Annotated in this window: 54 protein-coding genes (1 of these 54 running past the window's edge); 13 read left to right on the forward strand and 41 right to left on the reverse strand. The window is 68.2% G+C overall.

What is annotated here, in order from left to right; translation table 11 throughout:
* Nucleotides 1–571, reverse strand: a 571-nt coding sequence (locus ACFWPH_RS02870; protein WP_378747749.1) for an AAA family ATPase, incomplete at its 3' end; no start/stop codon positions are given.
* Nucleotides 572–701: 130 nt separating this feature from the next.
* Nucleotides 702–1868 carry a phosphotransferase family protein gene (locus tag ACFWPH_RS02875; protein WP_378747750.1) on the reverse strand — a complete coding sequence of 389 codons (1167 nt, stop codon included), beginning with the start codon at nucleotides 1866–1868 and terminating at the stop codon, nucleotides 702–704.
* A gap of 191 nt (nucleotides 1869–2059) precedes the next feature.
* Here ACFWPH_RS02875 and ACFWPH_RS02880 point away from each other — a divergent pair, with 191 nt between their 5' ends.
* Nucleotides 2060–3091, forward strand: coding sequence for a hypothetical protein (locus ACFWPH_RS02880; protein ID WP_378747751.1), 1032 nt, complete (start codon nucleotides 2060–2062; stop codon nucleotides 3089–3091).
* 65 nt (nucleotides 3092–3156) lie between these two features.
* Here the strand turns inward: ACFWPH_RS02880 and aspS are convergent, their stop codons facing one another.
* Nucleotides 3157–4980: an aspartate--tRNA ligase gene (gene aspS / locus ACFWPH_RS02885; protein ID WP_378747752.1), complete on the reverse strand. Its 1824-nt coding sequence runs from the start codon at nucleotides 4978–4980 to the stop codon at nucleotides 3157–3159.
* Between the two features lie 145 nt (nucleotides 4981–5125).
* Between aspS and ACFWPH_RS02890 the strand changes: the two genes are divergently transcribed.
* Complete coding sequence (locus ACFWPH_RS02890; RefSeq protein WP_378747753.1) at nucleotides 5126–6049, forward strand: neutral zinc metallopeptidase; 924 nt, start codon at nucleotides 5126–5128, stop codon at nucleotides 6047–6049.
* A 9-nt stretch (nucleotides 6050–6058) separates the two neighbouring features.
* On the opposite strand, the gene ACFWPH_RS02895 is transcribed toward ACFWPH_RS02890, so the two are convergent.
* Nucleotides 6059–7669 carry a hypothetical protein gene (locus ACFWPH_RS02895; RefSeq protein WP_378747754.1) on the reverse strand — a complete coding sequence of 537 codons (1611 nt, stop codon included), beginning with the start codon at nucleotides 7667–7669 and terminating at the stop codon, nucleotides 6059–6061.
* Complete coding sequence (locus ACFWPH_RS02900; RefSeq protein WP_280418675.1) at nucleotides 7666–7983, reverse strand: type VII secretion target; 318 nt, start codon at nucleotides 7981–7983, stop codon at nucleotides 7666–7668. The genes ACFWPH_RS02895 and ACFWPH_RS02900 overlap by 4 nt, the downstream gene beginning before the upstream one ends.
* Before the next feature lie 197 nt (nucleotides 7984–8180).
* Here ACFWPH_RS02900 and ACFWPH_RS02905 point away from each other — a divergent pair, with 197 nt between their 5' ends.
* The 4 genes from ACFWPH_RS02905 (at nucleotide 8181) to ACFWPH_RS02920 (ending at nucleotide 13649) form a co-directional block, all read left to right on the forward strand.
* Entirely contained in the window at nucleotides 8181–9182 is a 1002-nt protein-coding gene (locus ACFWPH_RS02905) for an NAD-dependent epimerase/dehydratase family protein (protein WP_378747755.1), read from the forward strand.
* Between the two features lie 31 nt (nucleotides 9183–9213).
* Nucleotides 9214–10230, forward strand: coding sequence for an Rv2578c family radical SAM protein (locus tag ACFWPH_RS02910; protein ID WP_378747756.1), 1017 nt, complete (start codon nucleotides 9214–9216; stop codon nucleotides 10228–10230).
* 375 nt (nucleotides 10231–10605) lie between these two features.
* Nucleotides 10606–12567: a 2-oxoacid:acceptor oxidoreductase subunit alpha gene (locus tag ACFWPH_RS02915; RefSeq protein ID WP_378747757.1), complete on the forward strand. Its 1962-nt coding sequence runs from the start codon at nucleotides 10606–10608 to the stop codon at nucleotides 12565–12567.
* Entirely contained in the window at nucleotides 12564–13649 is a 1086-nt protein-coding gene (locus ACFWPH_RS02920) for a 2-oxoacid:ferredoxin oxidoreductase subunit beta (protein ID WP_378747758.1), read from the forward strand. The genes ACFWPH_RS02915 and ACFWPH_RS02920 overlap by 4 nt, the downstream gene beginning before the upstream one ends.
* Before the next feature lie 398 nt (nucleotides 13650–14047).
* On the opposite strand, the gene ACFWPH_RS02925 is transcribed toward ACFWPH_RS02920, so the two are convergent.
* Both ACFWPH_RS02925 and hisS read right to left on the reverse strand, forming a co-directional pair.
* Nucleotides 14048–14692, reverse strand: coding sequence for a hypothetical protein (locus ACFWPH_RS02925; RefSeq protein ID WP_378747759.1), 645 nt, complete (start codon nucleotides 14690–14692; stop codon nucleotides 14048–14050).
* 42 nt (nucleotides 14693–14734) lie between these two features.
* The gene (gene hisS, locus ACFWPH_RS02930) at nucleotides 14735–16000 is read right to left on the reverse strand and encodes a histidine--tRNA ligase (protein WP_378747760.1); all 1266 of its coding nucleotides are present in this window, start codon (nucleotides 15998–16000) and stop codon (nucleotides 14735–14737) included.
* A 192-nt stretch (nucleotides 16001–16192) separates the two neighbouring features.
* On the opposite strand from hisS, the gene ACFWPH_RS02935 reads away from it, so the two are divergent.
* Nucleotides 16193–17074: a peptidylprolyl isomerase gene (locus ACFWPH_RS02935; RefSeq protein ID WP_378747761.1), complete on the forward strand. Its 882-nt coding sequence runs from the start codon at nucleotides 16193–16195 to the stop codon at nucleotides 17072–17074.
* A gap of 308 nt (nucleotides 17075–17382) precedes the next feature.
* Entirely contained in the window at nucleotides 17383–17979 is a 597-nt protein-coding gene (locus ACFWPH_RS02940) for a hypothetical protein (protein WP_378747762.1), read from the forward strand.
* A 115-nt stretch (nucleotides 17980–18094) separates the two neighbouring features.
* On the opposite strand, the gene ACFWPH_RS02945 is transcribed toward ACFWPH_RS02940, so the two are convergent.
* The 23 genes from ACFWPH_RS02945 to yajC form a co-directional block, all read right to left on the reverse strand.
* Nucleotides 18095–18538, reverse strand: coding sequence for a DUF4913 domain-containing protein (locus tag ACFWPH_RS02945; RefSeq protein WP_378747763.1), 444 nt, complete (start codon nucleotides 18536–18538; stop codon nucleotides 18095–18097).
* The gene (locus tag ACFWPH_RS02950) at nucleotides 18535–20415 is read right to left on the reverse strand and encodes a type IV secretory system conjugative DNA transfer family protein (protein ID WP_378747764.1); all 1881 of its coding nucleotides are present in this window, start codon (nucleotides 20413–20415) and stop codon (nucleotides 18535–18537) included. The genes ACFWPH_RS02945 and ACFWPH_RS02950 overlap by 4 nt, the downstream gene beginning before the upstream one ends.
* Before the next feature lie 30 nt (nucleotides 20416–20445).
* A complete protein-coding gene (locus ACFWPH_RS02955) occupies nucleotides 20446–21048 on the reverse strand; it encodes a hypothetical protein (protein ID WP_378747765.1) in 603 nt (200 codons plus the stop codon).
* Nucleotides 21045–22694 carry a peptidoglycan DD-metalloendopeptidase family protein gene (locus tag ACFWPH_RS02960; protein ID WP_378747767.1) on the reverse strand — a complete coding sequence of 550 codons (1650 nt, stop codon included), beginning with the start codon at nucleotides 22692–22694 and terminating at the stop codon, nucleotides 21045–21047. Before ACFWPH_RS02960 ends, ACFWPH_RS02955 begins: the two co-directional genes overlap by 4 nt.
* Before the next feature lie 13 nt (nucleotides 22695–22707).
* Nucleotides 22708–23016 (reverse strand): transposase, encoded by a 309-nt coding sequence (locus ACFWPH_RS02965; protein WP_378747768.1) that lies wholly within the window; start codon nucleotides 23014–23016, stop codon nucleotides 22708–22710.
* Nucleotides 23013–25082: a hypothetical protein gene (locus ACFWPH_RS02970; RefSeq protein WP_378747769.1), complete on the reverse strand. Its 2070-nt coding sequence runs from the start codon at nucleotides 25080–25082 to the stop codon at nucleotides 23013–23015. Before ACFWPH_RS02970 ends, ACFWPH_RS02965 begins: the two co-directional genes overlap by 4 nt.
* Nucleotides 25083–25089: 7 nt before the next feature.
* On the reverse strand, nucleotides 25090–26580 hold the full coding sequence (locus ACFWPH_RS02975; RefSeq protein WP_378747770.1) for an SCO6880 family protein: 1491 nt from the start codon (nucleotides 26578–26580) through the stop codon (nucleotides 25090–25092).
* A complete protein-coding gene (locus ACFWPH_RS02980; RefSeq protein WP_378747771.1) occupies nucleotides 26577–28154 on the reverse strand; it encodes a hypothetical protein in 1578 nt (525 codons plus the stop codon). The genes ACFWPH_RS02975 and ACFWPH_RS02980 overlap by 4 nt, the downstream gene beginning before the upstream one ends.
* On the reverse strand, nucleotides 28148–28954 hold the full coding sequence (locus ACFWPH_RS02985; RefSeq protein ID WP_378747772.1) for a hypothetical protein: 807 nt from the start codon (nucleotides 28952–28954) through the stop codon (nucleotides 28148–28150). Before ACFWPH_RS02985 ends, ACFWPH_RS02980 begins: the two co-directional genes overlap by 7 nt.
* Complete coding sequence (locus ACFWPH_RS02990; RefSeq protein WP_378747773.1) at nucleotides 28951–29592, reverse strand: hypothetical protein; 642 nt, start codon at nucleotides 29590–29592, stop codon at nucleotides 28951–28953. The genes ACFWPH_RS02985 and ACFWPH_RS02990 overlap by 4 nt, the downstream gene beginning before the upstream one ends.
* A gap of 31 nt (nucleotides 29593–29623) precedes the next feature.
* On the reverse strand, nucleotides 29624–29893 hold the full coding sequence (locus ACFWPH_RS02995) for a hypothetical protein (protein WP_033241575.1): 270 nt from the start codon (nucleotides 29891–29893) through the stop codon (nucleotides 29624–29626).
* 7 nt (nucleotides 29894–29900) lie between these two features.
* Entirely contained in the window at nucleotides 29901–30200 is a 300-nt protein-coding gene (locus ACFWPH_RS03000; RefSeq protein ID WP_033241574.1) for a hypothetical protein, read from the reverse strand.
* A 93-nt stretch (nucleotides 30201–30293) separates the two neighbouring features.
* Nucleotides 30294–30947 carry a hypothetical protein gene (locus ACFWPH_RS03005; RefSeq protein WP_378747774.1) on the reverse strand — a complete coding sequence of 218 codons (654 nt, stop codon included), beginning with the start codon at nucleotides 30945–30947 and terminating at the stop codon, nucleotides 30294–30296.
* A gap of 8 nt (nucleotides 30948–30955) precedes the next feature.
* Nucleotides 30956–31822, reverse strand: a complete 867-nt coding sequence (locus ACFWPH_RS03010) for a MinD/ParA family protein (RefSeq protein WP_378747775.1) — start codon at nucleotides 31820–31822, stop codon at nucleotides 30956–30958.
* Between the two features lie 13 nt (nucleotides 31823–31835).
* The gene (locus tag ACFWPH_RS03015) at nucleotides 31836–32747 is read right to left on the reverse strand and encodes a hypothetical protein (protein ID WP_378747776.1); all 912 of its coding nucleotides are present in this window, start codon (nucleotides 32745–32747) and stop codon (nucleotides 31836–31838) included.
* A gap of 57 nt (nucleotides 32748–32804) precedes the next feature.
* Nucleotides 32805–34487, reverse strand: a complete 1683-nt coding sequence (locus tag ACFWPH_RS03020; protein WP_378747777.1) for a cutinase family protein — start codon at nucleotides 34485–34487, stop codon at nucleotides 32805–32807.
* A gap of 199 nt (nucleotides 34488–34686) precedes the next feature.
* The gene (locus ACFWPH_RS03025) at nucleotides 34687–37077 is read right to left on the reverse strand and encodes a RelA/SpoT family protein (RefSeq protein WP_378747778.1); all 2391 of its coding nucleotides are present in this window, start codon (nucleotides 37075–37077) and stop codon (nucleotides 34687–34689) included.
* A 178-nt stretch (nucleotides 37078–37255) separates the two neighbouring features.
* The gene (locus ACFWPH_RS03030) at nucleotides 37256–38830 is read right to left on the reverse strand and encodes an ABC-F family ATP-binding cassette domain-containing protein (protein ID WP_378747779.1); all 1575 of its coding nucleotides are present in this window, start codon (nucleotides 38828–38830) and stop codon (nucleotides 37256–37258) included.
* Nucleotides 38831–39012: 182 nt separating this feature from the next.
* The gene (locus ACFWPH_RS03035) at nucleotides 39013–39585 is read right to left on the reverse strand and encodes an adenine phosphoribosyltransferase (RefSeq protein ID WP_378747780.1); all 573 of its coding nucleotides are present in this window, start codon (nucleotides 39583–39585) and stop codon (nucleotides 39013–39015) included.
* A 32-nt stretch (nucleotides 39586–39617) separates the two neighbouring features.
* Entirely contained in the window at nucleotides 39618–41303 is a 1686-nt protein-coding gene (locus ACFWPH_RS03040; RefSeq protein ID WP_378747781.1) for an ABC transporter substrate-binding protein, read from the reverse strand.
* Between the two features lie 19 nt (nucleotides 41304–41322).
* Nucleotides 41323–42489, reverse strand: coding sequence for a protein translocase subunit SecF (gene secF / locus ACFWPH_RS03045; RefSeq protein WP_378748228.1), 1167 nt, complete (start codon nucleotides 42487–42489; stop codon nucleotides 41323–41325).
* Between the two features lie 20 nt (nucleotides 42490–42509).
* The gene (secD, locus tag ACFWPH_RS03050) at nucleotides 42510–44300 is read right to left on the reverse strand and encodes a protein translocase subunit SecD (protein WP_378747782.1); all 1791 of its coding nucleotides are present in this window, start codon (nucleotides 44298–44300) and stop codon (nucleotides 42510–42512) included.
* Between the two features lie 133 nt (nucleotides 44301–44433).
* On the reverse strand, nucleotides 44434–44835 hold the full coding sequence (gene yajC, locus ACFWPH_RS03055; protein WP_378747783.1) for a preprotein translocase subunit YajC: 402 nt from the start codon (nucleotides 44833–44835) through the stop codon (nucleotides 44434–44436).
* Between the two features lie 188 nt (nucleotides 44836–45023).
* Between yajC and ACFWPH_RS03060 the strand changes: the two genes are divergently transcribed.
* On the forward strand, nucleotides 45024–45269 hold the full coding sequence (locus tag ACFWPH_RS03060; RefSeq protein WP_378747784.1) for a DivIVA domain-containing protein: 246 nt from the start codon (nucleotides 45024–45026) through the stop codon (nucleotides 45267–45269).
* Nucleotides 45270–45556: 287 nt separating this feature from the next.
* Here the strand turns inward: ACFWPH_RS03060 and ruvB are convergent, their stop codons facing one another.
* The 4 genes from ruvB to ACFWPH_RS03080 form a co-directional block, all read right to left on the reverse strand.
* A complete protein-coding gene (gene ruvB, locus ACFWPH_RS03065; RefSeq protein WP_378747785.1) occupies nucleotides 45557–46648 on the reverse strand; it encodes a Holliday junction branch migration DNA helicase RuvB in 1092 nt (363 codons plus the stop codon).
* 164 nt (nucleotides 46649–46812) lie between these two features.
* Nucleotides 46813–47409 (reverse strand): Holliday junction branch migration protein RuvA, encoded by a 597-nt coding sequence (gene ruvA / locus ACFWPH_RS03070; protein ID WP_378747786.1) that lies wholly within the window; start codon nucleotides 47407–47409, stop codon nucleotides 46813–46815.
* Nucleotides 47406–47975, reverse strand: a complete 570-nt coding sequence (gene ruvC, locus ACFWPH_RS03075; protein ID WP_378747787.1) for a crossover junction endodeoxyribonuclease RuvC — start codon at nucleotides 47973–47975, stop codon at nucleotides 47406–47408. Before ruvC ends, ruvA begins: the two co-directional genes overlap by 4 nt.
* A gap of 168 nt (nucleotides 47976–48143) precedes the next feature.
* On the reverse strand, nucleotides 48144–48671 hold the full coding sequence (locus tag ACFWPH_RS03080) for an O-acetyl-ADP-ribose deacetylase (RefSeq protein WP_378747788.1): 528 nt from the start codon (nucleotides 48669–48671) through the stop codon (nucleotides 48144–48146).
* A 114-nt stretch (nucleotides 48672–48785) separates the two neighbouring features.
* On the opposite strand from ACFWPH_RS03080, the gene ACFWPH_RS03085 reads away from it, so the two are divergent.
* Both ACFWPH_RS03085 and ACFWPH_RS03090 read left to right on the forward strand, forming a co-directional pair.
* Nucleotides 48786–49169, forward strand: a complete 384-nt coding sequence (locus tag ACFWPH_RS03085) for a metalloregulator ArsR/SmtB family transcription factor (RefSeq protein ID WP_378747790.1) — start codon at nucleotides 48786–48788, stop codon at nucleotides 49167–49169.
* Nucleotides 49166–49663, forward strand: a complete 498-nt coding sequence (locus tag ACFWPH_RS03090) for an SRPBCC family protein (protein WP_378747791.1) — start codon at nucleotides 49166–49168, stop codon at nucleotides 49661–49663. Before ACFWPH_RS03085 ends, ACFWPH_RS03090 begins: the two co-directional genes overlap by 4 nt.
* A gap of 49 nt (nucleotides 49664–49712) precedes the next feature.
* Here the strand turns inward: ACFWPH_RS03090 and ACFWPH_RS03095 are convergent, their stop codons facing one another.
* The 3 genes from ACFWPH_RS03095 to ACFWPH_RS03105 form a co-directional block, all read right to left on the reverse strand.
* Nucleotides 49713–50462 carry a YebC/PmpR family DNA-binding transcriptional regulator gene (locus ACFWPH_RS03095; protein WP_378747792.1) on the reverse strand — a complete coding sequence of 250 codons (750 nt, stop codon included), beginning with the start codon at nucleotides 50460–50462 and terminating at the stop codon, nucleotides 49713–49715.
* Between the two features lie 102 nt (nucleotides 50463–50564).
* Entirely contained in the window at nucleotides 50565–51176 is a 612-nt protein-coding gene (pdxT, locus tag ACFWPH_RS03100) for a pyridoxal 5'-phosphate synthase glutaminase subunit PdxT (protein ID WP_280416799.1), read from the reverse strand.
* Between the two features lie 109 nt (nucleotides 51177–51285).
* Nucleotides 51286–52104, reverse strand: a complete 819-nt coding sequence (locus tag ACFWPH_RS03105; protein ID WP_378747793.1) for an acyl-CoA thioesterase — start codon at nucleotides 52102–52104, stop codon at nucleotides 51286–51288.
* Nucleotides 52105–52220: 116 nt separating this feature from the next.
* Here ACFWPH_RS03105 and ACFWPH_RS03110 point away from each other — a divergent pair, with 116 nt between their 5' ends.
* Nucleotides 52221–52679 (forward strand): prevent-host-death protein, encoded by a 459-nt coding sequence (locus tag ACFWPH_RS03110; protein WP_280459463.1) that lies wholly within the window; start codon nucleotides 52221–52223, stop codon nucleotides 52677–52679.
* A gap of 2 nt (nucleotides 52680–52681) precedes the next feature.
* Nucleotides 52682–53032: a hypothetical protein gene (locus ACFWPH_RS03115; protein WP_280459464.1), complete on the forward strand. Its 351-nt coding sequence runs from the start codon at nucleotides 52682–52684 to the stop codon at nucleotides 53030–53032.
* Nucleotides 53033–53229: 197 nt separating this feature from the next.
* On the opposite strand, the gene pdxS is transcribed toward ACFWPH_RS03115, so the two are convergent.
* The 4 genes from pdxS to ACFWPH_RS03135 form a co-directional block, all read right to left on the reverse strand.
* Nucleotides 53230–54150: a pyridoxal 5'-phosphate synthase lyase subunit PdxS gene (pdxS, locus tag ACFWPH_RS03120; RefSeq protein ID WP_280416798.1), complete on the reverse strand. Its 921-nt coding sequence runs from the start codon at nucleotides 54148–54150 to the stop codon at nucleotides 53230–53232.
* A 586-nt stretch (nucleotides 54151–54736) separates the two neighbouring features.
* Complete coding sequence (locus tag ACFWPH_RS03125; RefSeq protein WP_378748229.1) at nucleotides 54737–55795, reverse strand: NUDIX hydrolase; 1059 nt, start codon at nucleotides 55793–55795, stop codon at nucleotides 54737–54739.
* Nucleotides 55795–56919 carry a glycosyltransferase family 4 protein gene (locus ACFWPH_RS03130; protein ID WP_378747795.1) on the reverse strand — a complete coding sequence of 375 codons (1125 nt, stop codon included), beginning with the start codon at nucleotides 56917–56919 and terminating at the stop codon, nucleotides 55795–55797. Before ACFWPH_RS03130 ends, ACFWPH_RS03125 begins: the two co-directional genes overlap by 1 nt.
* Nucleotides 56916–57671: the 3' portion of a phosphatidylinositol mannoside acyltransferase gene (locus ACFWPH_RS03135; protein ID WP_378747796.1), read on the reverse strand. The gene runs 216 nt beyond the window's last position; only the last 756 of its 972 coding nucleotides appear in the window; the start codon falls outside the window, past its right edge; its stop codon occupies nucleotides 56916–56918. The genes ACFWPH_RS03130 and ACFWPH_RS03135 overlap by 4 nt, the downstream gene beginning before the upstream one ends.

Consider the following 57671-nt stretch of genomic DNA (forward strand, 5'->3'; position numbering starts at 1 on the left):
GGTGGGGGGTGTGGTGGGGGGGAGGGGAAGGGAGCGGGGGGAAAGAGAGGGGGGAGAGAGGGAAGGAGAGGAAAAAGACGGCTTCTCCCCCCCCCCCCCCGCCCACCAGCAGCACGATCCGGTTCTCGACCGCGGCGAGCAGCGCATCCTGCTGGGTTTTGGAGAACCGGTGGACCTCGTCGATGAACAGCACGGTCTGCTCCCCCGCGGTCAGCCGCCGCCGGGCCACATCGATCACCGCGCGTACCTCCTTGACACCCGCCGACAGCGCGGACAGCGCCTCGAACCGGCGGCCGGTGGCATGGGAGATCAGCGAGGCCAGGGTGGTCTTTCCGGTGCCCGGCGGCCCGTAGAGCAGCACCGACGCCGCCCCCGAGCCTTCGACCAGACGGCGCAGCGGCGAGCCGGGGCCGAGGAGATGCTGCTGCCCGACGACCTCGTCCAGGGAGGCGGGCCGCATCCGCACGGCCAGTGGTGCACGCGTACCGCCGAGCCGAGCGGCCTGATCCGGCGCGGCGAAATCCGGCGTGCCCGCTCCCCCACCGGGCATATCGAACAGACCGTCACTCATGCCCTGGCCCCGCGGGCGCGAGTGAGAGTCCTGCATGGTGACGTTTCGCCACCGTCTCCGGGCCTGACGCACTCATGCCTGTGACCGTACCGTTCGCCGCCGACACCCGGTCCGGCGTGGACTCCGGGCGTCAGCTCAGGTGTTCGTCGAGCAGCGCGCAGACGCCCTCGGCGAAATCGCCGACCGCGTCGTTGCCGAGGCACCGCGCATCCTCGGCCAGCCCGGCCCACCGGTTGAGCAGGGCATCCGAGCGCGGCACCGACAGCCCGTGTTCGCGGGCCGCCGCGATCCGGGTGTGGTCCGCGGGCAGGAACCAGTAGGTGCTGAGCCAGACCCAGATCAGCCGCGCCTCGAGAATCTTCTCGGCGAGCAGATCGTCGTCGGCGAGGGCCGGCCATACACCGACGACCTCGGCCCGCCAGGCCTCCACCATCTGGGTGGCCAGTTCGCGGGACAGTTCGATATCGCACAGGCAGCCGGGGAAGGACACCAGCGCATACGCGATATCGAGGGTGGCGTCGCGGAAACCGCCCCATTCGTAGTCGAGGATGCGGGCACCCTCGTCGTTGATGATCACATTGTCCGGGCACAGGTCCGAGGGGCTGAACGCCCGGAACCGGCCGCCACCGAACAGCCGGGCCCCGTGGGCGACCTGGTCGGCCACCTCGTCGGGTACGTCGATACCGAGTTCGCGCCGCAGCATGGCGGGCACCTCCGTGACGGCGGCCTCGGCCTGCTGGGCGATACCGTCCACCCGGTGCAGGACATCGACCCGGCGGAGCAGGGCGACGAAATCGAGTTCACGGCCGACCGTGGCGGCATGCATCCGGCCGAGTGCCTGCGCGAACGCCATCATCGCGTTCTGGGCGGCCGGTTCGGCACCGGACCGCAGCACATCGGTGAGTTTGGTGTTCTCGCCCAGATCGCTGAGCACGAGCAACCGGTCGGGCAGGCTGTGCGCGATCAGGTACGCGCCCGGACGTTCGCCCCGGCTCAGCGCGGTGGTGAACTGGTAGGACACCGCTTCCCGGAGGAAGGCCGAATCGACGCTGGCGACACCCGGCATGATAGTCACGTTCTTGGGGTCGGCGACCGAGCCGCGCACCTGCTTGACGATCAGCGTGCGCGGTAGGGAGAAAGCGTTCTCGGCGACCCGGACCCGCAGGACGGTCGTCCGTCCACTGCCACTGAGTTCGGCGGGATCGCTCAGCTTCACCGGAGCACCCATTCGCTTTGTGAGCAACTGCTGCGCTGCGGATACGACTTCGGTGGCTCGTTCGGCCAGTAGTGCAGTCATCGCATCTCAAGTTACTCGCATTCGGTCACTTCTAGCGAGCGGTTGAACAACCTTTCCGTGTCGCCCGGCGTGTCAGACGTGTTCTCCGGCGTAGCTGCGGCCTGCTTGACAGCGCTGCGCGGGTCGGGTTTTCTCGATCTGAACTGCTGTGCGCCACACCGGAAACCCGCCCCGCCGAAAGGTATCCCAGCGTGACCGACACACCGAGTTCCGCCCCCGACTCCCCCGGCGCCCCGGACACGGCAGGCAGGCAACCCACATCCGGCGAATCCCGGCCCGCGGCGGTGGGCGACCAGGCGGCGGACAGCCCGCGTACCGCCGATTTCCCCGGCGGTGTGGTCCACGACCCGCACCGTAGCGGCCCGCCCGGGATGGAGAAACCCGTCACCACCGCGGGCCCCGGTACCGACCCTGCCGCGCGTACCGTCACCGATGAACCCGCACCACCGGCCGCCACGCAACGGCCAGCACCGGAGCGCTCCGCATCGGCCGGCACCGTTCCCGACCCGCCCGCGGGCCAACCCGTCTACGGCCCACCCGGTACGGGTCCCGGGCCGGAATCACCGGTCTACGGCTACCAGGCGCTCGGCACCGGAATTCCCGGACGGCTCGATGTCGGGCACGCGCTCAGCTACGGATTCGAGAAGTTCCGCCTCAATCCCGGGCCCTGGATCGCGGCGACCTCGCTCGGCTTCATCATCTATCTGCTGTTCTACCTGGTGGCACGGATCACCGAGCCGCGGTCGATGACGTCGTTGCTGGTGCTTTTCGCCGTCGTCATCGCCGGCCTCTGGATACTCCAGGCCGCCCTCGTACGCGGCGCGCTCTACGAAACCGACGGCTACCGGCCGGGTTTCGGCTCGTATTTCTATATCGGCAATCTCGGTAACGCGTTCCTGACCGCGTTACTTGCCTTCCTGGCCACCACTCTCGCCTCCGCGCTGTGCCTGATTCCCGGGATGCTGGTCGGTATCGGCTGCATGTTCTCGCTACATTTCGCCCTCGACCAGGGTCAGACGCCGGTGGCGGCGATCAAGTCCAGTTTCCTGCTGGCCCTGCGGGATCCGTGGCGGGTGTTCCTGCTGGCGCTGACCGTCGTCGTGGTCACCTGCCTCGGCCTGCTCGCCTGTGGGTTCGGGCTGCTGGTAGCCGGTCCGGTGGCGGCGATCGCGGTCACTTACGCGTACCGCACCCTCACCGGTGGCCCGATCTCGCCCGTCTGACCTGCCGGGACGACCGCACCCGGCCGCCGCTCGATCACACCAGCGGCCGGGCATCGGGCCGATATCTAGCCGGTACCCGCCTCGGTGACCGCGGCCCCGGTCGCACCGTTGGTCTCGGCCTTCGCCTTGTTCTGCGGCCGGGCATCCAGCCCTGCTTCTTTGCGCTGTTGCGCGGTGATGGGCGCGGGCGCGTCGGTGAGCGGATCCACGCCGCCGCCTGTCTTCGGGAAGGCGATGACCTCGCGGATCGAGTCGAGACCGGCGAGCAGCGCGACGATCCGGTCCCAGCCGAAGGCGATACCGCCGTGCGGCGGGGCGCCGAAGGCGAAGGCGTCCAGCAGGAAGCCGAATTTCTCCTGCGCCTCGGCCTCGCTGATGCCCATCACCTGGAAGACGCGTTCCTGCACATCCTTGCGGTGGATGCGGATACTGCCGCCGCCGATCTCGTTACCGTTGCAGACGATGTCGTAGGCGTAGGCGAGGGCGGAACCGGGATCGGTGTCGAAGGTGTCGATCGACTCCGGTTTCGGCGAGGTGAACGCATGGTGCACCGCCGTCCACGACGAATGTCCCAGCGCCACATCACCGCTGGCGGTGGCATCGGCGGCGGGTTCGAACAGCGGCGCGTCCACGATCCAGACGAACGACCACGCGTTCTCGTCGATCAACCCGACCCGCTGCGCGATCTCCGACCGCGCCGCGCCGAGCAGGGCGCGCTGCGCCTTGGCCGGGCCGGCAGCGAAGAACACACAATCCCCCGGCTGGGCACCGACATGCGCGGCCAGCCCTTCCCGTTCGGCGTCGGTGAGGTTCTTGGCGACGGGGCCGCCGAGCGTGCCGTCCTCACCGATCAGCACATACGCCAGCCCCTTGGCGCCGCGCTGTTTGGCCCATTCCTGCCAGGCGTCGAGCTGGCGCCGCGGCTGGCCCGCCCCACCGGGCATGACGACGGCACCGACATAGGGTGCCTGGAACACCCGGAACGGTGTTTCGGCGAAGTATTCGGTGCATTCGGTGATCTCCACCCCGAACCGCAGATCCGGCTTATCGCTGCCGAACCGGCGCATCGCCTCGGCATAGGTCATATGCGGGATCGGGGTCGGGATCCGGTAGCCGATGAGTTCCCACAGCGCCACCAGGATGTCCTCGGCCAGCAGGATCACATCCTCCTGGCGCACAAAGCTCATCTCGAGGTCGAGCTGGGTGAATTCGGGCTGGCGGTCGGCCCGGAAGTCCTCGTCGCGATAGCAGCGCGCGATCTGGAAGTAGCGTTCGATACCGCCCACCATCAGCAGCTGTTTGAACAGCTGCGGGCTCTGCGGCAGCGCGTAGAAACTTCCGGGCTGCAGCCGCGCCGGGACCAGGAAATCGCGGGCGCCCTCGGGGGTCGAGCGGGTCAGTGTCGGGGTTTCCACCTCGACGAATTCGTGGCGGGCCAGCACCGAGCGCGCCGCGGCGTTCACCCGCGACCGCAGGCGAATGGCATGGGCCGGAGCCTCGCGGCGCAGGTCCAGGTAGCGATACCGGAGCCGGGCTTCCTCGCCGGGCTGCTCGTCGAGCTGGAACGGTAGCGGGGCACTCTCGTTGAGTACCTCGAGCTCTTTGACGTTCACCTCGACCGCACCGGTCGGCAGTTCGGGGTTCTCGTTGCCCTCGGGACGCTGTTCGACCACACCGACGATCCGAACGCAGTACTCGGCCCGCAGCCGGTGCGCCTGCTCGGCCGCCGGCCCTTCCCGGAACACCGCCTGCGCCACACCGGAGGCATCGCGCAGATCGATGAAGATCACGCCACCGTGGTCACGCCGCCGCGCCACCCAACCGGAGAGGGTCACGGTCTGACCGGTCTGTTCGGCTCGCAACGAACCGGCCAAGTGGGTGCGCAGCACGGGATTCCTTTCGACGTTCGGAGCACACCGGGACGGCCACCGGATGCGGTTGCCATCGTAGTGTGCCCCGGCGGGCGGACTGAAACGGATATATTGCCAGCACCAGCAAAGTCGCAGCAACTACGTTTTCAGACGGGATGCTCGCATGACCTTCAACGAACGCGTGCAGATCGACCCCGGCCGCGCCTCCTCCGGTGGCGGCCCCGGCCGTGGCGGCAAGCTGGCCCTCGGCGGCGGCGCCGGCGGGCTGATCGTGCTGGTCATCGCCCTGCTGATGGGCGGCGATCCCGGGTCGGCGCTCGGCCAGTTCACCGGCACCCAGGACACGGGGCAGCGCGAGGTGACGGCCGGCACTCCCGAGCACTGCCGGACCGGCGCCGACGCGAACACGTATGTGGACTGCCGGGTGGTGCTCACCGCACAGAGCCTCGACGCCGTCTGGGACGAGCAACTGCCGCAACAGACCGGCGTCGCCTACGAACAACCCGGGTTACGCCTGTTCACCGGTTCGGTGTCCACCGGCTGCGGATATGCGACCAGTGCGGTCGGCCCGTTCTACTGCCCGGCCGACCGGACCGCGTATTTCGACGTCGGCTTCTTCCAGGAACTGGTGGACCGCTTCGGTGCCACCGGCGGACCGCTGGCACAGGAGTACGTCGTCGCGCACGAGTTCGGCCACCACATCCAGACTCTGCTCGGCGATATCGGCCGGGCCCAGCAGGATCCGCAGGGCCCGCAATCGGGCGCGGTACGCACGGAATTGCAGGCCGACTGTTACGCCGGTATCTGGGCGCATTACGCCGACCGCACACCCGCACCGGGCACGGACACACCACTGCTGCAACCGCTCGGCGATGCCGATATCGGCGACGCCCTGTCGGCGGCGGCAGCCGTCGGCGACGACCGGATCCAGGAGTCGGCGCAGGGCCGGGTGAACCCGGAGGTGTGGACGCACGGCGCGGGCGAGCAACGACAGAAATGGTTCCTCGCGGGTTACCGCACCGGTGAGGTGCGGGCCTGCGATACGTATTCGGCCACGGATCTGAACAATCCCGAAGACCTGCGCTGAACCGGTGGTTCAGAACTGGCTGTCGTAACCGGCGTCCTCGTCGGGATCGACCGCCCCGATGACCTCCGGTGCCGATTCACCCAGCGGACCGGTGAGGTCGTCGTTACCGGTCGCGCTGCGATACGACTCGACCGTCCGGCCGTGTTCCTCTTCGTTGTTGCGCTGACCGGCCGCACCCGCCGCGCCGCCACCCATGAAACCACTGGACGCGGGACTGGTGGCCGCGGGAGCCATACCGGTGGGCAGCGCGCCGGGCCGGACCATATTGCCGATCGGCGGCGTGGTCGCACCGGGCACACCCGGCATCGATGGCGACCCGGGCAGGCCCGGTGTACCGCCCGGCGCACCACCGGTCGACAAACCCGGGCTGCCGCTGGGCATACCGGGGCTACCCGGCATACCTGGGCTACCGGTACTCAGCCCGGCCGCAGTGGTCGCCGCCGGCTCACCGGTGGCCGAGCCCAGCACGGATTCCAGGCCCGACGGATCCGAGGCGAGACTCTGCGCCTGCTGCAAGATCGGTTCGCCGACGCTCTGCGCCACTTGCTGGGCGGCCTGAGCCGCCTGCTGCCCGTCCACACCGAGCATCTGCTGCACCACACCGCTCAGTTCGGCGGTCCTGCCCGCGAGGTCCCCGCGGGTGATGTTGGTGACCGTCACCGCCTGGCCCAGATGTTGGGTGGCCGAGGCGATGAGCGCGGTCTGCGCGGGCGGAGTCATCACCACCGGCGCGAGGGCCGTGGCCTGGGTGAGGAAGGATGCGGCAATGGTGGTGAGCTGCGCATTACCCTGCTGCACCACGGTGGCCGCGGCCTGCGTCATGGCCGAGATGTCGAATCCGCGCTGGCTGGTCTGCGCACCGGAATTATTGGCTTCCTGCCCGGCCGTCTGAGCGGTCTGGGCCGCCCCGCTCTCCCACGACTCGCCCATGGCGGACAGGCTGCTCTTACCCACGCCCATTGCCACCTCGATGACCTGGGACGCCTGGCTGAGGATGGCGGTGGGGTCCAGCGCGCCGATGACACCGGTCCCGAAGCTGCTCAGCAGATCGCGGATGGGCGCGAAAAGTACGTCGATTCCGGGCAGCGCCGGCAGGGCGGCGCCGTTGAGCAGGGCACCTACCGGGTCGGCGGGTAATGCGGGGGCCGCCGCGGCGGGAACGCCCGCGGCCGCGCCTGCGGGCGCGCCCACACCGGCGGCCGCCGCGGCCTGGCCGAGGAGCCCCTGAGCCGTATCCAGCACGGGCGCTGCCGCCTGGTTCACGACGCCCAGCACATGACCGGCCTGCGCGGATACGTCTTCGACGGCGCCGGACAGGATGTCCTGGGCCTCCGGTGCGCCACCGGTGAGCCCGGAAAGTCCCGGCATCCCGCCCGGCATACCGGCCGTTGCGGGACCGTCGTCGGAAACGCGCTGGGAAAGCACGAATTCCGGCGATTCGGCCGGCGCCTCCCCTTCCGGAAGCTGAGCCAGCGGAACATCCTGGATCGCCGCGCCGGGGTCCGGGGCGGACGCCGGGGCCGCGGTTACGGGGGTCTCGGCGGGCGCGGCGGGAACGGCATGCTGCAACTCGGGAGCGATAAGGCCCGCGGTACCTGCGCCGTTGTCGAGCGGTTTCACAGCGCGCCCCCCGCCGTACCGAGCGCGCCGGCGGTGCCGTCGTCGGTGAGGTCGTAGTTGAGCGCGGAGGAGAACGCAGCCTGCGACAGGTGCTGATACTTCGCCGCGAGATCGTTGATATCGCGGGTTTGCAGCACCTGCGCGGCGGCGAACATGGCCAGATAGTCGGCGCCGATCAGACCGAACACCGGCGTCAGCGCGGCGATATTGCGCAGGGCGTCGATATTGGCGACACCGGCGATCTCGGTGCCGATGCCGGCGTTCGTGGTACCGAATACCCGCAGCGCTTCGGTTTCCACCGAGGTATTACTCATCGGGCTCCCCCCTGATTCATCGTGAACATCATCGCCACCGCGTGAAACTTCTCGTGTGCCACAACGACACGCGCCCCTGCGGCATCAAATGGTTGCCGCCCGAATATAGCCCACCGCGGCGGTCCCGGACGAGACCGCGCCCCGCCACCAAACTAGAACAGGTTGCAAATTAGAACGAGTTCTATATTGTCGTCCGCATGAAGGTCGCAGTGACCGGCGCAGCCGGCTACCTGGGTACGAATCTGCTCCCGCTGCTCGCCGAGCGCGGGGACGAGATCACCGCCATCGACCGGGTGACCCCCCGGCAATCCGCCGCGGCGAACGTCACCTGGGTGAGCGCCGATGTCCTGGATCCGGCCTCGATGCGCGCCGCCCTCGACGGCGCCGAAGTCGTGTACCACCTGGTCGCGGTGATCACCCTGGCGGACAAGAACGACCTCGCCTGGCGGGTGAACACCGAGGGCGTACGCGTGGTCGCCGAGGCCGCCCACGCGGTCGGCGTCCACCGGTTCGTGCACGCGAGTTCGATCCATGCCTTCGACCAGTACAGCTGCGGCGGCTCGATCGACGAGACCACCCTGCGCTCCACCGATACCGATCTCCCCGTCTACGACCGGTCCAAATGGGCCGGCGAGATCGAACTCCGCAAGGTGATCGAGTCCGGCCTGGACGCGGTGCTCTGCAACCCCACCGGCGTATTCGGTCCCGCCGACCACGGAACTCCGCTTTCCCGGATCAACCGCTACCTGCGCGACGCAGCCCGGGGCCGTATCCCCGCCATGATCGACGGCGGTTTCGACCTGGTGGACGTCCGGGATGTGGCACGCGGTCTGATCCTCGCCGGTGAACACGGCCGCACCGGGGAGAACTACCTGCTCGGCGGCGAGATGATCTCCATGCTCGACCTCTGCCGGATGGCCGCCCGGCACGGCGGCAAGAAGGGGCCGCGCTTCTCCATCTCGACCAAACTCGTCTCGGGCCTCATTCCGGTGATGGAACCGATCGGCAAACGCCTGGGTACCGACGTCGTCTCCAAGGCCGCACTCGGCGCACTGGTTTCGGCACCGCTGGTCGACCACGGTAAAGCCACCCGTGAACTGGGATACCAGCCCCGGCCGATCGACGACACCGTGCGCGATCTGGTGGCCTTCTTCGCCGACCCGCACGCCCCGCTCCCGGATTTCACCCCGACTGCTTGACAGTAGTTAGAACGCGTGTTCGACTGGTCGCGTGCGGTGGCAGAACCAGACCCTGGACGCCGACGACGGCGCACTGCCCGGCCTCGGCCGGGCCGGGTTCGCCCGCACCGTACAGACTCCCGATTTCGAGGGCATCACCTTTCACGAGGTGCTCTGCAAGAGCGCGCTGAACAAGGTTCCCGACGAATCGAATCTGCCGTTCCGGTGGACGATCAACCCGATGCGCGGGTGTTCGCATGCCTGCCGGTACTGCTTCGCCCGAGGGTCGCACGAGTACCTGGAACTCGATGCCGGAACGGATTTCGACACCCAGATCGTGGTGAAGACGAATATCGCGGCGGTACTGCGGCGCGAACTGACTCGCCGCTCCTGGCATCGGGAGCGGGTCGCGTTGGGTACCAATACCGACCCCTACCAGCGGGCCGAGGGCCGATACCGGTTGATGCCCGGAATCATCAGGGCCCTCACCGATTCCGGTACACCGTTCTCGATTCTCACCAAAGGAAGCCTGCTGCACCGGGATCTGCCGCTGCTGAGCCTGGCCGCACGTGAGGTCGGCGTGCATATCGGGATCTCGCTGGCCCTGCTGGATCCGGAGTTGCAGCGCGCCCTGGAACCCGGCACCCCCGCACCGCGGGCTCGGCTGGATCTGGTCCGTGCCTGCGGTGATGCCGGTTTCGCGGTCGATGTGATGGTGGCGCCGGTGATTCCGTATCTCACCGACGGCCGGGCCCAGCTCGACGAACTGTTCGGCGAACTCGCCGCGGCCGGCGCGGAGTCGGCAGTGGTCATTCCCCTGCATCTGCGCGGCAGTACGCGTGGCTGGTTCCTGGGCTGGCTCGCCGAACACCATCCCGCACTACTGCGCCGATACCGGCAGCTCTACCGGAGCGGTGCGACGGTAGCGCCCGAATACGCGTCGTGGCTGCGGGAGCGGGTTGATCCACTGCTGCGCGAGCACGGCCTACGCCCGGAAGAACCACGCCCCCCAGAAGCCCGTCCGGCACCGGAACCGGCCGATACGCCGCAGCTGGAGCTGTTCGCCTGAGTACCCGCACGCGAGGTGCGGCGGGCCGGTGCCGGTTTCCGGGATACGGCGCAGAACGTGTTGGCAAAGGCATTGCTCGCCCGTACGTGGCGTTGTCGCACGGCGGATTCGTACGCGGAGGTGTGAGCGCCCCGCCAGATAACAGACCGGACACCAGTCCGGCCCTATGTCTCGGCATAACGGCCGTGCAACAGACTTCTGAATAAGCCCGCTGGCTGCAGTTTCGCCCCGCCGGTCGGCCGGCCGACTTTTCCGGGCCGCCCCGCCGGACCGCGCGCGCGGCGCACCGGACGCGCACTTTCCCGGCGCGGCGCCCCCCGGCAAGGGTAGGTTGGCGGCTGGTAGCTCATTTCGACGAGGAAGTGAAGCACGCGTATGGTTTCGCACCCCGACAACATCGCCCAGTCCGATGCCGCGCCGGCCGAAAATACCTCCGGCGCAGCGATATTGGATCGCGTCGTCATCCGGTTCGCGGGCGATTCCGGTGACGGTATGCAGCTCACCGGTGACCGGTTCACCCATGAGGCGGCGGCGTTCGGCAACGATCTGGCCACCCAGCCCAACTTCCCGGCCGAGATCCGGGCCCCGCAGGGCACCCTTCCGGGTGTGTCGTCGTTCCAGATCCAGATCGCCGACCACGATATTCTCACTGCCGGCGATCAGCCGGATGTGCTGGTCGCGATGAACCCCGCGGCACTCAAGGCCAATCTGGCCGAGTTACCGCGCGGCGGCACCCTCATCGTCAACACCGACGAATTCACCAAACGCAATCTCACCAAGGTCGGCTACACCGCCGATCCGCTGGCCGGCGAGGACCTCGCGGATTTCGTCGTGCACCGGGTCGCCATGACCTCACTGACCTTGGCCGCAACCGAATCCGCCGGCGTCGGCAAGAAGGACGGCCAGCGGGCGAAGAATATGTTCGCCCTGGGCCTGCTGTCCTGGATGTACGGGCGGCCGATCGGTGGCACCGAGAAGTTCCTGCGGGAGAAGTTCGCGAAGAAGCCGGAAATCGCCGAGGCCAATATCCTCGCCTTCCGGGCCGGCTGGAATTACGGCGAAACCACCGAGGCGTTCGCCACCACCTACCGGGTCGCCCCAGCGGCCCTGCCCGCAGGCACCTACCGGCAGATCACCGGGAACACCGCCCTGGCCTACGGCCTGGTCACCGCCGGGTCGCTGGCGGGGACGCCGCTGTTCCTCGGCACCTACCCGATCACTCCGGCCTCCGACATCCTGCACGAGCTGAGCAAGCACAAGAATTTCGGTGTCACCACCTTCCAGGCCGAGGACGAGATCGCCGGGATCGGCGCCGCCTTGGGCGCCGCGATCGGCGGTGCACTCGGGGTCACCAGCACGTCGGGGCCGGGTCTGGCGCTCAAGAGCGAAACCATCGGGCTCGCGGTGATGACCGAACTGCCGCTGGTGATCGTCGACGTCCAGCGCGGTGGCCCGTCCACCGGTTTGCCGACCAAAACCGAACAAGCCGATCTGCTGCAGGCCCTCTACGGCCGCAACGGCGAATCCCCGGTCGCGGTCCTGGCGCCACGTTCGCCGGCCGACTGTTTCGCCACCGCCGTGGAGGCGGCCCGGATCGCACTCACCTATCGGACGCCCGTTCTCCTACTGTCCGACGGGGCGATAGCCAACGGATCCGAGCCGTGGGCCATCCCCGCGGTGAACGAACTCGAGCCGATCGATCCGGCGTTCGAGGCCGCGGGCGACGGTGATTTCCAGCCCTATGCCCGCGACCCGGAAACCCTTGCCCGCCCCTTGGCGGTACCGGGAACCGCGGGCCGGGCCCACCGGATCGGTGGCCTGGAGAAGGCCGACGGCAGCGGTGACATCTCCTACGACCCGGCCAACCACGAGCTGATGGTGCGACTGCGCCAGGCCAAGATCGACGGTATCTCGGTACCGCCCGCCGAGGTCGACGACCCGGACGGCGCGGCGCGGGTGCTGCTCGTCGGCTGGGGCAGTTCCTACGGGCCGATCGGCGAGGCCTGCCGCCGAGTCCGCCGGCGCGGGGCGCGGGTCGCCCAGCTGCATCTGCGCCATCTCAATCCGCTACCGCCGGACCTCGGCGAGGTCCTGCGCCGCTACGACACCGTGGTGGCGCCGGAGATGAACAGCGGGCAACTGGCCTGGCTGCTGCGAGCCAAGTATCTCGTGGACGTGCAACCATGGACAAAGGTGGCGGGAACGGCATTCTCCGCCCAGGAACTGGTCGGCGTGATCGAGGCTGCACTGGACGGCACACTGGCCGAACTGGAGCAGAGCAAGGCATTCACCGCGCGAGCTCGAGCGACCTATCGCAGGAACGGGGGCGCATCATGACCATCATCGATACCTCGCCGACCGGGGCGGACCTCGGCATCACACCGGTCTCGGGAGTGACCGGCGTACCGGCCGCAGACGGCCCGCAGAAGGCCAAGGACTACACCTCCGACCAGGAAGTACGCTGGTGCCCCGGCTGCGGTGACTACGTCATCCTCGCCACGGTGCGCGGTTTCCTGGCCGAACTCGGCCTGCGCCGGGAAAACCTGATGTTCGTGTCCGGGATCGGCTGCTCCAGCCGATTCCCCTATTACCTCGACGCCTACGGAATCCATTCGATCCACGGCCGGGCCCCGGCCATCGCCACCGGGCTGGCGGTGACCCGCCCGGATCTGTCGGTCTGGGTGGTCACCGGGGACGGGGACGCCCTCTCCATCGGCGGTAACCATCTGATCCACGCCCTGCGCCGCAATGTGAACATGACCATCCTGCTGTTCAACAACCGGATCTACGGTCTCACCAAGGGGCAGTACTCCCCCACGTCCGAAGCGGGCAAGGTGACCAAATCGACGCCCATGGGCTCGGTCGACCATCCGTTCAACACGCTGTCGGTCGCTCTCGGTGCGGAGGCGACCTTCGCCGCCCGCGCTCTGGACTCCGATCGCGCGGGGCTCACCGAAGTGCTGCGCGCCGCCGCCGAACACCGCGGTACCTCGTTCGTGGAGATCCTGCAGGACTGCCCGATCTTCAACGACGGCTCCTTCGATGTGCTGCGCCGCGGCGACAGCGAATCCCGGCTCATCCCGCTCCGGCACGGCCAACCCCTGCGTTTCGGCGCCGACGGCGAATATGCCGTGGTGCAGCGTGGTTTCGGGCTCGCCGTAGCACCGACGGCGGACGTCGCGGAGGCCGATATCGTCGTCCACGACGCCCACCGCGACGACCCTGAGTACGCCTATGCCCTGTCGCGCCTATCCGACCAGGATCTGGATCACGTGGTCACCGGTATCTTCCGGGCGGTCCGGCGACCGACCTACGACGACGGCGTCCGCGCACAAACCACCGCGGCCCAGGAAAAGAACCCGGTCGGCCCCGATGCGCTGCAACGTCTACTCACCGGGTCGGAGACCTGGACGGTCTGACCGACGCAGTCGCCCCTCCCGTGCTCCGGGCCGGCCCGAAGCCACCGGATCGGCGCCGCCCGGGAGCTGCTCAGCGAAATGGTGGGCATCCCCGGCATCGTCCGGGAGGTGACGACTCCCGGCGCCGCAGTGACGCCGGCATCCCGCAGCGTCCGTTCCCGGCGACGCCGCGAACCGCGGGTGGACGGGCGCTGTCCCTGTCGCCGCGTCACCGGCGGCCGGATGACACCGGGTTGCGCAGCCGACGGAGGTGGTGCGTTGCATTTCGGGCCGAGCGGCGGTCGAAAAATATCGGCGTCGGCGTCGTAGCCGGGCTGCCCCCTCCCGCCGTGCCGTCGTCACCGTCCCGGCCTCCGCCTGCTCACGGATCCCAGGCGATTCACCGGCAGTCATCCGATTCAGTACAGGGCGGCGATCTCCTGGTCGGTGAGGACGATCGCGGCGACGTAGTCCTTGGTGCGCGCCGCGGCGACCGCCCGGTACAACGGGCGCTCCGCGAGCGCGGCATCGCGGGCTTCGGCGCGTAACTGATGGACCAGTAGGTCGGCGACCGCGAGACCGGCGGCCAGTTCGCTGCCGGACAGGGCGTCGGCGAGCCGTCGCAGACCCAGGATATGCAGTTCACGGCCGCTGCCCGCGTCTGTGTACATGGCAAGCGGTACCAGTTGGCGGTCCGGGCCGGCCGTGAGCCGCAGGATCACGCGACTGAGGCGGCCGGGGTGGACCAGCAATTCGACACCGGTCACGGCGGGAACCCGCAACTGCCGGGTCCGCCACAGTGTGCGCGCGTACAGCGTGTTCCCGGCCAGCCACAGGCGGCGGCGCCGGACCGCCAGGACATACCCGGCGGACGGCACGGCGACCACGAGCGCCGCCACCACTCCGGTGACCGGTTCGAGGAACAACCCGGCCACCAGGCCCACAACCAGGGCAAGACCTACCGCGACCAGCACCAACCGGCGGAGAACCGGCGCATACATCTCGGGGGCTACCAGATCCAGCCCGATTCGCTGGTCGGCATCGGGCGGGGGCGAATCGGTCACGGCTGCGCTTTTCGGTCCAGGGACAGGGTCGCCCGCAGAGTACTACGGGCGGTCGGACAACGCGGTGACGATCTCCGCCAACGGGATCTGCCGCTGGTCGCCCGTGCGCATATCCTTCAACCCGATGGTCTGCTCCGCCAGATCACGGTCGCCGAGGATCAGCGTGTAGCGGGCACCCGACCGGTCGGCGGCCTTCATGGCCCCCTTGACCCCGCGGTCGCCATAAACCAGATCGGCGCTGATACCGGCGGCCCGGAGTTCACCGGCCAGTACCACCATCCGCTGTTTCGCGGCGTCCCCGAGCGGCACCCCGAAGACCTCGCAGCGCGCCGGATCGCCTGCGCCGACCCCTTCGGCGGCCAGCGCCAGAACGGTGCGGTCCACCCCGAGCCCGAAGCCGATACCGGACAGCGCCTGCCCGCCCAGCTCCGCCATCAGACCGTCGTAGCGGCCGCCGCCGCCGATCCCGGATTGCGCGCCCAGGCCGTCGTGCACGAATTCGAAGGTCGTCTTCGTGTAGTAGTCCAAGCCGCGCACCATCCGCGGGTTCAGCACATACGGCACGCCGAGCGCGTCGAGGTGGGCGAGAACCCGGTCGAAATGGTTCTTCGCCGATTCGGACAGGTGATCGAGCATCAGCGGCGCGCCGGCGGTCATCTCGCGCACCTCGGGCCGCTTGTCGTCGAGTACGCGCAGCGGGTTGATCTCGGCGCGGCGCCGGGTCTCGGCGTCGAGGTCGAGACCGAACAGGAATTCCTGTAACCGCTCACGGTACTGCGGGCGGCAGGTCTCGTCGCCGAGCGAGGTGATTTCGAGCCGGAACCCGGTGAGGCCCAGACCGCGGAAACCGGCATCGGCGACCGCGATGACTTCGGCGTCCAGCGCGGGATCGTCGACGCCGATGGCTTCCACCCCGACCTGCTGCAACTGCCGGTAGCGGCCCTTCTGGGGGCGTTCGTAGCGGAAGAACGGGCCCGCGTAGCTCAGTTTCACGGGCAGCTGACCGCGGTCGAGGCCGTGTTCGATCACCGCGCGCATCACCCCGGCGGTACCTTCCGGCCGCAAGGTCACGCTGCGTTCGCTACGGTCGGAGAAGGTGAACATCTCCTTGCTCACCACATCGGTGGACTCACCGACGCCACGCGCGAACAGCTCGGTGTCCTCGAAGATCGGCAGCTCGATATGCCCGTACCCGGCGAGTCGGGCGGCGCGGAGGAGGCCGTCGCGTACCGCGACGAACTCGGCCGAACCGGGCGGGACATAATCCGGCACCCCCTTCGGGGCGGAGAAGCTGCTGGTCTTGGTCACGGTGAACCAGTTTCCCCCACCCGCCCCGGTCGAGTCCAACCGGTTACGGCCGGCCGGGGTGCCGCAGCGGGGAGTCCCGGGGCGATATCCGGGGGCGCACAGCTGGAGATGGCAGACTCTAGTCCCGGAACCAACAGACCAGAAGCGACCGGCCGGGCCCGGGCCCGGCCGCCGCACGGGAGGAACGTGGTAGTGCCGAGCAACGAACAGCGCCGAGCGGCGGCGAAACGCAAGCTGGAACGACAGCTCGCCAACCGGGCCGAACGCGCGCGCAAGCGTAAGCAACTCACCATCGCCGGATCCGCGCTCGGTGTCGTCGTGGTGATCGCCGCGGTGACCGGTGTGTATTTCCTGACCCGCGGCGGGGACAACGCCGATACCGCCGCCTCGCAGACGCCCGACGCCTCGCTGTCCAGTACGCCGGGTGCCGCACCGCCGCCGCCCGCGGCCGCAAAACCGGCCAGTGTGAATTGCGTCTACAACGACACCCCCGAGCCGGCGGCCAAACCAGTGGAGAAGCCGCGCGCCGAGGGTATCCAGACGGGCGGCGACAATGCGACGCTGAGCCTCAGCGTGGACACCAACCACGGCCCGCTCGGGCTGACGCTGAACAACGCCGAATCGCCGTGCACCGTGAACAGTTTTGCCAGCCTGGCGGGCCAGGGCTATTTCGACGGTACGGACTGCCACCGTCTCACCCAGGGCGAGGGCCTGAAGGTATTGCAGTGCGGTGATCCGACCGGTACCGGTACCGGCGGCCCGGGCTATCAGTTCGACAACGAATACCCCACCGACCAGTACCCGCCGGAGGATCCGGCCCTGTCGGAGCCGATCAGCTACAAGCGCGGCGTGCTGGCCATGGCGAATGCCGGACCGGGCACCAACGGTAGCCAGTTCTTCATCGTCTACGGCGATTCGATGCTGCCGCCGAACTACACGATCTTCGGTACCGTCGACGAGGCCGGCCTGGCCACGCTGGACACCATCGCCGGGATCGGCCAGGACGAATCCAACGGTCCGGGCGACGGTAAGCCGAACCAGCCCGTGACGCTGAATTCGGTACGGATCGACTGAGTTCGACGCGCCCGGCTCGCCCCCGCAGCGATCCCGTAGATATATGCTGGTCGGCGACAGGTAGTACAGACTGTGCCCCTGTTTCTCGGGTAATCTCGAAAGTGGGAGTGCGCGTGACCATGTCGCGCTCATCGCCTCGCCGTTCGGGCCGGTGCGCTGCCGGCGGGATCTTCCGGCGAACGTTTCCGGAGGGCGGATCCCGGCGGACCGTTCGCGGGTCGGGTGGCGAATCCCGATCCGCCCGGCGGCCCCGCTGCCACCGGGCACCATGAACACCCATAGTGACCACCGCAGTATCGGGAGCAGCCATGTCCGAGGATATCGACGATATCGGCCGGGAAACCGCGGCCATGATGAAGACGATGTTGCAGATCGCGACCCTCGTCGCGCTGAAAACCCGGGAACGCGGCCAGCGTGAGGCCGAGGCCCGCGTGAAGCTCACCGAAGCCCGGGTGAAAGAGGCCCGGGAGCTGCAGATCCGGGAGGCACGTGATGCCAAGTCCAAGGATCCACGCAACCTCGCATTGGCCCAGACCATTTCACGGGCATCGGCCGAGGTGAAACCGGGCTCCACCGTCCCGCAACGGGAAACGAGCGGTTATCGCGGGGTGCAACTGGAGAAGGACCGCGTCACACTGGAACGGTTCGCGGACAGATCCGAACAGGTGACCGGGGCCGCGACGGCGGTGAGCTACGACTCGGTGGAGCGCCGGGCGGCATTGGCCGCACATCTGTCCAGGATCGGGATCGCCCCGGAACTCGCGGCGGCCCGGATGCTGGTCGAGGTGGGCCAAGCGGGTCCGGCCAGCGACGCGGCCCGCAACCGCCCGGACCGGACGCCCGCAGTCCAGCGGGCCCGGGAGCAGGAGCTAAGCCGCAGCCGCGGGCTGGAACGGAGCCGGTGAACGCGGTTCCGGCCGTACGCGCAGGGGTTTCACCCGCACCGATCGATAAATCGAGGAAAACGCCCGTCGGCGACGGGCGTTTTCTCGTGCTGTAGCGCGGGGTACCACGGATCTGTCAGTGCCGTGGATCCTCGATTTCGATTCCGTCGGCAGGTTCGGATTCGCCGGCCGAGTGGTCACCGTTTCCTGTCGGTACGCTGAACAACCCCTGCGGCGGCGCTGCCAGCGGCAGCGGATCGAGCCTGTCCTTGTGCCCGTTGCGCACGCTGCAGTACTTGAACGGCCCGCGCGGGTCGAGCAGAACCGCCATGTGCTGGTCGGCATGGTCGAGGAGCCATACGCTCATACCGGTGGCCGGGTCCTGCCGCAGATGCTCCCAGGCCCGCCATACCGCGTCGAGCCGGACGATGGCTTCGGTGTGTTGCCACCATTGCGGGCACCAGACGGTATCGCTCAGGTCGCTGACCTGGCGGCGATAGACAACGCTGAGATAGTTCTCGACGAACTCCACCACGTTCTCGTAGACGAGCTGTCCTTGCTGTTGGGGGGTCTCGGTCACAGCGGGCGAACCTCCTGCCTGTCTCCCGGTCCGTTATCGGGCCCCGGGGGTGTTTCTCCCGGTCCACTATCCGGTTCCGGGGGTGTTGCTTTGATGAGCGACGGAGACCCGATGAGATCGGGGATACGAGTTTTCTGCTGCGGATCGTGCTGTTCAATGGATTTCTGCACCAGCGGCGCGTACTCGCCCTCCCACCATGGCACAGTCCGCACCAGGACGGGCGGAGCCCCGGAGGAGAACACGATGGCGCGACCCCGCGGCAGCGTGGCCAGTGCCTGCACCGTGAACGTCTTCGACGACCCCAGCGATCGCGAGTAACTCTTACTGCCCTTGGATTCCGAGACCGACCCGGAGATGGACGAATGCTCGCCGATGGCCTCCGAACGTTCCCGCAGGAAGTTCGCGTCGTCGACACCGCTACCGAACACCTTGATATTGGCGGCAGACCAGAGCGCGTTCATTCCGTCGTCGCCCCAGCATCGAGCGCCTTGAGCCCAGGACTGCAAGACAGTCATCACCACGATGCCGCGCGACCCGAAATGGCTGTACTGCTTGGGCAGATCCTTCCAGCGCACCACATTCGCGGCCTCGTCCAGCACGGCCAGCAGGGGAATCGGCAGTCGTCCGAACGCCGACCGGGAGGCCTTGCGCATGGCGACGTCGATCACCGCCTCGGTGAGCGCGCTGACCAGCGGGGCCGCGGAACCACGGCCTTCGAGGGACAGGCTGTAGAGCGTGCCGTTGTTCTCGATGAACTCCAACTCGTCGAACTGGCCGCGGTCCCTTTCGTTGGGATCCGTGCGCGGGGTCACCCATTTGTGCACATTCCGCAGTTTCAGGCAGCGCACCATTTTCTTCGCCGTACTGAAGATCCCGCTGCGGGTCCGCGGATCAGCGTTGTACTGCGCGCTCAGACCGGACGCCGAATAACGATGCCCCGCATCGCCCAGCAGTGTGACCGGCTCCTCATCGCTCGGGTTCGTCACCCATTCCCAGATCTGCGTGATGGGCCGCCCGGCCACCGCCGCGGCCAGGAACAGGCCTGCCAGCAGATCTTCGGCCTCCGGGTCGAAGAAGTTGTCCTTGCCGGAATCGGCACCGCTGTCGGCGTCGGCGAAGTGCCCGGCCAGCCGCGCCGCCCGCATCTCACAGCCGTCACTGTGCGCGTCCACCCAATCCAGCGGGTTCCAGTACCAGGTGGGTTCCTCGGCCGCGACACCCTGCGGATCGAAGACGAAGGTGCGGCTGCCCTTGGCTTCGCGGACATCCCTTGTGGCATCCACGACGTCGCGCTTGTTGGAAGTGGCCAGGACCGGCCCGATGGCGCTGAGTATCGCCGGGATGACTCGTGAACTGGACTTTCCCTGTCGCGGGCCCCAGATATCGAGGTGCAAATCCTCGTAGGAGCCGTACAGCATGGAGCCGTCGGCGACAGCGACTCCGATCGGCACCCCCGGCGAATCATCGGAACCCAGCCGGACACCGAGTTGTCCGGCCTTTTCGCGGACACCGGCCTCGGTGAGCGCGGCGATGGCACCGCCGTTGCCCATGACATCGGCCTTGTCGTCCACTGCCAGCCGGCCGATACTGCGTTTGGCCGTGGCCCGCCTGCGCCACAGGACGAACCCGACCAGCGCGGCGACAACCAGCACCAGGATCACCGTGGCTCCGGTGGGCCAGCGCAGTTCACCCTTGACCATTCCCGCGACGATGGCGATCGGATTGACCGGCATATCCTGCTTCTGCAGGGAGAGCATATTGCCCAGATGTAGCGCCACCCAGACTGTGGCCAGGACCGTGCCGCCCACGTATATCGCGATGAGGGTCAGGTCCGGGCCGGGGACGGCCGGATCCTTCACCGGTTTCTTCTTCGCCATACCTGCCTCCTCAGTGGTCCCCGCCCGTGGTCACCGGTAGCCGTCGAGCCGCCAGCCCGCGGGCGTCTGCACCACGGTCGCGATCACGGTGGCCGGCGCCAGGGGTTCCTCGCGGCCGTCCGGGTAGACAACGGTCTGCTCGATTCCGATCTTGTACTGCCGCACAGCGGGATCCGGCCCGGCAGGCGGCCGGTCCCCGGACGCGAAGGTGAACGATTCGACCCGCGCGCCCGCCGCCGCCCATTCACCCCAGCGCAGCGAAACACCGGGCACAGCCGCGGTATCCGTGGGCGCGTCCAGCACCCGGACCAAGCTGGGGCCCAGGAATCTCCGCGCCCGCTCCAGCGAATCGCCCGGAACCTCGGTAGCCGGTTCCCACCGGTAGATCTCCCGCAACGCGGCAACGGCCACTCCGTCGGGTGTCGTGGGATCCGGTGCAGGGACGGCCTCCAGCCGCCGCGGGGTGGAAACGGCCGGTCCGCCTGCCGTTCCCGCGTCGTCACCACCGCCACAGCCGCTCAGCATCGTGATGCCCAGCATCAGCGCCACCACCAGTCCCGCACCGGCACTCGTCTTCCGGCTCCAGGTTAACCGCCACGACGCCGAACGAGTCGCCGATCCGCGCGTGTTCACAGCACCCTCCTCGCTCGGGCATCGCCGGGTACCGATGCCTCGGCCACCCCACCCGCGGCCTCCGCCGTCACCGCTGGGGCCGCGTGGATCATCTGCCCGTTACCGGCGTAGATCCCGACCCGGGCGGGACCGCGGTCGGCGAATTCGCTGAAGACCAGGTCGCCCGGCTGTATTTCGCTGATCGATACCTCGGTTCCGGCCTCCCACTGCTGTTCCGCGGTGCGTGGTAGCGAAACCTCGCCACCGGAGGCGGCGAATACCGCGGCCGAGGTGAGCCCTGGGCCGTCGAGTCCACCACTGCTGGGCCCCTGTGGCCCGCCACCACCCCAGACGTACGGGGTACCCAGCCATTCGTGTGCGGCTCGCACGATCTCGTCGCCGGCGGTGGCGTCGGTATCGGGGGTGAAGCGGCCGGACGCGCCCGGGGCCCGGTATTCCGCCTCCATGGCCAGGATATTCGCAACGTACGGCTGGGTTTCCGAATAGTGCGCGGCAACCTGGTTGGGCATCCCGCCGGAGGCCAGTACCGCCCCCTCGCCCGCGTTGTAGGCGGCCAGCGTCAACGCGGCCACATCGCCGTGCACGCGGCCCTCCGCGATCCATCCGTTGATCTTGTGCGCGATCGCGCACATATATCGTCCCTGGCCCATGATGGCGTCACCGTCGTCCCATACGCTGGCCACCCCGTTACCGTCGGCGTCGATGACATAGGGCCGGCCGTCGTCGGGGTTCGTACTGGTGGCGGTACCGGGCAGGAACTGCGCGAGACCCTGTGCTCCCGCCGGCGAGGTGAGGCCGCGCCGGAAACCGGACTCCTGGCGGCCCTGTGCGGCCAGCAGCGACGGGGTGACCTCCGGGCACAGGGAACCCGCCCGGCGGTACCAGATCTCCAGTTCCGGCGGCACCTTCCCGTCGGCCAGCGCCCCACCGGGCGTACCGAAACCGCGGACGCACTCCGGGTCGGTCGAATAGGCCCGCGCACCGCCGAGGTCGGGAGTCGGCGCGCCGTCGAGCCAGGGCACGGGATCGATCTGCCGGCCACCGGTGAACCGGCCACCGGGCACGACCTCGAAATGCAGATGCGGACCGCTGGATTCACCGGCCGAGCCGACCGCCCCGATATGCTGCCCCGCCCGCACCTGCTCCCCCACTCGCACCAGCACCCCGTGGTCCCACATATGTCCGTAGACGGCCGAGAAGGCGCGGCCGTTACGCGGATCGGTGGAATCGACCACGATCCAGTTCCCGAAGCCGGACGCCGGACCGGCGGCCACCACCACCCCGTCGGTGACCGAGAAGATGGGTGTCCCGTCCGGCGCCGCCAGGTCGATGCCCTTGTGGCCGCCGCCGCGCGAGCCGAAGACGTCGGAGACCGAAAAGGTTCCGGCGGCCATCGGCCAGGTGCGGTCCAGCGGCCCCGCATCGGCCGCGAGCGCGGGTGTGGCGGTGGCGGCGGGGTTCGCGGTTGCACTCGGGGTATCGCCCGCCGCCCGCGGGTCGCCGCCGGGCGGAGCCGTGCCGCTCGGGTCCACCACCGAGCTTCCTTCGCAGGGGTCGTCGACCGCGGGCATCACGATGACCAGAATCACCGTCATCAGCCCTAGTACCAGTCCGAGTGCTGTCCACAGCACCGATTTCGCGTTCACGGCCGCGCCTGGTTCACGTGTGGCGCCGGCTTTCGTTCAGGGTATCGGCCAGCGCCCGGTTCACTTCGGCGGCCGCCGCCAGCTGCTGCTGCAGCAGCGTGACCTTGCGCCGCAGGGCGGCCGCGTCCATGCGGTCCAGACCCGGCCCCTCCGCGGCCCGTACCCAGTTGCGCACCGAATTCGTGTGCACCCCGATCTGTTCGGCCACCAGCCGGCACGCTTCCGATTCACTGCGCAGCTTGCCGGTCAGCGCGACGACCTGTTTCACCGCGGCGGCACGCACTTCGGGCGATACCCGCCGATACGACCGGTGCGGCATCATGAACCGCTCCCTCCCCCGGGATACGCACCGTCGCCTGCCGTGGTCTCCCGGGCGCCGGCTCGGCCCGGATGCGCGGTGAATTCCTCGAACCGCTGGTTGGTGTCGTGGATCCCGCTGAGTTTCTCGGCCGCGGTGAATTCCATATGGAACGGAATACCGGGCCGGCGATCCTCACCGATCTTCAGCAGGAACTTGCCGGTACCGGGCGGGGAGGGCCGCACCTGGCCCGGTTTGAGCGCCTCGCCGGTGAGCGCCTGGGGAGCCGACCAACTGGTCACCATCTCCTCCTCGGCAGCGGTGAACGGCACCGTACTGTCCAGCCGTTTGATCTCCTCGGCAGGCAGGGCACCGAAGATCTTGGCGCGCGCGCGTTCCAGGAAGCCCAGCGCCTTGGCGATGGCCGCCTCCGACCCGAGCGACTGCAAATCCTTGATGGTGTGGCTGATCATGATCAGCGCGGTGGCGATACCGCGCTGCAGGCGGGTCAGTTCGTCCACCCGGTCGACCATGAAATCGCCGAGGCCCAGTACCTGCCACAGCTCGTCCATCACCACTTGGAAGTACCGCTGCGGGGCCATCCCCGCATCGGTGAGGGTGTGCGCTGCCTCGACTGCCGCGAAACCGTCGGCCCAGCAGGCCAGCATGACGGCGGCCTTGAGCTTCTTGTCCCCGTTCGGGATATGGGAGACATCGATGCACACCGCCACCGAATCGGTATCGATCGGCACCGTGGTCTGGCCGTTGAACACTGCACCGAACGGCCCCTGCGTGAGGGCACGCAACGAACGCCGCAGCCCCCTGATCGCCTCCTGGTATTCGCTCCCGCTGTCGGCGCCGGCGTCCAGCATCATCTCCTCGCCGCCGGCGACGATGACCTCCAGCAGGTTCTCCATGATCGGCGGCCGGTCCGGGCTGTACCCGCTGCCCGGCCGGTACAGGATCCCGAGCGCGGTGGAGATCAACGTCTCCTCGTAGTCGCGCACGCGGGCCCCGCGCACGAGTTCCACCAGACCCGCGATCAGCGTGACCTGCCGGGCGTGCAGATCCTGCAGTACCTGACGCTGCAATTCGGGGTGCTCTGCCAACCGCGGCACGATATCGCCCAGGACCCCGCCGGCCAGTGGATTGAGTTTGCCGTGGCCGTACCCCAGGTCGATCACCTGCCCGCCGACCAGTTCCACCAGACGCCGATAGTCGGGTTTGACATCGGCGAGGATCAACGGGGTGATGCTCTGCGCGACCCCGCCGAGAACGATCCGGCGGACCAGCGACGACTTACCGAAACCATTGAGCCCCAGCACGAAAAGGCTGGGTGCGGTGATGAAGCTGCCGCGCATGAACCAGTTCATCGGATCGAAGCAGACGGGCGCGCCGGTATGCAGATGGGAACCCAGCGGGGTTCCGATCAGCGGTGCCCCGGCACCGACGGACCACGGCCACAGCCCGGCCACCTGCGCGGTGGTGGCCCGGTATTCGACCGGGCGGCCCACGACGTTCATCCGGCCACCGCCGGCTCCCGCATAACCACGCTCGGTCAACTGTGCGGTCTGCCGGTCGAAACCGTCCTGGAATTCCTGTTCCGCGCGGGCCTCGTAGTTGCGGCGCCGGATATCGTCGGTGCGGACCCGGAAGGTAGCCCAGGCCGCGCGTAGTCCGGCGCCCTCGCGGCTGAGCTCCTCCAGCCGGGACCGGGTTGCCGGATCGAGCAGCGGCGGCCCCGACTGCTTACGTTTCTCGGACCGGACTTTCGCCCGGCGCGCGGCCTTGTCGAATTCCGGCGTACCCATCGCCCGGTCCGCGGTCGTATCGACCCGGGCACGGCGCACCCGTTCCCGGTTCGCCCCACCCCGTTCGCGCGGGACCCGGCCGCCGGGATCGGCGTTGCGCGTTGTCGCGCCCCGTCGTTCGGTACGCGAGCCGCTGCCCTCGCGCCGCTGACCGGCCGCGGAACCGGGCTCGGCGTCCCGGCCGCGCCGGTCCTCGTCCCGGCCCGCTCGTGTCCGTTCGCCGGTGGCGACCCGGACCCGGTTCCGTTCCCGCAAGGGGGGCTCGTGCTCGCGTACCATCAGTCGTTCACCCTGCCAATGCTTTCGGAATGGTCGCGTGCTCGGGCAGGATCACCCCGCAGCCGAGCGATGCCGCGAAGGCCGCGGCCTGGTAGCGGTAGCACCGGCGGATCTTCAACCGGGCCTGGGTCGACAGGTCGCGGGTGATGGCTTCGATCCGCGGCAGATCGCCGCGCATGGGTTCGGTGATGGTGACCAGCGCACCGAACCGGGTGACTCCGTGCCCGCGGGCCTGTTCCTCGCGGGCCTGCTGGGTCGCACCGACCCGCAGGGTCGCCGAGGCCGATACCACGCCACGTTCGCTCTGCTGCGCGACCAGGGCGTTCTTGAAATCATCGTCCACGATCTCGGCGGCGTCGGCGGCCGAATGCGGCCGGTACACGATGGCGACCCGCTTCCGCGGCACCTCCGGGTTCGGGGCGAGCAGGCGCTGCAGAACCCGTTCGTCCACCGCGCCCTCGGGTGCGGTATCCATCTCCCAGGTGACCGACCGGCCGCCGTCGTGGATCAGATGATCCCATTTCTCGTCGTGCGATACCGGGCCCGCATCCGCCCAGTCCAGGCCGTGCCCTTCGGGTTCTCCGGCGGCGACCTCGAGATCGGCCTGTGAGGCCGGATCGTAGCTGCGCCGGATGAAACCGATGACCTCCTCGGCCGACATCGGCTGGGCACGCACCCCGGCCTCGGCGAGCGCGGAGCAGATACCGGGCAGGCGGCGGCCGATCTCGACCGCTTCCTCGGCCGGGTTCTTCCGCCGTTCCGCGGTGGTCGCCTTGAAGGTGATCGCGACCCGCGGCAGCAACTGCACCCGTTCCTGCGGGAGTTCGGTGGCCAGTTCGTACATCACCTGCTGGGCGAGGTCGGGAGATTCCGGCCGGGTGATCGTGGAAACCTCGGTGAGCAACCGGTTCCCGGTCTCCGGCACAGTATCGATCACCGGGACGACGGCGACGATATCGCTGGTCTGCCCGACCGAGGCCAGGAACGTGCCCCAGGCCGAAACCCAGCGGTCGATCACCGGCTGGTCCACCGCCTCGTGACCCTGCGGCCATGCGCGCAGCACCACTGTGTACTGCGCGAACTGTGGTAGGTGGATCATCCCGAAGCTGTAACCGCCGGCGTCGATACCCTCGTAGAGTTTCGATGGTGCGAGCAAACCGGGCAGGCGGGTGAAACCGCCGGGTACCCGGGAGAAGCGGCCGCCGCGGTACACGTGCTCGCCGCGGCTGCGTGAACGCATCCAGTGGAACATCATCAATCCCGTCTCGTAGCCCGAGCGTCCCCCGTGCCGCATGACCAGGGGCGCCATGATCACCACACCGGTCCCGCCCACGATGGCGCCCCATTGGAAACCGCCGACCATGGCGACGACCAGTGCGGTGATGACCACCGCGAAGCCGAGCACGGTCTCTTCCCAGCGCAAGCCGAAAAGGCCGGCGCTGCGCGGTTTCTGCCACAGCCCGTAGGACCGGCGTTCGTAGGTTTCGGTGCTCGTCATCGCGGGATGGTGCTCCTACCGAGGTCGGGGGAACGGTTGGTCCAGCGGTCGCCCGCGACATCGCCCATGGCTTGATCGGCGCGGGACATCCCGGAGGTGGCGGACCGGGCGGCGCCGATTCCGCTGGCGACGCGGGACGAACCGGACGGTACACCGCCGCCGCGTGGCGGTTCACCCGACCGTTGCGGTTGCGGTGCCGGGGCACCGCCACCACCGCCTCCGCGAGGTGGGGGCGCCGGCCGCGGGGCGCCACCGCCGCGTCCACCTCCGGGCGGCGGGGGACCCGCTGCGCCGCCGACGTATCCGGCGCGCCCCGGGGCGGCCGCGCCCTTGGCACCCACCGCCTTGGTACCCATGGCACCCAGACCTGCCGCGGCGAGCAGAGTGCCACCGGTCGCGGTCAGACCCGAGCCGCCGCTGCCCACGATCGCCACCGCCGGCGTGACCAGGCGCATCAGTGCCGGCAGGACGAACGCGACACTGCACAGCAGCACGATGGCGACCAGCATGCGCTGGGCCTCCTCCGCTTCGGGCAGACCACCGGCGGGGGTCATCTCGTCGACGTGGCCCGCGGTGGTGAACGCGATCATGTACACGATCGCGGCCACGGGTTTCCACAGCATGAAGGCGATGATCCAGCCGACCAGTTTCTGATACGACTGTTTACCCGTATTCATCCCGGACGCCGCGGCCGCGAGCGGCAGTACACCGGCCGCGATCACCAGCAACCCCTGGCGCACGATGGCCAGGACGATCTGGGCGAGCGCACCGAGCAGGCCGACAATGGCGATGATCAGTACCAAGCCGGGTGAGAACGCCTGCAATTTGCTGGTTTTCACCATGAGTTCGGCCATGTTGCGGGCGTTGCCATCGGTGGAGTCCTGGATTATCCACTCGGCGAACCGGTCCGAGGCCACGGTACCGGCGACGATAACCGCACCGAGCATCCAGGAACTGAACACCACTCTGGTGAACATCCGGAACGATTCGGCGGCTTCGTTCATCGCGGCCCCGCGTCTGGCTTCGGCCAGACGTAGACCGGTGATGATGATCGAGGCGATCAACAGCAGTATCTGCACCTGATAGGTGTAGTCGTTGATCTTGGTGAACAACGTGCCCGAATCACTGGCCACCTCGTTGGGCACTTTCATCCAGAAGGTCAAAGCCAGGATGATGGCCTCACCGAGGCCGTTCATCAGCGAATCGACCACCTTGCCGAAAGTGGAATCCCACGCCTTGTCCTTGACCGCGGTCGCGGCCTCGCCGGGATGGGCCGCCGCGTTACCCGCCTTGCAGACCGCCGCCGCGGCATCGCCCAGGGATATCCCCGGAATACCGAGATCGTCGAGCGCGTCGTGTATCTCGTTGCAGGTCTGGTCCCAGCCGTAGGGCTGACTGTTGGCCACGGCCGGAGTCGTGACCATCACGGTGAAGATCACCGCGAAGATGGTGACGAATCGTCTGGCCAGCGATACTCGCCGGGAAACGGCCGGATCCGGGCGCCGATCGTCGGAGCCGCTGTCCTCGCGCACTACCTGAGCTTCCACTTTCCGTCCCAACAACGGAATCACCATCGAGTCCACCCCTCCAGCGATTCGACATACTCGGTCTGTGTGTCAGTCGAGGTGGTGGGCTTCAACCGCCAATCACCCGCATCCCACACCATGATCAGCCGCATGGTCACCCACACCGGTTTCCCGTCCAGCGCCGGAGCGCGCAGCGCCAGCCGCACTATCGCCATATCGTCGGCGTAGTCGTCGATCTTGAACGCATCGGAGGCCACCAGATACCGGGTGACCGATTCGGGCTGCTGCTCGGGCAGCGCATCCGCTTCCAGGGCCTTGTCGTAGGCCGCGATCTGCTGTGCCGAAACCCGCACCTGCCGCACGTACAGGTCGCGGTGGGCGGGCCGGGCGTTGAGCCGATAGGTGATCTGCGCGGCGGCCAGCGCGGCACCCTGCGGTGTATGCGAATACCCCACTGCCAGACCGTCTTCGATCCGCTGCGGGCCGTCGGAGGTGGAGAACGGCACCGAGGCGCCGTACACCCGCTGCCAGCCCCGCGGCGCGGTGGTACCCGCCGGGGCCGCCGTGAGCCAATCCGGATCCGACGGATTGCGCTGCGGCGACGGATCCTGCGGCAGTACCTGTCCCGCCGGGTTGTTCGGAATATCCACGCGGCGGTTGAAAACGTCTACTTCCGGATCGGCGAACCCCTCACCCACCGCCGGCGCAGGTGTCGGGCCGGCGACAGGCTCGTCGTCGCGTCCGGTCCACATGACGACGCCCACGACCACGATCAGCGCCAGCACCGCCGCGGACGCCACGACACCGAAGGAGACTCGGTCACGCTGATAGGTCTCCTTCCCGCTCACTTCGGTGCCTCCACTTTCACTGTGTCACTCGGTATTTCACCGACGGGTTCGATGGGTCGCGCGGTCGATTCCGGATCCGGCAGCCGTAACCGCCAATCGTGGGCGAACCACTCCACCGTCGTATGGTTCACGGCCTTCGAACTGTCCGAATACTCGCTGTACACATCCACCGCTGCCCGCTGATCGGTGTACTCGGTGATCCGGTACCCGAGCAGCCGGGGCGCGTACACCGGGTCCGCGGGCCCGCTGATGGACACCTGCACCCGGTTCACCGCCCACTCGTCCTTCGCCGGCCCCGGAACCACTTCGCGGGCAGCGATATTCGACCATTGACTGTCATCGGCCACCGACAGTCGCACGGCGTGCACCATCGCCGCAACCCCCGCACCGGTCGGCGAATGATCGAAACCCGTTGCCGCACCGTCGGTTTCCGCGGTGGGCCCTTGATCGGTACGCGGCAGTGGCACACCCTGGAAAGGCTGCCAGCGCACATTCGTCGGCGGCGCGGACAGATCCGGCGGTGCCGCCGCGTCACCTCCCCCGCAGCCGACGGCTCCGGTCAGTAGTACCACCGACAGCAATCCGGCAGCCCGTAACGCACCGAACCGCGGCGCGGACGGTGTCTCGGTCGAATTCATCCGCAGGTCGTTCCCCTCGCCTCGCCCCGGCTCATCCCGGCAGGAACGCCAGGGCGATACCGGAAGCGGTGCTGGCGACGGCCGCTCCCAGCAGACTCATGAGCACGCCGTGCGAGGCGTCGTTCATCGCCAGATCGCCCTTGAAGGTGAGCCATAATTTGCCCGCCGAGACGATCAACCACGCCAGACAACCCATGAGGACGAACCACAGCAGCCAGTTCAACAGCTGCATCAGCGGTTCCAGCACCTCGGCCGGCATCTGCTTGTACGCCAGTACACCGGCCGCCCCGACCAGATCCATCTCTACCTCACGTTCCGATGACAGCGTTCATGATGGTGCCCGCGCTGGTAGCCACCACGCCGCCGATCATCGCGCCCGCCACCATCTTCGGAGACTCCAGACCGCCACCGGTCCACTTCTCCCACGCGAACTTACCGCCCGCGTAGACGATGCCGCAGATACCGGACAGCAGCACGAACCAGGTGAGATAGCGGACCAGTTGCAGGATCTTGTCGGAACCGGGCGGCGCCTCCGGGGTCGGATTACCTATCTGCGCCAGTACGGCCGTGTCATAGACCTGGTGAACCGCCAGAAGTACGGTGCTCATCGGGTGCCTTTCTCGATAGCTGAGGTGCAACATTGGGTCCGCGCGAGCGCGGGGAGCACGGAACAGGAAATGTGCTCGACGGGCATCACGGCATCACTCCTCCACGAATCTCGATCGGCCCCGCGCGGGGGCGGCCTCCGATTCTTCCAGGGCGGCACGGGCGGCCGCGACGATCTCCGAGCCGAGTTCCCGGATATCCAGGGGAACTTCGTCGAGCGGATCGATCCGGCGGCGGCGCTGCGCGGCGACCGCCGCCCCGGGGGTCCACACCGGCAGCTTCTCCGGCTCCACCAGGGTCCATTCCTCGTACCACGGCACCTGCCAGACCTGTCCGGCGAGTGAGGCCACCACATCGCGATACCGGCGGATCTCCGGCGCCATCCGGCCCGGCCGGGCCGCCACCGTGATCAGCCCGAGAACCTCGCAGGGGCCGGCCAACTCGGCATGATGCTGGCGCAGCAGATCATGGGCATGGGTCAGCCCCGCGATGGTCTCCCGGGCGACCAGCACCACGAACGGCGATTCCCGTTCGAAAACACCCGGCCAGCGGCGCCCGGAATCCGCGGCGGGCGCCAGGATATGTGCGAGCGTGCTGGCACCGGCGCCGCCGTGCACACCCAGCAGCCAGACCAGCGGTGCGCGCCCGGCTCCCGGGACGGGCCGATCCCAGATCGCGGCGCGACGTGATTCCGGCGGGGGCACCACTCCGGCGGCGGCGGTACGGTCGGGTCGGCGAGGAAGATTCATAGCGGCCGTCATGATGCCACCCCCGCGAGTAACCGCTCGTAGGTCTGCCGGGTCTCGTCGGCCAGGGCGATATGCCGGACCAGCTCACCACGGGCGAGATGCGGATCGTAGGGCACCTCGACGATATCGCGGACCCAGCCGGACAGATGCTCACGCAGATGGTCGGCGACCCGCGAATCGACGCCCGGATGCTGATGCGATACCACGATCGTGGTGTCGCCGACGATTCCACCGCCCATCGGCTCCGACTGGTCGCCGTATTCGTCGTCCAGCCATTCGAGCGTCACCCGCAGCCGGTTCGCCGCGTCGACACGTGCCGGAATGGCCAGCACCAGGGCTATATCCGCATCGTCGAGCAGGGGACGCAATTGGCGGCCGGCGATCGGGCTACCACCGTCGAAGACCCCGGTATACCCGGCGTGGTCCACCGCCCGCGCCACGGTGAGATAGCTGGCCCGGCGGCGCAGCGGCGCCGCATCGCGCCACAGCAGGCCGATTCCCGAGGTAGCACGCGACATACAGTCCTTCAGCGGCGCCGGTTCGTCGTCCCCGCGACCGTACAACCACTGCTGCAGGCTGATCGGATGCAGATGCTCGTCGGCTCCGCGCAGGGCCAGATCACCGCCCGCCGGGGTGGCGTCCACGGCTACCGTGGCCGTTCCCGAAAGCCCCAGTTCGCCCGCGAGACCGAGCGCGGTGGTGGTTGTTCCGGCACCACCGCAGCCACCGACGACCAGGATCGGCCGGGCCGCGCCCGGGGTGCGGCCACCGTTACCGCGCAGCCGGACCACCGACGCCTTCCGGTTCGCGCCGGTCTCGTCCGCCGCCTCGGAGTCCGATGCGGTATCGAGCCAGCGGCTCCAATCCTCTCCCATCCTGCACTCTCCTCTATCCGGCCGTAATACCCGTGATGAGGGTGCGGCCGTCGATCGCCGCGGTGGTGACCGTCTGCCTGCTGTAGGTGGCCGGTTCACCACCGGGCCGGTATTCGGTGACCTCGACGGAGTACCGCCCGTCGGCCACGGTCACGATGCGTACGCAATGCCGGGTTCCGGGTTCGACGCTGTCGATTCCGGCCTGGATGACCTCCCCGGAGGACACCGGGGCGCCTGGCGCCACCACCGCACGAGCAGCGGTACCGGAACGCTCGACGTAGTAGGCATATTGGAAGCGCATAATCGCGGCGGGCCCGGAATCCGTTCCGCCCGGCCCCGCACCGCGCAACACCGGGCCGTCCTGTTCCTCCGGGCATTGCACGCTCGATTCTGTCCCCGCGCTGCCGGAGGTGAAACGCAATCCGGCGCCGTCGTCTGGTCCAGCGGCCTGTGGCGCGCCCGGAGCCAGCAGATACACCACGACCGCAGTCGCGATGGCGAGGACGATGACAGCGGCAACCAGCACGCCGAACGTCCGGCGCCGGCGGGCCGCGGCATCGCCGGACATATCGCGCAACCGGCCGGGATTGCGGCCGATACGGGCGGGTTCGGTGAGTTCGTCGTCGGGCCACGGCATACGCAGCAGGTCGCCGTCACGTTCGCCGACCGGCTCGTCCACCCAGTCGGACCAGCCGCCGGTGAATTCGGTGCGCCGTCCGGAGAGTTCGGCGGGCGCCGGGTCGGGCGCGGCGGAGGCGCTACCGGCCTCGGCGATGTAGTCGGGATACCTGGCGGGGCCGTCGGCGGCGGCGGCCGCGGTGACCTCCGGTTCGGACCGCTCGGCCGGGCGGTCCACGGCACCACTGTCCCCCTCGGGTTCGAGCGGGCCGTACCATCGGTCGAGTTTTTTGTAGGACTTCAACATTCCCCCATTCCCGTGGCGCCGGGCACGTGATATCGCATCATCGATCCCTCTCGGCGATCAGTTCACGGAGAACGAGTCGTTTTCGGTTGTCGGGGGTGTATCGGACCGGTCTGCCGACGGCCGATCCGGGGACGCGCCGCCGGCTCCTGTCCCGAATGGGAATTGTCCCGTACCGGAGGGAGCGGGCGCAGGCGACGCGCCGGGCCCGGTTCCTGAGAATCCGGCGGACGGCGGCGCCGCGGCCCCGGGAGCGCTACCGAGCGGGGCCGGTTCGTCGGCAACCGGTTCGCTGCCGCTGCCGTAGGCGTTCGCGAGATCCCGCGCAGCAGCGGCGAACCAGTCGGCGATGAACTTCGTGGGCGCTTCGCCGGTGGCCGAAATCGAGGCGTTGCCATAGGCCTGATGCCGCTGGATGGTGTCCCAGTAACGCACCCACGTCGTGGTGTCGAGCAGGGCATGGTTGTCCTGGATATTGTCGACGACGGCATTGAAAGCCTGGCTCACCAGCCGGATACCGGTGGTCGGCGGGATGAGTTGCGGAATCGCGCCCAGCAGCTTGGTTCCCAGCAGCAGCAGCGCCGCCGGTGGGTTCGCCAGTCCGGCCGTGGCCAGTTCGGCGATCGCCGCGGGGTTCAGAACCGTACGCACCACGGTGACCACCGCGTTCAGGCCGATCATGCCGACCTTCAGCAGCGCCCGCATCGCACCCGGAATATCCAGCGGGGTCCGCGGATCGGCGGCATCGGCCAGCCGTTCGGAGATCGACTTCTTCGGCGAGATGTTCAGATTCGCCAGCGAGGTGCCCGAAACATCCTCGTTGACCACCTTGGTCGCGGTTTTGATCGAGGTGAAGGCCAGCGCCTGGGCCACCGAGGTGAGCGAGGCGATGGGATCGCCGCCACTGAGCTTGGCCTGCCCGACGATACTGGCCACCGCCTTCAGGATCGGCGCACCCTCGGGTGCGTCGCAGGCGAGATCGCCCGCGGCGCAGAAGCTGGCCACCCGTCCGGTGAGGGTGCCGAAATCCTCGGCGGCGTCCCGGTTCGGGGCGATCCCGCCGCCGGTGGCGGGCGCCTGCGGGAGCGCGGCGATCCCGGCGATTTCCGCGCCTTCGGTGCCGGGCGCCGGATCCGGGTTCGCCTTACCCGGAGCGCCGGGAAACAGTGCGGCGCCGGGGGTTCTGGTGGGGTCGCCGATGAGGGCCACGGCCGCGATCTTGTCGTCGGGCAACGGGCCCTGTCCCTGCCCGATCTCCTGGGCGAATACCGAAGCGACATGGGCGCCCTGGGAATAGCCGACGATCGCGAACCGGGTATCGGGGCAGCGTTGCGCCACCGACACGGCCATGGTGCGCAACCGGATCAGCCCGCCGCTCACCGATTCCGAATACGGGGTGACGCTACCGCCGTCTATCCCACCGAAACTGGATTCGTAGGGCACGTAGGCGCGCTGGACCAGCTCTTCCTCGGGTGCGGCGGCCATGAGTGGCCGGAACACCGTGGACAGCATGCCGGTATCGGTGGTGGGCGCGGCGTCCGGCGACGATTCGCCTGTGCCCTGGATACCCAGGGCGTACATTGCCGGGCAGGTACTGACCGGCAATTCGTTGGACGAACCCGAGGGCCCCGAGAGGTCGGGTGGCTGAGCGTATGCGGGAGCGGTAAGGGTCCCTGCTGTCACGGTCGCCACAGCGACGGTGAGTGCGATCAGCATCCCCGAGAAACTTCTGCTTACAGCCATAGCGACCCGCAATCACTCTTACCGCAGTTACCGAGCGCGACGAAACGCAGTAAACGGTAACAGATTCCGGCTATGACCGCTGAGGCGGCGAAGAGTTTACGCGACCCGCCTGCACCACCCGGACGCGCCGCGGCGCGTTGCGGCCGGAACGTTACAAAATTCCGGCCGGCCCGCAGCGGCTGCCAAGGGCCCGAAACACTCAGGCGGCGGAGGTCACCCGGTAGACGTCGTAGACGCCCTCGACGTTGCGGACAACATTGAGCAAATGGCCCAGATGCTTCGGATCACCCATCTCGAAGGTGAACTTGCTGATCGCCACCCGGTCGCCGTGTGTGGTGACCGCCGCGGACAGGATGTTGACCTTCTCGTCGGCCAGCACCTTGGTGACATCGGAGAGCAACCGGGTCCGGTCCAGTGCCTCGATCTGGATGGCCACCAGGAAAACCGAATGCGGCGACGGCGCCCATTCCACGTCGATGATGCGTTCCGATTGCTCCTGCAGCGAATCGGCGTTGGTGCAATCCACCCGGTGCACGCTCACCGAACCCCCGCGGGTCACGAACCCCAGGATCTCGTCGCCGGGCACGGGAGTACAGCATTTCGCCAGCTTGGCCACGGTGCCCTCAGCCCCGGGGATCAGCACACCGGCATCGCCGCTGAGCCGCTGCCGGGGCGGGGTGGTGGACGGTGTGGAGCGTTCGGCGAGTTCGTTCTCCACATCGCCGATTCCGCCGAGCTGGGCCATGAGTCGCTGCACCACATGATGCGCGGAGACCTGATGCTCGCCGACCGCGGTGTAGAGCATGGAGATATCGCCGTAGTGCAGTTCGTGTGCCACGGCGGTCATCGCGTCGACGTTCATCAGCCGCTGCAGCGGCAGGCCGACCCGTTTGACCTCTTTGTTGATCTGCTCCTTGCCGTTCTCCAGCGCCTCTTCCCGGCGCTCCTTGGCGAACCACTGGCGAATCTTGGCCTTGGCGCGCGGCGAGACCACGAACTGCTGCCAATCGCGGCTGGGCCCGGCGTTGGGGGCCTTGGAGGTGAAGACCTCCACGACCTCGCCGTTCTCCAGTTGCCGTTCCAGCGCGACCAGCCGGCCGTTCACCCGGGCGCCGATGCACTTGTGCCCGACCTCGGTGTGCACCGCGTAGGCGAAATCCACCGGTGTGGACTTCTGCGGCAGCGTGATCACATCGCCCTTCGGTGTGAAGACGAAGATCTCCGGGGCCTTGAGGTCAAACCGCAGCGATTCCAGGAATTCGGCCGGGTCCGCGGCCTCGCGCTGCCAGTCGAGCAGCTGCCGCATCCAGGCCATATCGTCGACTTCGGCCGCGTCACCGGAGTGGCGGCCCTTGGTCTCCTTGTAGCGCCAGTGCGCGGCGATCCCGAATTCGGCGGTGCGGTGCATATCGTGCGTGCGGATCTGCACCTCGAGCGGTTTACCGTCGGGACCCACCACGGTGGTGTGCAGCGACTGGTACACCCCGTATCGGGGCTGGGCGATGTAGTCCTTGAAACGACCCGCCATCGGCTGCCACAGCGAATGCACCACACCCACGGCGGCATAGCAGTCGCGGACTTCGTCGCACAGGATTCGGATACCCACCAGATCGTGGATATCGTCGAAATCCTTCCCCTTGACGATCATCTTCTGATAGATCGACCAGTAGTGCTTGGGCCGGCCCTCGACCGTCGCGGGTATCCGGGACGCGGCGAGGGTATTCACGATTTCCGCGCGCACCTTCGCCAGATAGGTGTCACGTGACGGAGCCCGGTCGGCAACCAGCCGGACGATCTCGTCGTACTTCTTGGGATGCAGGATCGCGAACGCGAGATCCTCCAGTTCCCATTTGACGGTCGCCATCCCCAGCCGGTGCGCCAGCGGCGCGATCACCTCGAGGGTTTCGCGGGCCTTCTTGGCCTGTTTTTCCGGCGGCAGGAACCGCATGGTCCGCATATTGTGCAGCCGGTCGGCCACCTTGATCACCAGCACCCGCGGGTCGCGGGCCATGGCGATGATCATCTTGCGGATGGTCTCGGCTTCGGCGGCCGCGCCCAGGTTGACCTTGTCGAGCTTGGTGACACCGTCGACCAGGTGGGCGACCTCGGAGCCGAATTCCGCGGTGAGCTGCTCCAGCGTGTACCCGGTGTCCTCGACGGTGTCGTGCAGCAGGGCCGCCACCAGGGTGGTGGTATCCATCCCCAGCTCGGCGAGGATATTCGCGACGGCCAGCGGATGGGTGATGTACGGATCGCCGGACTTGCGGAACTGGGTGGCATGGCGTTCGTCGGCGACATCGAAGGCGCGCTGCAACTGGGTGAGATTCGCCTTCGGATACAGCTCCCGGTGCACCGTGGCCAGGGGTTCGAGCACCGGTTTCACCGCGGGAATACCGCGCTGACCGGTCATCCGCCGGGCCAGCCGGGCCCGCACCCGCCGGGAGGCCGAACTGGGGACGGCGCCGGACTGCCGGGCGGGCTCGACTTCGGCACCGGAACGCGCACCGGCAGGCGAAGCGGCGGCCCCGGCACCGTTGGACTGCGATCCCGATGTCTGCTCGACATTCGCCTCGCCCAGATGCTGAGTCATGCCACCACCTCTCCGTGCCGCGGCGTAGCACCGCAACGCTTCAGACCACCAACTTTAGACCCCGCAGCAGTACGGGAGACCCCAGAGCAACACCATCGACACCTATCGATACGCGGACCCACCCGATACAACACCGTATTCGACCTCGTCCTTCCCACTACGTGTGGGTCCGGGTTCCTCACCCGAGCCCGTCCGGGGTCAGTTCGACCCATCTGGTGATACCGATATCGGCCAGGAACCGCCGATCGTGACTCACCACGAGCAGCGCGCCCTGGAAGGCGGCCAGGGCCTGGGTGAGATGCCGCAGACTCACCAGGTCCAGGTTATTGGTCGGCTCGTCGAGAATCAGCAGTTTGGGCGCGGGATCGGCGAGCAGCAGCATCGCCAGCGCGGCCCGCAACCGCTCGCCACCGGAAAGCGCGGCGGCGGGCACGTCGGCGGCCGCGCCGCGGAACAGGAAGCGGGCGAGCTGGGCGCGGATCCGCTCCGGTTCGGCGTGCGGGGCGCCGGCGGCGACATTGTCGAAGACGCTGCGGCGTTCGTCGAACAGATCGAGCCGCTGCGGCAGCATCCGCCACGGCACCCGCGGCGGTTCGGCGGTGAGCCGCCGCAGCAGCGTGGTTTTCCCGGCCCCGTTGCGGCCGGTGATCGCCACTCGCTCCGGGCCGTCGACCGCCAGTGAGACCACCGGGCCGTTGGCCAGTCGCACCGCCTCCAGCGCGACCACGTGCTGACCCGGATACAACCGCGTATCGGGTAGTTCGACCCGGATCTCGCGATCGTCGCGTAAGGATTCCTCGGCCTGCTCGAGCCGGTCCTTCGCCTCCTGAACCTTCTCGATATGGTTGTTGCGCAGTTTGCCCGCCGATACCTCGGCCTGCCGTTTACGCTGCCCCATCACGATCTTCGGTTCGCGCTTGTTCTCGTACATCTTCTGCCCGTACCGCTGCCGCCGGTCGAGCTTGATCCGGGCCTCCACCAGCTCCCGCGATTGTTTGCGCATATCGCTGCGCGCGTCGCGGATCGCCGCCCGGGCGGCCTCCTGTTCCTGTTCGACAATCTGCTCGTAGTCGCTGTAGTTACCGCCGAACAACCGCAACCGGCCTCCGCGCAGTTCGGCGATGGCGCTCATACGCTCCAGCAGCTCCCGGTCGTGGCTGACCACCAGCACGGTGCCGGTGAACTGGTCGACGACGTCGTAGAGCCGGGCGCGGGCCGCCGAATCGAGGTTGTTGGTGGGTTCGTCGAGCAGCAGGACCTGCGGCTCCCGGAGCAGTTCGGCCACCAGGCCGAGCAGGACGGTTTCCCCGCCGGAGAGGGTTTCCAGCCGGCGGTCCAGCTGCGCGACCGAACCCGCCAGGTAATCCAGCCCGAGCCGGCCGAACAGCGCCACCGCGCGTTCCTCGATATCCCACCGGGTGCCGACCATATCGAAATCGGCCTCTTCGCCGGATCCGGATTCGATGCGGTGCAGCGCCTTTCGCGTTTCGGCGATACCGAGCACCGTATCGACCCGCTGCCCCACGGCCAGACCGAGATCCTGCCGCAGATAACCGAGCCCGCCGGATACGGTGATCGAACCACGCGCCGGGCGCAGTTCACCGGCCAGTAGACGTAAGAGAGTGGATTTCCCTGCCCCGTTGGACCCGACGAGACCGATATGGCCCGGCCCGAGCACAGCGTCGAGCCCGTCGAACACCGGAGTTCCATCCGGCCAGGAAAAACAGAGATCGGAAAGAGAAATATCGGCCACGGCTGCCCCTGAGGTATCGATACGGACGCGGCGCGCACTATGCAGGCCGCACGAGCGACTACCTCATGAGAGCAACGGCAACTCCGATCCCCGGGAACAAGACCTCGACGAGGTTACACCCCCGCCCGGGGCGACGCCAGCATTATTCGACACCGATCACAGGATTCCCGCAACGAGCACGCTCAGACGGTGACGATCGAGGTGACCGGGTAATCGCCCTGCCGGGCGCGTCCACCCAGGCCCTCGAGTTCCAGCACGACCGCCGCGGCCACGACCTGCGCACCGGCGCTGGTGAACAGATCCGCGGCCGCCGCCAAGGTGCCGCCGGTGGCCAGCACATCGTCGAGCAGCAGCACCCGGCGGCCGGCCAGCTCGACACCGGTGGCGGGGACCTCCAGCGCGGCCGTCCCGTACTCCAGCTGGTACTCCCGGGTGATCACCGGAGGCGGCAATTTGCCGCGTTTGCGGACGGCGAGCACCCCGGTACCCAGCGTGGTCGCGACCCCGGCGCCGAGCAGGAACCCGCGGGCATCCACCCCGGCGACCAGATCCGCGTCCGGAACCAGCGCTGCCAAGCAGTCGACAACGGACCGGAACCCGTCGGGGTCGGCGAAAACCGGGGTGAGGTCGGCGAAACGGACACCGGGCTCCGGGAAATCATCGGCCCAGCGGGTGAGGCTCCGGACGAGCTCGGCGGCCTGCCCGCGGCGTTCGCCGGTTACCTCGGCGGGTCCGGCCGCCGCATGCTCACTCATCGGGATACCTCTCTCATCGGACACACTCGGTATCAACGCTGCAGAACCCACTGGTCCATATTCCAGCCGGATCCGGCCCGGGTGGGGCCCGCGATACCGTTGTCCAGGCCACCGGAGAACGCGATCGTGCGCGGGGTCGCGAACAGCGGGACGCTGGGCAGCTGTGCCCACAGCAGGTTCTCGGCTTCGGTGAGCAGATTCAGCTGCGTGGTCGAGTTGTCCTCCGCGGCGAGCTGATCGGTGATCGAATCGAAGCGGCCGTTGCGGAACTGGCCGATATTGAGTCCGCTACCGCTGCGCAGGCCGCCGATCGCGGCGATACCGTCGAGCGAACCCGCCGGTCCCTGCGCTCCCCCGGGCCCGCCGAGTACCGCGTCCACCGCCCCCTCACGCAACCGCGCGGGCGTGAAGTCCGGGGTGCTCGCGTCTTCTACGGTGATACCGGCCGCTTTACACGCATCGGCGATCATCGACACCGTCTGCGCCCGGCGGGCATCGGGGGCGAGGTAGCCGATCCGGACAACCATCCCGTCCTTACCGGCGTCGGCCAGCGCCGCCTGGGCGCCTTCGACATCACCGGCCGCGAACGGTCCGGCCGCGCCGGTGGCCGCGGGGTAATACAGCGAATCCTGCTGCAGGGTCCGCGAATTCGACGGCCCCGAGCCCAGCCCCGCCTCCGGCGGCTCGGTGACCCGGCCGAGTTGGTCGAACAGCGCCTGCCGGGGCACGCAGAGGGCGAAAGCGCGCCGCGCGGCGGTCGATTCGAATACCCCGCCGGTGTTGAGGACGAGCTGTTCGATACCGCGGCTGGGCAACTGCTGAACGGAGTAGGCGTCCAGGTTCACCTCGGGCAGCGACCCCGCGCCGATATCCACCACGGCCGCCGATCCGTCCTCGATCCGGGCCGCGAGATCAGCCGGTTTGGGATACACGACGATCCGGCCGGTGGCCGGCGCGTCCCCCCACCAGCGCTCGTTGGCGACCAGGACGAGGCCGTCCTCGAGGCCGTACGATTCGATCCGGTACGGTCCGGAGGCGGGGAACCGAGTGATGTCCAGGTCACCGGGTTCCAGATTCCAGCCGGTGTTCCAGAACTGCGCCAGCCGGTCCAGCGCGGGACGGTCGTCGTTCTGGACGGCGGCGACGATATCGGGAACATCCGCCGCCTCGGCCGCCACATGGGCGGGCATCAACTCGCCGGCACCGAACAGAGTGCGCCAGGGCAGGTAGTGCTTCCCGGGCCGGAACACCACGGTGCCGTCCTTGGACCCCGGCTGGCATTCCACCCGCTCGATATCCTCGTAACCGGCCGTGCTCGCCGATTCGAAACCCGGAAACCGGCCGCTGCGGGCTGCCCAGGTGAAGACGAGATCGTCGCAGGATGTGGGCACGCCATCGGAATAGACGCCCCGCGGATTGAGCCGGTACTGGATCGTCTGCGCCTCACCGGGCACTTCCTTGGCCGTCCCGGTATCGGTATCGGCGATCGGCTGACCGTCGGGCCCCGTGTAGAAGAACCCGGTCAGCACCCGGCCGAAGACGGCCTGAGCCGAGGCGGCACCCGCTGCTGTACCACCGTTGTAACTGGTGACCGCGGTATCGACGGCGTAACCGATCGAGGGCACCTGATCCTCACCGGAACATCCCACCGCCAACCCGGCGGCCGCGGTGGTCGCCGCGAGCAACGCGATGGTCCGGCGCAGATATGGCAGTCGCATCGATCCGTACCCCTCGTAGTCAGTGCCGCCTCTGTCGTTTACCCGTGGGACGTGCGCCGGGCGCGGGCCCGGCGGTACCGGCGCCGCGCGCCACCCGCGGTTCCCGGTCGCCCGCTTCTGTGGGGCGCGGGCGGGGCGCCGGCCCGGCACCCTGCGGCGCCCGGCCGGCCCGCCGGGCGTGCACCTTCTTGGTGTGCGCGGCGACCGGACCCCAGCGTTCCTTGATCGAAACCAGCAGCGGGGTGGCGAAGAAGATGGACGAATAGGCACCGACCACCGTGCCGACCAGCTGCACCAGCGCAAGATCCTGCAGCGTACCGACGCCGAGCATCCATACCGCGATCACCATGAGGCCGATGATCGGCAGAGCACCGATCAGGGTGGTGTTGATCGACCTCATCAGTGTCTGGTTGACCGCCAGGTTGGCCTGTTCGCCGTAGGTGCGCCGGTTGGTATGCGTTACGCCGCGGGTGTTCTCCTCGACCTTGTCGAAGACAACGACCGAATCGTAGAGCGAGAAACCCAGAATGGTGAGCATGCCGATCACCATCGCCGGGGTCACTTCGAAACCGACCAGCGAGTAGACACCGGCCGTCACCAACAGGTCGAAGACGAGGGCCGCCAGCGCGGCGAGCGCCATATCGCGCTCGTAGCGGAACCCGATGTAGACGCTCACGATCACCAGGAACACCACCAGCGCGATCAGCGCCTGCCGGGTGATCTGCCCGCCCCAGGTTTCGCTGACATCGGAGGCGCTGATGGCGTTGCGGCTCGGGTTCCCGCTGTCGTCGGTGGGCTGGAACTCGTCGAACAACGCGGTCTGCAGGGCGCCGAGGTCCTCGGCGCTCAGCGTTTCCGAGCGGATCAGGATGGTGGCGGTATCACCGGTGCCGACGGTCTGCACCGATTCTGGTTCCGAACCGAGCACATCGGAATACACCGTTTCGACCTGTTCGGTGGTGGCATCACCGGCCGGAAGCTGGATCCGGGATCCGCCGACGAAATCGATACCGAAGGTGAACCCGCGTACCGCCATACTCAGCAGGCAGATCAGCACGATAACCGCAGTGATGATGTACCAGCGCCGCCGATTGCCGACCACATCCAGTACACCGGTACCGGTGTACAGGCGGTTCATCCAGGTGTGCCGGGCACCGTTCGCACGCGCGGGTTCGGGCTTGTCCATGGTTACGGAACTTTTCATCGTCACGCCTTCCCCACCGCGGCCTCGGCCGCCTTGCGTTCACGGGCCAGCTGCTGCATCGCGCCGAGACCGTTCACCGAAGGCTTGGCCCAGAAGGCGGAACGGGCGGCCAGTTGCACCAGCGGAGCCGTCACCAGGAACACCACCACCACATCGAGAATGGTGGTCAGTCCGAGGGTGAAGGCGAACCCGCGCACCTGTCCGACGGCCAGCACGTAGAGCACAGCCGCGGCGATGAAACTGACGGCGTTACCGGAGAGAATGGTTTTCCGGGCTCGCTGCCAGCCGCGCGGAACCGCGGACCGGAAACTTCGGCCCTCCCGTATCTCGTCCTTGATGCGTTCGAAGAACACCACGAACGAGTCGGCGGTCATACCGATACCGATGATCAGACCCGCGATACCGGCGAGGTCCAGGGTGAACCCGATCCACCGGCCGAGTAGCACCATGATCCCGTAGACCGCGAAACCGGATCCGACCAGCGACAACGCCGTCAAGAAACCCAGCATCCGGTAGTAGGCCAGGCAGTACAGCAGCACCACGGCCAGACCCACCGCACCGGCGATGAGACCCGCGCGCAGCGAGGAGAGTCCGAGCGTCGCCGAGACCGTCTCGGCTTCGGAGGTTTCGAACGACAGCGGCAGCGAACCGTACTTCAGCGTGTTCGCCAGATCCTGGGCGGAGGAGGCGGTGAAATTACCCGAGATCTGGGTGCGCCCGCCGAGCTGCGGCCCCTGCTGTACGACCGGGGCACTGACGACCTGCGAATCCAGCACGAACGCGACCCGCTGCTGGACGTACTCGCCGGTGAGTGCCGCCCAGGCGTCGCTGCCACCGGACTTGAATTCTAGATTGATCTCGTGCCGGGACTGCTCGGTGTTGAACCCGGAGGTGGCGTCGGCGATCTCCTGACCGTCGATCCGGCTCTTGTCGAGCAGGAAGACCTCGGCGCCATCCGTGGAACAGGTGACCAGCGGCAGATTCGGGTCGTCGTTACCGGCCAGCGGGTCGGCCGCGGAGCAGTCCATCGTGGACATCGCCAGCTGCTGCATGGTCGGGTCGGTGCTCTGCCGCAGCGTCTTGGCCGCCTCGATCTCCTGCTGGGCCTGTTCCTGCGGGCTCAGCGATTCGTCGGCCGGGGCCGGTTCACCCGGCGCCGGTGCGGGAGCGGGCTCGGTCGACGGCGGCGGCTCGGGCGCGGGGGTCCCGGGGGCCTGTGCCGGGCGGACCTCGAGGTCCTCGGCGGATACCGGGGCAGCGGCGGCGGGAGTCTCCGGGGCCGGCTGCTCGGGTTCGGCCGGTACGCCGGCGCCGGCCGGCGGTGCCTCCGGAGCCGGGGCGGGCGCCGGCGCCTGGGGAACGGCCGGTGCGGTGGGCTGGCCGGGCGCCTGCTGCGCCTGCGGGCTGCCGGGCGCCGGGACGGCCTGGAGTACCGGGCGGATATAGAGCTTGGCGGTCGTGGCCAGCGTACGAGCCTGCTGACTGTCGTCACCGGGGACGGTGATGACGAGGTTGTCGCCGTCGATCACGACCTCGGAACCGGAAACACCGAGGCCGTTCACGCGGTTCTCGATGATCTCCTGGGCCTTGGTCAGGCTGTCCTGGCTGGGCCGGTTCCCGTCCGGTGTCCGAGCGGTCAGCGTGACCCTGGTACCGCCCTGTAGGTCGATGCCGAGTTTGGGCGTCGGTGATTTGTCACCGGTGAAGAACACCAGCGCGTAGATCGCGGCCACCAGCACGCCGAAAAGGGCGAGCCAGCGGAGTTGATGCGCCGATCCCTGGGACGGTGGCACAGGTCGTCATCTCCTAGGCGGAAGTTCTGGGTGGAACGGCCGGCCGGCACGGGCGCGCCCGCATCGATCGGCTGGGCACACGCCGAGGCCACCGGTCGCCCGGGTATCCGGTCCGGTGGCCGGGCCGTGGAATTCAGTCCTTGGTCAGCCGGGTCTCGGTCTGCTTCGGGGTTTCCTCCGCGACAGCCGCGGCGGACTCGGCCGCGGGGGCGGAATCGGCCGTCACAGCGGCCTCGTCACCGGTGGCCTCGTCAGCGGTGGCCTCATCGGTAGAGGCCTCGTCATCGCTGCGCACATCCCGGATCGCCAGCCGCAACCAGGTGGTCACGACATCCTCGGCGATCTCCAGATCGACGGTGGTGTCGTCGACCTCGACCACGGTGCCGAGCAGACCCGAGGTGGTGGTGACACGGTCACCGACCTTCAGGCTGTCCTGCATCTGGGTGACCTTGTCGGCCTCTTTCTTCTGGCGGCGCATACCGAGGAACATCGGCACGAGCAGCGCTACCAGTATGAGCGGAAACAGGAAATCCATGGTCGAAGTCAGTTCCTGATCTGGTGGGGAGAGGGGCAGGTACGCACACAGTCTGCCAGTTCCTCGGCCGGGCGCCACACCCGCACGCCGGAAAAGTGGTATCCGCCTGCTGTCACCCCATCCGGTGGGTGGAACCGCGATCCCGGCGAACCAACTGCCGGGCAACCGGTTACGGCCATAATCGGGGCATGACACCCGAAGATGTGCACCACATCACGTTCGCGATGGCGCCGCGGGGCCGCCGCGGCTATCGAGTGGACGATGTCGACGATCTGCTCGACCGTATCGCCGCGGCCCTGGCCGGGCGGTCCGCTCTCAGCGCCGAACAACTCCGCGGCGGGTTCCGGCCGGGCGGCATCTGGCTGAACCGCGGCTACCACCCCGACGAGGTGGACGATTTCCTGCAGCGAGTCCGCACCGAATTCAAGGTCTGAACCGCCTCGCCGACCTGCGATCATCGCCCCACCGACCGGCGGCCGTCGCGGGCGAGGTTCAACGCGCGGGCCCTGATGGTGCCGGTCGACAGGGCCGCAACAGCGTGGACCGCGGGGCCGCGCCGGCAGTGTCGAACCCGGTGGATACTCGACCGCTCAGATGTCTGCACGCAGGCCGTCCGCTGGTTGCGGTATCCAGTGCTGCCCATCGGACTGCCGTGACGATGCCGCAGGTGTTGTCCGCGGCGAAACCACCACCTCGACCATCGGCCGAGCGCAACCGGCGGTTACCGGTCGAAGAGGTCGAGTGTGGGCTGAGGTTCGCGGCCGCGGACCTCGAGCGCACCGAACGTGAGATCCGGCGGCGGCGTCAAACCGAGATGTGTCCAGGCCGCTGCGGTGGCGACCCGGCCGCGCGGCGTCCGCGCCACCATCCCCGCGCGCACGAGGAACGGTTCGCACACCTCCTCGACGGTGGTGGCCTCCTCCCCGACCGCGACTGCGAGCGTGGACACGCCGACCGGTCCCCCGCCGAAGCCGCGGACCAGGGCACTCAGCACCGCCCGGTCCAACCGGTCCAGACCCAGTGCATCCACGTCGTAGACCTCCAGCGCGGCCCGGGCCACCGCGAGGGTGATCCAGCCGTCGGCACGCACCTCGGCATAATCGCGGACCCGGCGCAGCAGCCGGTTGGCGATACGCGGTGTACCGCGGGAACGGCCGGCGATCTCGGCGGCGGCGTCGGGATCGATATCCACCCCGAGGATCTGCGCGGATCGCTGCACGATGTGCAGCAGTTCGTCCGGTTCGTAGAAATCCATATGCCCGGTGAAACCGAATCGGTCGCGCAGCGGGCCGGTCAGCGCGCCGGACCGAGTGGTGGCCCCGACCAGAGTGAACGGTGCGATCTCGAGCGGTATGGATGTCGCCCCGGGACCTTTGCCGACTACCACGTCGACCCGGAAATCCTCCATCGCCAGATACAGCATTTCCTCCGCCGGCCGCGCCATCCGGTGGATCTCGTCGATGAACAGCACATCCCCGGCGACCAGATTGCTGAGCATGGCGGCCAGATCCCCGGCCCGCTCCAGCGCCGGGCCGGAGGTGATCCGCAATGCGGTACCGAGTTCGCCCGCGATGATCATGGCCAGGCTGGTCTTACCGAGGCCGGGGGGACCGGACAGCAGAATATGGTCCGGGGTGCCGCCACGCGCCCGGGCGCCGCGCAGTACCAGCGACAGTTGTTCGCGCACCCGGGGCTGGCCGATGAAACCGTCCAGCGAGGTGGGCCGCAGTCCCGTTTCGATATCGCCGTCCGAGGGCAGGTAACCGGCGCTGACCGGTGAATCCTCCGCTCCCGGGGAGTTGTCGTAATCCATGACCGCCTAAAGGTTCTCGCCGTGCAGATCGGGCGTGCGCGATAGCCCTCGAGGGCGATACTTCGCCGCAACCGCCGCGCCGTGCTCGCTCACACCGTCTCTCTCGGGCGTGCCCAGGGGTCGTCCGTGCTGATGCTTCGCTACCTTCGCGGGGCCCGACGCGCTCATGCCAGCATCCCGAGCGCGGCACGCAGTGCGGTCGAATTGTCCGCGTCCGGCTGTTCGGCGAGGACCGCGTCGATCGCCGGTTCGGCCTGTTTCACCGGGAAACCGAGGCCGATCAGCGCCTCCACCACCTGATCGCGCACCGGGGTGCGGACCGGGGCCGGCGCGATCCCCGGTGCATCCGCCGGCACCGGCACCAGGTTCACCTTGTCCCGCAACTCCACGACCATCCGCTCGGCTCCACGCTTCCCGATTCCCGGCACCCGGGTCAGCGCCGCGATATCACCGGCGGCCAGCGCCTTACGCAAGGTTTCGGGTTCGAGCACCGCCAGGACCGCCATGGCCAGCCGCGGGCCCACCCCGGATACCGTCTGCAGCAGGCCGAACAGATCGCGGGCCTCGGTATCGGCGAACCCGTACAGGGTCATCGAATCCTCGCGCACGATCAACGCGGTGTGCAGCCGCGCCTCTTCGCCGCGGGTGAGCCCCGCCAACGTGGCCGGAGTGGCATTGAGCTGGTACCCCACCCCGGCGGTTTCGAGCACCACATGGTCGAGGGCGAGTTCGACAACCTCGCCGCGAATGGACGCGATCACCCGCGCACCGCCTTCCGCTGCTGTTCCAGTCGTTGGGTGTACTGCCGGCGGGCCCGCTCGGCCTGCGCCTCGGCGGCCGCCATTCGCTCGATCAGCGGTGCCCGCCAGCAATGGCAGATGGCGAGTGCCAGCGCGTCGGCGGCATCGGCGGGCTTCGGCGGCGCGGCGAGCCCGAGGATCCGGGTGACCATGGCGGTCACCTGCTTCTTGTCCGCCCCGCCGTGACCGGTCACGGCGGCCTTCACCTCACTGGGAGTATGGAACATCACCGGGATATCGCGGCGCGCGGCCGCCAGTGCGATCACCCCGCCCGCCTGCGCGGTCCCCATGGCGGTGCGCACATTGTGCTGGGCGAAGACCCGCTCGATGGCCACCACCTCCGGCCGGTGGGTCCGCATCCAGTCCTCGGCGGCGTCCGCGATCCGCAACAACCGCTGGGCCAGGTCCAGCTCGGCCGGGGTCCGCACCACATCCACGGCGAGGGCGCGCACAGTACGACCGGCTCCCCCTTCGACCATGCTGATCCCGCACCGGGTGAGCCCGGGGTCGACGCCCATCACCCGCACCCGCACAACCTTTCCCAGAACGAACAGTTGTTCGAAGTCTAGTGCAGCGCGGGAATTCCGGACGACAGTGACACGGACCCCCACCTCCGGCAGATGGCTCGGCGACCGGTGGTCCGGCACTGCCGTCGCGCTTTCACGCACCGGCGGAACCCACCGGACCGGGTGAGATCAGAGTGCCACCTGACCGGAGAAGGCGTCGTATGCGGCGGCGTCGAACAGTACGAACCGCACTTCCTCGATCGCGGCCGGGCTTTCCTCCCGGACAGTGCCGACCGCGATGCGGGCGGCGTCGTCCATGGGCCAGCGGTAGGCGCCGGTGGAGATCGCCGGAAACGCCACACTGCGGGCGCCCAGTTCCTCGGCGACCCGCAGCGATTCGCGGTAGCACGACGCCAGCAGCGGTGCCAGCTGCGCCGCACGGTCCCCGCGGGCCGACCACACCGGGCCGACGGTATGGATGACCCAGCGCGCCGGCAGCTCACCGGCCGTGGTCGCCACGGCCTGTCCGGTGGGCAGGCCGCGCGGGAACTCGGTTGTCCGCAGCTGCCGGCATTCCGCGAGAATCGCGGGCCCGCCGCGGCGGTGGATGGCGCCGTCCACGCCGCCACCGCCGAGCAGTTCGGAGTTCGCGGCGTTCACCACCGCGTCGACCTGCTGCTCGGTGATATCTCCGCGCACGACCGTGACAGCCACCATGTCGTCATTGTGCAACCCTGTCCGCGCTCCGGCCCACCCGGCACACGCAGGCTTTTCCGATCGATATCTCGGCGATCCTGGACAAACGCGTAACCACGTGGTTACGCTTCTGTCGTGGACGAGGCAGCCGCGGCGATTGCCGACCCGATCCGACGCGAAATCCTGACGATGTTGCGCGGTACCCGCCTCACCGCGGGCGCCATCGCCGCACAGTTCCCGATCAGTCGCCCGGCGATCAGCCGTCACCTGCGCGTACTCCGCGACAGCGGACTCGTGCACGACGACCTGGTGGGCCGACAGCGGTACTACTCCCTGGATGTGGCACCGCTGCGGGAACTGCGCTCCTGGATCGACGAGCTCCACCGGCCGACCGGCTGGGAACACCGCCTGGACGCACTGACCACCGAGGTCTACCGAACCCGCCGCGAACACCGCGCCGAACAGGAAAATCCCGGCCGCCACCCGGCAGAACCCGAGAACAAGGAGAATTCCGCATGACCATCCGACCGAGCGGACGCCTGGAAAACACTCCGGACGGACAGGACCTGATCCTGACGCGCACCTACCGCGCCCCGATCGAGGACGTGTGGGCCGGTATCACCGAATCCGACCGGACCGCCCGCTGGTTCGGTCCGTGGAAAGGCGAGGCCGGGCCGGGGCGGACCATCCAGGTCCAACTGGCCTACGAAGACGAACAGCCCTGGACCGATTTCACCATCGACGCCTGCACTCCGCCGCGCCACCTCTCACTGCGCACCGTCGACGAACACGGCAGCTGGCATCTCGAGGCCGAGCTGACCGAACACGACGGCCTAACCGAACTGGTGTTCACCCACCACCTGACGTCGCCGGAGATCGCCGGCGAGGCCGGTCCGGGCTGGGAGTACTACCTCGATATGCTCGGCGCCGCTCTCAGCGGCACGGACCACCCCGATTTCGCCGACTACTACCCGGCCATGCGGGACTACTACGTGAACGCCGCCCCGCACTGAGCTGCCCTGTTCGCGACCGCCGCCGAGCGCGAACTCGGCGGCGGAGCAATCAGTCCAGTTCGGCGAGGACCTCATCGGAGACGTCGACGTTGGTGTACACGTTCTGGACATCGTCGCTGTCCTCGAGCGCGTCGACCAGTTTGAACACCTTACGTGCACCGTCGACGTCCACCGCCACGTTCACCGACGGCTGGAAGCCGGATTCGGCGGAGTCGTAGTCGATGCCGGCCGCCTGCAGGGCCGAACGCACTGCGATCAGATCGCCGGGCTCACTGATGATCTCGAACGATTCACCGAGGTCGTTGACCTCTTCGGCACCGGCGTCGAGCACCGCCATCAGCACATCGTCCTCGGCGAGACCGTTCTTCTCCAGCGTGACGATGCCCTTACGATGGAACAGATAGGCCACCGAACCCGGATCGGCCATATTGCCGCCGTTGCGGGTCATCGCGACCCGGACCTCGCCCGCCGCCCGGTTACGGTTGTCGGTGAGACATTCGATCAGGACCGCGACACCATTGGGGCCGTAGCCCTCGTACATGATGGTCTGCCAGTCGGCGCCGCCGGCTTCCTCACCACCGCCGCGTTTGCGCGCGCGCTCGATGTTGTCGTTGGGGACCGAGGATTTCTTCGCCTTCTGGATGGCATCGAACAGAGTCGGGTTGCCTTCCGGATCGCCGCCACCGGTGCGGGCCGCCACCTCGATGTTCTTGATCAGCTTGGCGAACAGCTTGCCGCGCTTCGCATCGATCGCCGCCTTTTTGTGCTTGGTGGTGGCCCATTTGGAGTGGCCGCTCATTCCCTACTTCCTTCAGGTCGATGGCTGGTCTGCTGGTTCACGCTACCGGCTGGCCGGGCGGACAATTCCGTCACCCTACTCGCACAGCGGCCGGTCAGCAGTTCAGCGGTCGCGGACCAGATCCACGAACAGCCGGTGCACGCGATGGTCGCCGGTCACCTCGGGATGGAACGAGGTAGCCAGCACGGCGCCCTGGCGTACCGCCACGATCCGGCCGGCGGCGGGGCCGCTGGGTACCCGGGCCAGCACCTCGACCCCCTCACCGGCCCGTTCCACCCACGGCGCCCGGATGAACACCGCCCGCATCGGGCCGCCGTCCACTCCGGCGAAGTCGAGATCGGTTTCGAAGGAATCCACCTGCCGGCCGAAAGCGTTGCGGCGCACGGTCATATCGATACCGGACAGGTGCCGGGCATCGGGGCGGGTGTCGAGCACCTCGTCGGCCAGCAGGATCATGCCCGCACACGATCCGAACGCGGGCATCCCGTCGCGCAACCGTTCCCGCAGTGGTTCGAGTAGTTCGAACACCTGCAGCAGCTTGCTGATCGTGGTCGATTCGCCGCCGGGCAGTACCAGCGCGTCGACCGCGGCGAGTTCGGCCGGGCGGCGTACCAGCACCGGGTCGGCACCGCACAGGTCCAGCACCGCGACATGCTCGCGGACATCGCCCTGCAGGGCCAGCACACCGATGGTGGGCCGGTCGGCGGACGCCACGAGATCGACGTCCGGCCGGCTGTCCCGGGAAACCGCAGTATCGTTCACCTGTGCGAGCTTACGAGGCGGGCCGGTGTGCGCGAGGTCACGCCGAGTTCCGGACCCGTGTTCACTTCCGCAGAGTGCGGATCAGCCCTTCCTGAACCACCGCGGCGACCATTCGGCCACTGCGATCGAAGATCTTCCCGCCGGTCAGCGCCCGGCCGAAACCGGCCGACGGCGAGGACTGGTCGTACAGCAGCCAATCGTCGGTGCGGAACGGGCGCAGGAACCACATGGCGTGATCCAGCGAGGCGTTCTGCGTGGGTTCGTCCGGATGGGTGACTTTCGACGAACCCAGCAGCGTCATATCGCTCATATAGGCGAGCGTGCACACATGGAACAGCGGATCGTCGGGCAGTGGATGCCGGTACCGGAACCACACCTGCTGCGGCGACACCACGCCGGGGCGCCGGGTCACCTGTTCCTGCGGTACCGGCCGGATATCCCAGTGCTCCCATTCCCGCATCGCCCACAGCCGTTCGGGATCCATGGAGGTCTCGGCGTCGGGCAGATCGTCGGGCGGTGCCACCTCGGCCATCTCGTCCTGGTGTGACGGCCCCTCGTCACCGATATGGAAGGACGCGGACATGGTGAATATCGCGTCCCCGTCCTGGACACCGGTGACCCGGCGGGTGCAGAAGGAACGCCCGTCCCGGATGCGGTCGACCATGTACACCGTCGGCGCTTCCGGGTTTCCGGGCCGCAGGAAGTAACCGTGCAGCGAATGCACCTGAAACCGCGGCTCCACCGTGCGCACCGCCGAGACCAGCGCCTGACCCGCCACCTGCCCGCCGAAGGTGCGGGGGAGCTGGGTCTTGGGAAACGCGCCGCGGAAGATATCGCGTTCGAGGCGTTCGAGCTCCAACGCCTCTTCGATAGTCGCCATTGGCTGAGATTAGCCCGAAGAGTCCTATTTCCCATGATCCACCGGCGGGTAATCCCGGTCACCGCCCGCACCGCTGGACCCTAGACTTCCGAACATATTCCGAATACCATGAGTCCATGACCATTGCGGCAGGCCTACCCGTGGCAACCCGGCGCTCCTCAGACCTGAGCAAGCACTCCGCCGAAGTCTTCGCCGAGGCCGAGGACCACCCCGTGACGGTAACTCGGCGCGACGGCGAGGCCCTGGTGCTGATGTCGCAACGCGAGGCCGAGGGCCGCGCGCGCTTGCTGAACTTCGCCGCACAGCTCATCACAGTCACCCTCGACGACCACGGCTCGCTCGCCGAGCGCATGTCCAAGGCATTCCCCTGGATGCTGGCGCTGTCGTCGGCGGACCGGGAGTCTTGCGCGCAGGATCTGGTGGACGCCGCGCGCGCCTCGTTCTCCACCGACCAGCCACATCTGGCCATCGCCGAGCTGACATCCTGGAAGGAGACGGCCACAGCTATCGCCGCTGGGCTCGGCAGCGCCGACCTCGAGTGGCTCGACGAAGATGAGACCGTGGGGCGTCCGTAGCCGTGGCGGCCGCCAAGAAAGGCGAGCTGGTCCCCCGTCCCCCGAGGAAGACCGAGTACGAGATCCGCTTCGCAACCAACGATGCTCGCAGGGGATGGCGGGATCTCGTCGCGACGATCCGCAACCCGATGACGGAATCCTGGGATTTCCTCACGCGGACACCTCTGGACACGACACCGACGAACTACCGACTGAAGGGCGAGCTCGGCGTCATCGAACGGGGCGGCGCGGCCCATGAGCGCTGGCAGCACAAGCCGACCGCGAAGGGCACCGCACGCATCTGGTACTACGTCGACGAGCGCACGGTGTTCCTGGAACAGGTGCACACGAGCCATCCGAACGAGACGAAGTAGAAGCTGGTCGCGTGCGGATGGAGCACGCGACCAGCGACGTCGAGGCGGCGCACAGGGTGTTCACGCTCACTACCGAGGCGCCCACTCGACATATCCGTGCCGTCGATCATGGATCACGGCACGGGGCCACGGCCGTAGGGCCGCCGATCGGGGTGGTCCCGCCGCCAGACATAGGTGGCGTGCCCCGATCGCCCCGCTTACCAGCCGCGTTCTGCCAGCCGGTGCGGCTGGGCGATGTCCTCGACATTGATCCCGACCATCGCCTCGCCGAGGCCGCGGGAGACCTTGGCCAGCACATCGGGGTCGTCGTAGAAGGTGGTGGCCTTCACGATGGCGCTCGCGCGCTGTTCGGGATTGCCGGACTTGAAGATGCCCGAACCCACGAACACACCCTCGGCACCGAGCTGCATCATCATCGCGGCGTCGGCCGGGGTGGCGATACCGCCCGCGGTGAACAGCACCACCGGCAGCTTCCCGGTTTCGGCGACCTCGCGGACCAGCTCGTAGGGGGCCTGCAGTTCCTTGGCGGCGACATAGAGTTCGTCGGCCGGCAGCGAGCCCAGCCGGGCGATCTCCTGACGGATCTGACGCATATGGGTGGTCGCATTGGAGACATCGCCGGTACCGGCCTCACCCTTGGAGCGGATCATCGCCGCACCTTCGGTGATCCGGCGCAGCGCCTCACCGAGGTTGGTGGCACCGCAGACGAACGGCACGGTGAACTGCCATTTGTCGATGTGGTTGGCGTAATCGGCGGGGGTGAGCACCTCGGATTCGTCGATGTAGTCGACCCCGAGGCTCTGCAGCACCTGCGCCTCGACGAAATGCCCGATCCGGGCCTTGGCCATCACGGGGATGGATACGGCCTCGATGATCCCGTCGATCATATCGGGGTCGCTCATCCGGGAGACGCCGCCCTGGGCGCGGATATCGGCGGGCACCCGCTCGAGCGCCATCACCGCGACGGCGCCGGCGTCCTCGGCGATCTTGGCCTGGTCCGGGGTGACCACATCCATGATCACCCCACCCTTGAGCATCTCGGCCATACCGCGCTTCACGCGGGCGGTACCGGCCTCGCGGGTTGCTTCGGTGGTCTGGGCGGTCTCGGGCGTGGTCACGGCAGCTCCTGTGTCCGGTGCAGGGGAAATCGTCGATGAACACCACGAGTCTAGGTGCGCCCCGAATCGGCCTTCATATCCAGTCCGGCAGCACTGGACTGATCACGACCTGGCGTTATGTGCACCACCAGAGAAACTGGACCGGATAAAACACCGCCGGACCGGTGCGACACCGGCCCGGCGGGGCATGGGAATCCGACTCAGATCGGGTTGACCACCAGCAGCTTCGCCCAGTACTCAGCGGCGCTGGGCCCGAGAATCGGCAACAGGTAATCGAACAGGATGTAGGACACTTCTTCACCTCCACACACCGAATCGACACAACCTCGGTGCGTCAAACTGCGCTGACGTTATCACGCCGAGTGAAACCCATCACAGTATTCTTGGCGCGCTGGCGCGCGCGGGGGTTCGGCCCTTCAGGTCCATGCGTTCCGCCCGCGATACTCGCGGCTGCGCCGCATTGTCTCGCGGGCGGAACGCATGGACGACGGGCCGAACCCTTTCAGGGCCTCGCTGGACTCGGCGCCGCCGTGGTTACCTCGGCGCCGCCGTCGTTACGTCTGGTGGTGTTTTCCGGGGCGGGGCGCTAACGAATCGACCGGACTTCCGGGTCGGTATCGGCATCGGCAGCCCGGGCGGCTTCGGGCAGCAGTTCGTCCAAATGGTACGGGTATACCGTTTCACCGGCCGTGTCCAGGGCTCGGATATCGGCCGGTCCGCACCAGCGGCTGCCGGTGATCGAACGCTGTTCGACGTAGGTCAGATCGGCGGGTTCGGGCGCGAATTCGGTGACCCGCAGGGCGAAGAAGAGTTCTTCGGAGCGGATCAGGTCGCCGTTGAACGGGAAAACCGCCACCCTGCGCCAGAGGGGGCCGCGCAGCGCGGCCGGATCGGCCGTGTAGCCGGTTTCCTCGTGGAGTTCGCGGACCGCCGCCGCCCGCAGGCTCTCCCCTGGTTCCACACCGCCGCCGACGGTGAACCAGAACGACACCTCCGGGAGCATCGGATCGTGGCCGCGCATGAGCAGGATCCGGTCCTGCCCGTCCAGGATCGCGACCCGCGCCGAGACCCGGGTCGTATCGACGTCCAGGCCGGTCGCGGCCGCCGGGGTGGCGCGTTCCGCGATCTCGAAGTAGGTGGGCATCGGCGCGGTACCGCCCAGGCGCAGCCAGCGCACCGGACGGCGGGTGCGCAGGGCGAGGGTGTCGCGGACGGCGTCGTTGTGGAATCGGCGCGCGATGAGCACCCGGGCTTCGGCGTCGGCGAGTTCGGCCACCTGCTGCGGGGGCAGCCCGGCGATATCGACGGCCGACAGGGTGACGGCGAGCTGATTCTCGACCGCTTCGCGGTCCTCCCGGCCGGTGCGTTCGGCCCGGTCGGCGAGGACGGTCAGGCGGCGGGCGAGTTCGGCGGGTTTCGGATCGGCGGCGGGGTCGGGCGGGGCGGGGCCGGACAGGGAGACCGCGACCGCGCGCGCCACCACGGCACGGCGGGCCAGTGCCCCGTCCAGCGCATGCCAGGCGAGGTCGGTGCGGACATGGAGGCGGTCCAGGCGGTTCGCCGTGGAGTACGCCCAGACCCCCAGCGCCACGACGAGCGCGGCGATCAGCGCGAGAACCAGGACGGTGGTCGCGGAGAAGGTGATCATTCGGCCACCCGGACCCGCAGATCGCCGACCACCACGGTTTCGTAGACCCGCAGGATCTGTTCGGCCACCACCGGCCAGTCGTAGGATCCGACGACCTGCGTCGCGGTGTGCACGAGTTCGGTCCGGCGGATATCGTCGGTGAGCAGTTCGTCCAGCGCACCGGCCAACGCGGTGGAATCACCGGTCGGGACCAGCACACCGGCGGTACCGTCGCGCAGGACCCGACGGAACGCGTCGAGTTCGCTGGCGACGACCGCGGTTCCGGCGGCCATGGCCTCGATCAGGATGATGCCGAAACTCTCCCCGCCGAGGTTCGGCGCCACGTAGACATCCGCGCTCCGCATGGCCGACGCCTTCTCGGTATCGGTCACCTGCCCGAGGAAGCGCAGATGCCGGGCCAGTGGTCCGGCCTCCCGGCGCAGCCGGGCCTCGTCACCGCGCCCCACGACGAGGATTTCGACGTCGGGATGGCGGGCGACCAGGGCCGGGAGCGCACCGAGCAGTACCTGCATCCCTTTGCGGGGTTCGTCGTAGCGACCGAGGAACAGTACGGTCCGCCCGGGCCGCGGATAGCCCGGTAGCAGCGGCGCCCGGCGGAACGCCTGCACATCGACACCGTTCGGGATCTCCACCGCATCCGAGCCGAGCGCCTCCACCTGCCAGCGCCGGGCCAGTTCCGACACCGCGATCCGCCCGCTGATCTTCTCGTGATACGGCCGCAGTACCCCCTGGAAAGTGGCCAGGATCAGCGATTTCGTGGTGGATGTGTGGAAGGTGGCCACGATGGGCCCCTCGGCGATCTTCAGCGCCAGCATGGACAGGCTCGGCGCGTTCGGTTCGTGGATGTGCAGGACATCGAAATCGTTGCCCTCGATCCACTTCCGGATCCGCGTATACGCGGTGGGCCCGAACGACAACCGGGCCACCGACCCGTTGTACGGGATGGCGACGGCCCGTCCGGCCGACACCACGAAATCGGGGAGCTCGGTACTGTCCGACGCGGGCGCCAGCACGCTCACCTTGTGCCCGCGCTCCCGGAAAACCTGCGCCAGTTCCACCACATGCGCCTGCACACCCCCCGGAACGTCGAACGAGTAGGGGCAGACCATGCCGATCTTCATCGGGCGATATCTTCCCCGGAGCCGACCGGCCGGCTGCCGTGCCGCGCCTGTTCGGCGGCGATCCGGTCCAGCCGCGCCTCGGACAGATCCGTTTCCCACAGCGGCTGCAACATATGCCAATCGGCGGGGTGGCCGGCGATACCGGCGGCGAAACAATCCGCCAGCGCCTGGGTCGCGGCGGCGACCCCATCGGATACGTCGAGCGGTTCCCGCGTACGCACCATCCAGCCTTCGCGGCCGCTGTCGTCGACGGTGAACCAGACATGCACGGGCATCAGCGCGGCGCCGGTGTCGATCGCGAGCTTCGCCGCCCCCGCGGGCATCCAGGTGCGTTCACCGAAGAAGGTCACCGGGATCCCGCGCCCGGTCAGATCACGCTCCCCCATCAGGCAGACGACTTTGTTCGCGCGTAGCCGTTCGGCCAGCGCGCCGAACGGGGGTTGTTCGCCGCCGGTCAACGGGAACACCTCGAATCCGAGGCTTTCCCGGTAGGCGACGAAACGCTCGAACAACGATTCGGGTTTCAGCCGTTCGGCGACAGTGGTGAAGGTTCCGTAGTTCTGTACCAGCCAGGTCCCGGCCATATCCCAGTTCCCCGAATGCGGCAGCACGAACACCACCCCCCGGCCGCGGGCCAGCGCGGCGTCGAGATGGTCGAGGCCCTCGACGACGATCCGGCCGGACTCCACCAGATCCCGGTGATCCATGGCCGGTAACCGGAACGCTTCGCGCCAGTACCGGGCGTAGGAGCG

It is taken from the genome of Nocardia sp. NPDC058499, assembly GCF_042719915.1.
GTDB lineage: Bacteria > Actinomycetota > Actinomycetes > Mycobacteriales > Mycobacteriaceae > Nocardia.

What these genes read in the sequence shown, in the direction of transcription:
- ACFWPH_RS03110 (WP_280459463.1), top strand. Translation starts at nt 52,221, where the DNA reads ATGACCATTGCGGCAGGCCTACCCGTGGCAACCCGGCGCTCCTCAGAC.
- ACFWPH_RS03005 (WP_378747774.1), bottom strand. Translation starts at nt 30,947, where the DNA reads ATGAATCTTCCTCGCCGACCCGACCGTACCGCCGCCGCCGGAGTGGTG.
- ACFWPH_RS03095 (WP_378747792.1), bottom strand. Translation starts at nt 50,462, where the DNA reads ATGAGCGGCCACTCCAAATGGGCCACCACCAAGCACAAAAAGGCGGCG.
- ACFWPH_RS03090 (WP_378747791.1), top strand. Translation starts at nt 49,166, where the DNA reads ATGACCATCCGACCGAGCGGACGCCTGGAAAACACTCCGGACGGACAG.
- ACFWPH_RS03035 (WP_378747780.1), bottom strand. Translation starts at nt 39,585, where the DNA reads ATGAGTGAGCATGCGGCGGCCGGACCCGCCGAGGTAACCGGCGAACGC.
- ACFWPH_RS03015 (WP_378747776.1), bottom strand. Translation starts at nt 32,747, where the DNA reads ATGTTGAAGTCCTACAAAAAACTCGACCGATGGTACGGCCCGCTCGAA.
- ACFWPH_RS02905 (WP_378747755.1), top strand. Translation starts at nt 8,181, where the DNA reads ATGAAGGTCGCAGTGACCGGCGCAGCCGGCTACCTGGGTACGAATCTG.
- ACFWPH_RS02975 (WP_378747770.1), bottom strand. Translation starts at nt 26,580, where the DNA reads ATGACGAGCACCGAAACCTACGAACGCCGGTCCTACGGGCTGTGGCAG.
- ACFWPH_RS03000 (WP_033241574.1), bottom strand. Translation starts at nt 30,200, where the DNA reads ATGAGCACCGTACTTCTGGCGGTTCACCAGGTCTATGACACGGCCGTA.
- ACFWPH_RS02990 (WP_378747773.1), bottom strand. Translation starts at nt 29,592, where the DNA reads ATGAATTCGACCGAGACACCGTCCGCGCCGCGGTTCGGTGCGTTACGG.
- ACFWPH_RS02940 (WP_378747762.1), top strand. Translation starts at nt 17,383, where the DNA reads ATGTCCGAGGATATCGACGATATCGGCCGGGAAACCGCGGCCATGATG.
- ACFWPH_RS02970 (WP_378747769.1), bottom strand. Translation starts at nt 25,082, where the DNA reads ATGGTACGCGAGCACGAGCCCCCCTTGCGGGAACGGAACCGGGTCCGG.
- ACFWPH_RS02900 (WP_280418675.1), bottom strand. Translation starts at nt 7,983, where the DNA reads ATGAGTAATACCTCGGTGGAAACCGAAGCGCTGCGGGTATTCGGTACC.
- ACFWPH_RS03010 (WP_378747775.1), bottom strand. Translation starts at nt 31,822, where the DNA reads ATGGGAGAGGATTGGAGCCGCTGGCTCGATACCGCATCGGACTCCGAG.
- ruvB (WP_378747785.1), bottom strand. Translation starts at nt 46,648, where the DNA reads ATGGATTACGACAACTCCCCGGGAGCGGAGGATTCACCGGTCAGCGCC.
- ACFWPH_RS03025 (WP_378747778.1), bottom strand. Translation starts at nt 37,077, where the DNA reads ATGACTCAGCATCTGGGCGAGGCGAATGTCGAGCAGACATCGGGATCG.
- ACFWPH_RS02890 (WP_378747753.1), top strand. Translation starts at nt 5,126, where the DNA reads ATGACCTTCAACGAACGCGTGCAGATCGACCCCGGCCGCGCCTCCTCC.
- ACFWPH_RS02950 (WP_378747764.1), bottom strand. Translation starts at nt 20,415, where the DNA reads ATGGCGAAGAAGAAACCGGTGAAGGATCCGGCCGTCCCCGGCCCGGAC.
- yajC (WP_378747783.1), bottom strand. Translation starts at nt 44,835, where the DNA reads ATGGATTTCCTGTTTCCGCTCATACTGGTAGCGCTGCTCGTGCCGATG.
- ACFWPH_RS02920 (WP_378747758.1), top strand. Translation starts at nt 12,564, where the DNA reads ATGACCATCATCGATACCTCGCCGACCGGGGCGGACCTCGGCATCACA.
- ACFWPH_RS03020 (WP_378747777.1), bottom strand. Translation starts at nt 34,487, where the DNA reads ATGGCTGTAAGCAGAAGTTTCTCGGGGATGCTGATCGCACTCACCGTC.
- ACFWPH_RS02980 (WP_378747771.1), bottom strand. Translation starts at nt 28,154, where the DNA reads ATGGTGATTCCGTTGTTGGGACGGAAAGTGGAAGCTCAGGTAGTGCGC.
- secF (WP_378748228.1), bottom strand. Translation starts at nt 42,489, where the DNA reads ATGGACAAGCCCGAACCCGCGCGTGCGAACGGTGCCCGGCACACCTGG.
- ACFWPH_RS02875 (WP_378747750.1), bottom strand. Translation starts at nt 1,868, where the DNA reads ATGACTGCACTACTGGCCGAACGAGCCACCGAAGTCGTATCCGCAGCG.
- ACFWPH_RS02915 (WP_378747757.1), top strand. Translation starts at nt 10,606, where the DNA reads ATGGTTTCGCACCCCGACAACATCGCCCAGTCCGATGCCGCGCCGGCC.
- ACFWPH_RS03105 (WP_378747793.1), bottom strand. Translation starts at nt 52,104, where the DNA reads ATGGCGACTATCGAAGAGGCGTTGGAGCTCGAACGCCTCGAACGCGAT.
- ACFWPH_RS03130 (WP_378747795.1), bottom strand. Translation starts at nt 56,919, where the DNA reads ATGAAGATCGGCATGGTCTGCCCCTACTCGTTCGACGTTCCGGGGGGT.
- ACFWPH_RS03080 (WP_378747788.1), bottom strand. Translation starts at nt 48,671, where the DNA reads ATGGTGGCTGTCACGGTCGTGCGCGGAGATATCACCGAGCAGCAGGTC.
- ACFWPH_RS02995 (WP_033241575.1), bottom strand. Translation starts at nt 29,893, where the DNA reads ATGGATCTGGTCGGGGCGGCCGGTGTACTGGCGTACAAGCAGATGCCG.
- ACFWPH_RS03060 (WP_378747784.1), top strand. Translation starts at nt 45,024, where the DNA reads ATGACACCCGAAGATGTGCACCACATCACGTTCGCGATGGCGCCGCGG.
- ACFWPH_RS03040 (WP_378747781.1), bottom strand. Translation starts at nt 41,303, where the DNA reads ATGCGACTGCCATATCTGCGCCGGACCATCGCGTTGCTCGCGGCGACC.
- ACFWPH_RS02965 (WP_378747768.1), bottom strand. Translation starts at nt 23,016, where the DNA reads ATGATGCCGCACCGGTCGTATCGGCGGGTATCGCCCGAAGTGCGTGCC.